General features: G+C 27.1%; 53 protein-coding genes and 1 pseudogene (1 of these 54 only partly in view). 3 read left to right on the forward strand and 51 right to left on the reverse strand.

The window, feature by feature from the left end:
* Both CSGHG_RS20365 and CSGHG_RS09305 read right to left on the reverse strand, forming a co-directional pair.
* On the reverse strand, positions 1–427 hold a 427-nt coding region (locus tag CSGHG_RS20365), incomplete at its 3' end, for a class I SAM-dependent methyltransferase (protein ID WP_010294388.1).
* A 495-nt stretch (positions 428–922) separates the two neighbouring features.
* Positions 923–2,389 (reverse strand): methyl-accepting chemotaxis protein, encoded by a 1,467-nt coding sequence (locus CSGHG_RS09305; RefSeq protein ID WP_010294389.1) that lies wholly within the window; start codon positions 2,387–2,389, stop codon positions 923–925.
* A gap of 162 nt (positions 2,390–2,551) precedes the next feature.
* Between CSGHG_RS09305 and CSGHG_RS09310 the strand changes: the two genes are divergently transcribed.
* The gene (locus tag CSGHG_RS09310; protein WP_010294392.1) at positions 2,552–3,550 is read left to right on the forward strand and encodes a 3-oxoacyl-[acyl-carrier-protein] synthase III C-terminal domain-containing protein; all 999 of its coding nucleotides are present in this window, start codon (positions 2,552–2,554) and stop codon (positions 3,548–3,550) included.
* A gap of 317 nt (positions 3,551–3,867) precedes the next feature.
* Here the strand turns inward: CSGHG_RS09310 and CSGHG_RS20370 are convergent, their stop codons facing one another.
* From CSGHG_RS20370 to CSGHG_RS20390, 22 genes and pseudogenes are all read right to left on the reverse strand, one after another.
* On the reverse strand, positions 3,868–5,145 hold the full coding sequence (locus tag CSGHG_RS20370) for a radical SAM/SPASM domain-containing protein (protein WP_010294393.1): 1,278 nt from the start codon (positions 5,143–5,145) through the stop codon (positions 3,868–3,870).
* Positions 5,146–5,151: 6 nt separating this feature from the next.
* The gene (locus CSGHG_RS09320; RefSeq protein WP_010294394.1) at positions 5,152–6,015 is read right to left on the reverse strand and encodes a class I SAM-dependent methyltransferase; all 864 of its coding nucleotides are present in this window, start codon (positions 6,013–6,015) and stop codon (positions 5,152–5,154) included.
* On the reverse strand, positions 6,012–6,587 hold the full coding sequence (locus CSGHG_RS09325) for a class I SAM-dependent methyltransferase (RefSeq protein ID WP_010294395.1): 576 nt from the start codon (positions 6,585–6,587) through the stop codon (positions 6,012–6,014). The genes CSGHG_RS09320 and CSGHG_RS09325 overlap by 4 nt, the downstream gene beginning before the upstream one ends.
* A gap of 800 nt (positions 6,588–7,387) precedes the next feature.
* Positions 7,388–8,181, reverse strand: a pseudogene (locus CSGHG_RS20375) (ABC transporter ATP-binding protein).
* Entirely contained in the window at positions 8,174–9,043 is an 870-nt protein-coding gene (locus tag CSGHG_RS09335; protein ID WP_010294396.1) for an ABC transporter permease, read from the reverse strand. The pseudogene CSGHG_RS20375 and the gene CSGHG_RS09335 overlap by 8 nt, the downstream one beginning before the upstream one ends.
* A 1-nt stretch (position 9,044) precedes the next feature.
* The gene (locus tag CSGHG_RS09340; RefSeq protein WP_010294398.1) at positions 9,045–10,043 is read right to left on the reverse strand and encodes an ABC transporter substrate-binding protein; all 999 of its coding nucleotides are present in this window, start codon (positions 10,041–10,043) and stop codon (positions 9,045–9,047) included.
* 922 nt (positions 10,044–10,965) lie between these two features.
* Positions 10,966–11,385, reverse strand: coding sequence for a HutP family protein (locus CSGHG_RS09345; RefSeq protein ID WP_010294400.1), 420 nt, complete (start codon positions 11,383–11,385; stop codon positions 10,966–10,968).
* A 328-nt stretch (positions 11,386–11,713) separates the two neighbouring features.
* The gene (locus tag CSGHG_RS09350; RefSeq protein ID WP_010294401.1) at positions 11,714–12,211 is read right to left on the reverse strand and encodes a hypothetical protein; all 498 of its coding nucleotides are present in this window, start codon (positions 12,209–12,211) and stop codon (positions 11,714–11,716) included.
* The gene (locus tag CSGHG_RS09355; protein WP_010294403.1) at positions 12,204–12,434 is read right to left on the reverse strand and encodes a helix-turn-helix transcriptional regulator; all 231 of its coding nucleotides are present in this window, start codon (positions 12,432–12,434) and stop codon (positions 12,204–12,206) included. Before CSGHG_RS09355 ends, CSGHG_RS09350 begins: the two co-directional genes overlap by 8 nt.
* Before the next feature lie 307 nt (positions 12,435–12,741).
* Positions 12,742–13,209 carry a hypothetical protein gene (locus CSGHG_RS09360; RefSeq protein WP_010294404.1) on the reverse strand — a complete coding sequence of 156 codons (468 nt, stop codon included), beginning with the start codon at positions 13,207–13,209 and terminating at the stop codon, positions 12,742–12,744.
* Positions 13,210–13,360: 151 nt separating this feature from the next.
* On the reverse strand, positions 13,361–13,702 hold the full coding sequence (locus tag CSGHG_RS09365; RefSeq protein ID WP_010294405.1) for a hydrogenase maturation nickel metallochaperone HypA/HybF: 342 nt from the start codon (positions 13,700–13,702) through the stop codon (positions 13,361–13,363).
* An 18-nt stretch (positions 13,703–13,720) separates the two neighbouring features.
* The gene (locus CSGHG_RS09370; RefSeq protein ID WP_010294407.1) at positions 13,721–16,429 is read right to left on the reverse strand and encodes an FAD-dependent oxidoreductase; all 2,709 of its coding nucleotides are present in this window, start codon (positions 16,427–16,429) and stop codon (positions 13,721–13,723) included.
* Between the two features lie 33 nt (positions 16,430–16,462).
* A complete protein-coding gene (gene hypB / locus CSGHG_RS09375; protein WP_010294408.1) occupies positions 16,463–17,134 on the reverse strand; it encodes a hydrogenase nickel incorporation protein HypB in 672 nt (223 codons plus the stop codon).
* Positions 17,135–17,326: 192 nt separating this feature from the next.
* Positions 17,327–18,766 carry an FAD-dependent oxidoreductase gene (locus tag CSGHG_RS09380; protein WP_010294409.1) on the reverse strand — a complete coding sequence of 480 codons (1,440 nt, stop codon included), beginning with the start codon at positions 18,764–18,766 and terminating at the stop codon, positions 17,327–17,329.
* A gap of 194 nt (positions 18,767–18,960) precedes the next feature.
* A complete protein-coding gene (locus CSGHG_RS09385; RefSeq protein ID WP_010294410.1) occupies positions 18,961–19,866 on the reverse strand; it encodes a PhzF family isomerase in 906 nt (301 codons plus the stop codon).
* 42 nt (positions 19,867–19,908) lie between these two features.
* Entirely contained in the window at positions 19,909–20,115 is a 207-nt protein-coding gene (locus tag CSGHG_RS09390) for a hypothetical protein (protein WP_026022296.1), read from the reverse strand.
* Between the two features lie 162 nt (positions 20,116–20,277).
* Positions 20,278–21,345, reverse strand: a complete 1,068-nt coding sequence (locus CSGHG_RS20380; RefSeq protein ID WP_026022297.1) for a DHHW family protein — start codon at positions 21,343–21,345, stop codon at positions 20,278–20,280.
* 26 nt (positions 21,346–21,371) lie between these two features.
* On the reverse strand, positions 21,372–21,710 hold the full coding sequence (locus CSGHG_RS24635) for a DHHW family protein (RefSeq protein WP_052314794.1): 339 nt from the start codon (positions 21,708–21,710) through the stop codon (positions 21,372–21,374).
* A gap of 10 nt (positions 21,711–21,720) precedes the next feature.
* Positions 21,721–23,121 (reverse strand): MBOAT family O-acyltransferase, encoded by a 1,401-nt coding sequence (locus tag CSGHG_RS09405; RefSeq protein WP_010294413.1) that lies wholly within the window; start codon positions 23,119–23,121, stop codon positions 21,721–21,723.
* A gap of 231 nt (positions 23,122–23,352) precedes the next feature.
* A complete protein-coding gene (locus CSGHG_RS09410; protein WP_010294414.1) occupies positions 23,353–24,699 on the reverse strand; it encodes an FAD-dependent oxidoreductase in 1,347 nt (448 codons plus the stop codon).
* Between the two features lie 219 nt (positions 24,700–24,918).
* Positions 24,919–25,656 carry a DUF434 domain-containing protein gene (locus tag CSGHG_RS09415; protein ID WP_010294416.1) on the reverse strand — a complete coding sequence of 246 codons (738 nt, stop codon included), beginning with the start codon at positions 25,654–25,656 and terminating at the stop codon, positions 24,919–24,921.
* Between the two features lie 203 nt (positions 25,657–25,859).
* Complete coding sequence (locus CSGHG_RS20390) at positions 25,860–26,195, reverse strand: GyrI-like domain-containing protein (protein ID WP_010294417.1); 336 nt, start codon at positions 26,193–26,195, stop codon at positions 25,860–25,862.
* 689 nt (positions 26,196–26,884) lie between these two features.
* Here CSGHG_RS20390 and CSGHG_RS09425 point away from each other — a divergent pair.
* Positions 26,885–27,196 carry a hypothetical protein gene (locus CSGHG_RS09425; RefSeq protein WP_010294418.1) on the forward strand — a complete coding sequence of 104 codons (312 nt, stop codon included), beginning with the start codon at positions 26,885–26,887 and terminating at the stop codon, positions 27,194–27,196.
* 88 nt (positions 27,197–27,284) lie between these two features.
* On the opposite strand, the gene CSGHG_RS09430 is transcribed toward CSGHG_RS09425, so the two are convergent.
* The 11 genes from CSGHG_RS09430 to nhaC all read right to left on the reverse strand — a co-directional run bounded on the left by CSGHG_RS09430 (position 27,285) and on the right by nhaC (position 37,265).
* Complete coding sequence (locus CSGHG_RS09430; protein ID WP_026022298.1) at positions 27,285–27,578, reverse strand: hypothetical protein; 294 nt, start codon at positions 27,576–27,578, stop codon at positions 27,285–27,287.
* Positions 27,575–28,231 carry an aromatic acid exporter family protein gene (locus tag CSGHG_RS09435; protein ID WP_010294422.1) on the reverse strand — a complete coding sequence of 219 codons (657 nt, stop codon included), beginning with the start codon at positions 28,229–28,231 and terminating at the stop codon, positions 27,575–27,577. The genes CSGHG_RS09430 and CSGHG_RS09435 overlap by 4 nt, the downstream gene beginning before the upstream one ends.
* Before the next feature lie 469 nt (positions 28,232–28,700).
* Positions 28,701–29,042: a zinc ribbon domain-containing protein YjdM gene (locus CSGHG_RS09440; RefSeq protein ID WP_010294424.1), complete on the reverse strand. Its 342-nt coding sequence runs from the start codon at positions 29,040–29,042 to the stop codon at positions 28,701–28,703.
* A gap of 662 nt (positions 29,043–29,704) precedes the next feature.
* Positions 29,705–31,039, reverse strand: a complete 1,335-nt coding sequence (locus tag CSGHG_RS09445) for an erythromycin esterase family protein (RefSeq protein WP_010294425.1) — start codon at positions 31,037–31,039, stop codon at positions 29,705–29,707.
* 14 nt (positions 31,040–31,053) lie between these two features.
* Positions 31,054–31,827, reverse strand: coding sequence for an ABC transporter permease (locus tag CSGHG_RS09450; RefSeq protein ID WP_010294428.1), 774 nt, complete (start codon positions 31,825–31,827; stop codon positions 31,054–31,056).
* A 12-nt stretch (positions 31,828–31,839) separates the two neighbouring features.
* Positions 31,840–32,661: an ABC transporter permease gene (locus CSGHG_RS09455; RefSeq protein WP_010294430.1), complete on the reverse strand. Its 822-nt coding sequence runs from the start codon at positions 32,659–32,661 to the stop codon at positions 31,840–31,842.
* A gap of 15 nt (positions 32,662–32,676) precedes the next feature.
* Positions 32,677–33,414 (reverse strand): ABC transporter ATP-binding protein, encoded by a 738-nt coding sequence (locus tag CSGHG_RS09460; RefSeq protein ID WP_010294433.1) that lies wholly within the window; start codon positions 33,412–33,414, stop codon positions 32,677–32,679.
* A gap of 125 nt (positions 33,415–33,539) precedes the next feature.
* Positions 33,540–34,688, reverse strand: coding sequence for a DUF4097 family beta strand repeat-containing protein (locus tag CSGHG_RS09465; RefSeq protein ID WP_010294435.1), 1,149 nt, complete (start codon positions 34,686–34,688; stop codon positions 33,540–33,542).
* Positions 34,689–34,861: 173 nt separating this feature from the next.
* On the reverse strand, positions 34,862–35,290 hold the full coding sequence (locus CSGHG_RS20395) for a DUF1700 domain-containing protein (RefSeq protein WP_010294438.1): 429 nt from the start codon (positions 35,288–35,290) through the stop codon (positions 34,862–34,864).
* Entirely contained in the window at positions 35,283–35,603 is a 321-nt protein-coding gene (locus tag CSGHG_RS09475; protein WP_010294439.1) for a PadR family transcriptional regulator, read from the reverse strand. The genes CSGHG_RS20395 and CSGHG_RS09475 overlap by 8 nt, the downstream gene beginning before the upstream one ends.
* A gap of 210 nt (positions 35,604–35,813) precedes the next feature.
* Positions 35,814–37,265 (reverse strand): Na+/H+ antiporter NhaC, encoded by a 1,452-nt coding sequence (nhaC, locus tag CSGHG_RS09480; RefSeq protein ID WP_010294442.1) that lies wholly within the window; start codon positions 37,263–37,265, stop codon positions 35,814–35,816.
* A 546-nt stretch (positions 37,266–37,811) separates the two neighbouring features.
* On the opposite strand from nhaC, the gene CSGHG_RS09485 reads away from it, so the two are divergent.
* Positions 37,812–39,935: a HelD family protein gene (locus tag CSGHG_RS09485; RefSeq protein ID WP_010294443.1), complete on the forward strand. Its 2,124-nt coding sequence runs from the start codon at positions 37,812–37,814 to the stop codon at positions 39,933–39,935.
* 21 nt (positions 39,936–39,956) lie between these two features.
* On the opposite strand, the gene CSGHG_RS09490 is transcribed toward CSGHG_RS09485, so the two are convergent.
* From CSGHG_RS09490 to CSGHG_RS09565, 16 genes are all read right to left on the reverse strand, one after another.
* Positions 39,957–41,054: a mandelate racemase/muconate lactonizing enzyme family protein gene (locus tag CSGHG_RS09490; protein WP_010294444.1), complete on the reverse strand. Its 1,098-nt coding sequence runs from the start codon at positions 41,052–41,054 to the stop codon at positions 39,957–39,959.
* Positions 41,055–41,248: 194 nt separating this feature from the next.
* The gene (locus CSGHG_RS09495) at positions 41,249–41,530 is read right to left on the reverse strand and encodes a hypothetical protein (RefSeq protein WP_010294446.1); all 282 of its coding nucleotides are present in this window, start codon (positions 41,528–41,530) and stop codon (positions 41,249–41,251) included.
* Positions 41,531–41,747: 217 nt separating this feature from the next.
* On the reverse strand, positions 41,748–43,142 hold the full coding sequence (gene pepV / locus CSGHG_RS09500; RefSeq protein WP_010294447.1) for a dipeptidase PepV: 1,395 nt from the start codon (positions 43,140–43,142) through the stop codon (positions 41,748–41,750).
* Positions 43,143–43,342: 200 nt separating this feature from the next.
* The gene (gene lepB, locus CSGHG_RS09505) at positions 43,343–43,849 is read right to left on the reverse strand and encodes a signal peptidase I (RefSeq protein ID WP_010294448.1); all 507 of its coding nucleotides are present in this window, start codon (positions 43,847–43,849) and stop codon (positions 43,343–43,345) included.
* Positions 43,850–43,963: 114 nt separating this feature from the next.
* Positions 43,964–44,365, reverse strand: a complete 402-nt coding sequence (gene lepB / locus CSGHG_RS20400) for a signal peptidase I (RefSeq protein ID WP_010294449.1) — start codon at positions 44,363–44,365, stop codon at positions 43,964–43,966.
* A gap of 238 nt (positions 44,366–44,603) precedes the next feature.
* On the reverse strand, positions 44,604–45,119 hold the full coding sequence (gene lepB / locus CSGHG_RS09515) for a signal peptidase I (protein ID WP_010294451.1): 516 nt from the start codon (positions 45,117–45,119) through the stop codon (positions 44,604–44,606).
* A gap of 152 nt (positions 45,120–45,271) precedes the next feature.
* Positions 45,272–46,516 carry a phosphoribosylamine--glycine ligase gene (gene purD / locus CSGHG_RS09520; RefSeq protein ID WP_010294453.1) on the reverse strand — a complete coding sequence of 415 codons (1,245 nt, stop codon included), beginning with the start codon at positions 46,514–46,516 and terminating at the stop codon, positions 45,272–45,274.
* A 50-nt stretch (positions 46,517–46,566) separates the two neighbouring features.
* The gene (purH, locus tag CSGHG_RS09525) at positions 46,567–48,069 is read right to left on the reverse strand and encodes a bifunctional phosphoribosylaminoimidazolecarboxamide formyltransferase/IMP cyclohydrolase (protein WP_010294454.1); all 1,503 of its coding nucleotides are present in this window, start codon (positions 48,067–48,069) and stop codon (positions 46,567–46,569) included.
* A 27-nt stretch (positions 48,070–48,096) separates the two neighbouring features.
* On the reverse strand, positions 48,097–48,708 hold the full coding sequence (gene purN, locus CSGHG_RS09530) for a phosphoribosylglycinamide formyltransferase (RefSeq protein WP_010294455.1): 612 nt from the start codon (positions 48,706–48,708) through the stop codon (positions 48,097–48,099).
* Positions 48,696–49,694 (reverse strand): phosphoribosylformylglycinamidine cyclo-ligase, encoded by a 999-nt coding sequence (purM, locus tag CSGHG_RS09535; protein WP_010294456.1) that lies wholly within the window; start codon positions 49,692–49,694, stop codon positions 48,696–48,698. The genes purN and purM overlap by 13 nt, the downstream gene beginning before the upstream one ends.
* A 97-nt stretch (positions 49,695–49,791) precedes the next feature.
* The gene (gene purF / locus CSGHG_RS09540) at positions 49,792–51,216 is read right to left on the reverse strand and encodes an amidophosphoribosyltransferase (protein ID WP_010294457.1); all 1,425 of its coding nucleotides are present in this window, start codon (positions 51,214–51,216) and stop codon (positions 49,792–49,794) included.
* Between the two features lie 57 nt (positions 51,217–51,273).
* A complete protein-coding gene (gene purC, locus CSGHG_RS09545) occupies positions 51,274–51,987 on the reverse strand; it encodes a phosphoribosylaminoimidazolesuccinocarboxamide synthase (protein ID WP_010294461.1) in 714 nt (237 codons plus the stop codon).
* Complete coding sequence (gene purE, locus CSGHG_RS09550) at positions 51,987–52,466, reverse strand: 5-(carboxyamino)imidazole ribonucleotide mutase (protein ID WP_010294463.1); 480 nt, start codon at positions 52,464–52,466, stop codon at positions 51,987–51,989. Before purE ends, purC begins: the two co-directional genes overlap by 1 nt.
* Positions 52,467–52,487: 21 nt before the next feature.
* The gene (locus CSGHG_RS09555) at positions 52,488–56,261 is read right to left on the reverse strand and encodes a phosphoribosylformylglycinamidine synthase (protein WP_010294466.1); all 3,774 of its coding nucleotides are present in this window, start codon (positions 56,259–56,261) and stop codon (positions 52,488–52,490) included.
* A 343-nt stretch (positions 56,262–56,604) separates the two neighbouring features.
* Positions 56,605–57,345: a hypothetical protein gene (locus CSGHG_RS09560; RefSeq protein ID WP_010294467.1), complete on the reverse strand. Its 741-nt coding sequence runs from the start codon at positions 57,343–57,345 to the stop codon at positions 56,605–56,607.
* A gap of 129 nt (positions 57,346–57,474) precedes the next feature.
* Positions 57,475–57,671: the 3' portion of a hypothetical protein gene (locus CSGHG_RS09565; protein ID WP_010294469.1), read on the reverse strand. Its footprint extends 121 nt past the window's final position; the window shows 197 of its 318 coding nt (coding positions 122–318); its start codon lies beyond the right edge, outside the window — the gene reads right to left on this strand; the stop codon is at positions 57,475–57,477.

Consider the following 57,671-nt stretch of genomic DNA (forward strand, 5'->3'; position numbering starts at 1 on the left):
CTTCTTTTAAAATATTTCTTGTTTTATTTAATATATTTGAGGATACATTCTTAGGTAAACTCGCAAAAGGAAGATCTGATACAACATAATCAACATAAGGTATGTTATATTTTTTTAAGTATTTATCTACATATTCAGCAGAATCATTAATAATGTATAAGTTTATTTCTTTTTTATATTTCTCCTTTAATAAATTATAAAATTCATAATTATGCTCTATAATCAGGATTATGGTATCTTTATTTCTATACTTTAATAATTTATCAGTAAACACACCAGTACCAGGTCCATACTCAACAATGTATTGTGCTTTTGAAAAATCTATATTATCAATCATTTTTTCTGCAAGGTTATGTGAACTTGGAAAAACAGCTCCAACAGTTCTGGGATTTAATATATATTGCATTATAAACTTTAGTCTTCTCATAAATACTACCTCCTATTAATTAAGTTCTTCAATGATAATAATTATAGTAAAAAAATCTAAAGAAAAAGTTATGAAAAACCTTAAGATTTCTTAATTTTTATTATAAATGATTTATAAATTTTTGATACAACATAAACTCATACCTTAATTAAAGAATAGGTATGGTTTCAAAGTTCAAAATGCAAAAATCTTAATCTGCTATAAAGTTAACTAAGATAGCTTTTAAATATTGTAACTATATTCCTATAAAGAAATTTGAATCTATAATTGAAATTTCAACTTCTTAAATTTGAAAAGTTATTTTATAATTAATATAAAAAAGAATCTAATTCTAAATATTTAATAACACTAAATACTTGAAAATAGATTCTTTTACACATTTTTATTCTAAATTAATGACTATATATGAACCATATCATCCATAATAAATTCACCTATACACCACAAAATACGGTTACTTCTAACCTAAAACAACTATTTTTTATATTATCTACTTTATTCACCTATGGAATTTAATTCATTACATATATCATCTATTTCGTTATAACTACTTGTTACATCTGTTATGCTACTATTAAGCTCATCAATAGCCGCAAAAATTTCTTCCATAGCAGTTGCAGTGGATTCTACAGCTTCGCTAATATCATTTACTAAATTTAATGTATTTTTCATAGTACTTTCAAGCAATATAGACTGCGATCCAACACTTCCTGAATAGCTTAATACATTAGAAGTATTCTTATTAACATCTTTAAATAGTTTTTTAACATCATTTGTATGTTCATTACATAATTCAATTGACTTTCCTTCTTTTAATATTTCTTGTGCAACTACCTTTGTTTTATTAGATATATTATTCAATATTACTTCTATTTGATTTGTAGATATTTTCGAATCCTTAGCAAGTTTTCTTACTTCTTCTGCAACCACAGCAAAACCTTTCCCATACTCTCCAGCTCTAGCTGCTTCTATTGATGCATTAAGAGCTAATAGATTTGTTTGCTCTGATATTTCTGTAATACTGTTAATAATATTAACTATTTTTGTATTTTCATCACTTAACTCATTTATCATGGATACAACACTTAAAACATTTGTATTTACCTTATTCATTTCCGAAGATAATATATCTACTTTATTATTACCTTCTAATACAACATTTTCAGTTGATTTAGATAACTCCTCCATAGTTTTAATAGCATTCGTAACTTCTTCTACTTTTTTTACTCCACCCTCTATTGAGGATTTCATTCCACTCATTACATCCACTTCTTTAGTTGCACTATTAGCAACGTCACTTGTAGAGCTAGTTATTTCTTCAGCTATTTGTCCTGCTACAGAAATTCCACTTTTTATTTTTTCATTAGTTGTTGTTAAAACTTTTATAGTACTATATATTTTTTCTAATAACAACTCTGCTTTAGATTTAGCTTCTTTAGTAGCTTTATGAGTTTCTTCTAAATTTTTATAAATACTTTTAGTAGTAATGGCATTAATTGATAATATAGCTGATCCTGCTATTATGTATGCTATATAAAATACTAATTCATGGTATTCCACTGAAGCAAATAAGGTTGTCTTATAACCTAAGAAAAAATATACCACAAGTATTATAGCCAAAACTGCTTCAATAATTAATATTCTTAAATCTTGATATACACTCATTAATATAACACCATAATATATCAAAATAAAGTTAGCCCAATTTGGGTCTGATATAAACATTACACATATGACAGCAGTATACATCATTACTGTATAATACATTGTTTGAATAATGCATTTCTTTTTTATTAATATTAAATCGATTATAACTAAAGGTATAGATATTCCAACTAATATTAGTATGGCATTCCTATCTACATTTAAAATTTTATCAACAATTGCCCTCAATACTACAGATGCTATGAATCCCACCAACATAATTTTATTCTTTAATTCTGCATTTTTTTTATAATCCACAAATACGCCTCCTTGCTCAATATACCCTTATTATTATTCGTAATATTGTTATATAGCTTTACATTTTAAAACACTTTTCCGCATAATTTTCTTAATTTACAGAAATATTCTTCGATAATTATAAGTATACATATTTAACAATAAAGATAAGGCGGAGATAAAATGAATATAAAAATTAAAAACATAGAATATTACCATCCTAAAACAAGTTATTCTAATGAATACTTTTTAAATCATTTTTCAAAACAGGATGTTGATATTTCTGGATTATTAAATGTTACTGGAAGAAATCAGAGATATGTTTCTGAAGATTTTCACGAAAATTCTTTAACTATGGCTATAGAAGCTTGCAGTAAAGTAATAAGTACTGTGAATATAGATGTACAAGATATAGGTTTAGTTGTATTTGTATCCTCTACGCCAGAATATCTATCTCCTACAAATGCTGTTAAAATTCATGAAGCTTTAGGTTTATCTAGAAGTTCAAATGCATATGATATGAATGGTAATTGTTGCGGAATGATTATTGCAATGGATCAAGTCTGTAGAACAATGAAGAGCAATAATAGAATTAAATATAGCCTACTTGTAGGCTCTGACTTAGTAATTAGATATTCAAGAAAATCAGAACCTATTACTTATGCTAATTTTGGAGAATCTGCATGTGCTGTATTACTAGAAAACACAGAAGATAGCATATCCGATTTCATAGATAGTTCATCTTACGTAGACAGCTCATTAAGCGGCTATATAAAATTTCCTCCTGTGGGCTTTTCCAATATATTGCCAGTAGATGGAAATATATCAAAAGATAATAGAATAATAGAATGGGCAGATTTTAATACAGATGAGGCCTTTGCAAGTTCTGTTGACTCAATAAATGAAATATTAAATCGAAATAATTTAACTAAAGATGATGTGAAATTATATTGTCTATCTCAATTTTCAAAGAAAAATATTGATATAATAAGAGATACTTTAGAAGAACCAGAGAAAAAATTTCCATTCGTAGGTGACAGATTTGGATATACAGGTGTTACAAGCCCATTTATGGCCTTATCCGACTCTGTTTCAAATGGTAACATTAAACCTGGAGATCATGTTATTTTATGGACGGTTGGAGCTGGTGTAGTTGCTTCGTGCATACTACTTAGATATTAATATGGGGAAACAAGCTGCAATTTAAATTTATTCATCAAATTTTTGTTATCAGTTGAGAAAAATAAGTGCAAATATATTTAGTTAAAAATTAAGAATTAAGAATTTAGGCTGAAAGTGGCAACCACTTTCTGAAAATGATTTTTAAAAATTTATAAAAAGATACTTTGAGAATTACTCGGAACGAAGTGACTAGTAATAACCACAACTATTCACTCTTAACTTTTAACTAAAATAATCTGTTAGTTATATACTAGCCATCTATAAACTAAAAAAGCTGTAGTTTTATCTACAGCTTTTTAACAGTTCTTATTTAAATGTTATTTATGCAAATCCCTATAGTATTTTGGATATTTATCACTTTTGTTTTTATTACAAATGCTTATTGATTTTTCCTTATTAAGTGGAAGCATACCTTCTGATTGCTTAAATACTTCTTTATTTACCTTCTGAGCAAAGCATCCTATTTTAGGTTTACCAATATAATTTTTCATTTCAATCCAAAGATTTTTTATAGATTCTTCTTTTACATTTCCAAACCTCATAGGTACAAAATCACAAGGATACAATTCTCCTGAAGCACTTATATAGGAATGTTGATTTCCTGCACCACAACCAAATTTTGCTTCACTTTCTGTATACACAAAAGTTGTTATCTTAGGTAAATCACTTCTTTTATTTGCCTTATGTTGTATCTTTATAAGTTTTTCCCTATCACTTTTATTATAAAGCACATTTTCTAATTGCTTTTCAGTTAAAAGGTTTCCACTTAGTATAGGTTCCAATATTTTCACTTCATGAGCACCATTATCTTTTGCAAGTTTAAACAATCTAAACAGTTTTTCTTCATCAAGATTTTCCTTTAATATAACTGTTTGTGCCATTGTATATAATCCTGCCTTATTTGAATTTCTAAGTGCCTCAAGTGCATAATCAAAAGCAATTTCACTGTTTCTATTGTTATTATGTTTCTCTTTATCATAAGAATCTAAACTTATTCCTATACCAAATAATCCACTATCTTTTAATTTTTTTGCTTTCTCATAGCTTAAATTAAAACCACTAGTAAATAAAATTGATGTGCTTCTATTATCTATAGCTCTTATAATATCAAATATATCCTCACGTACTAATGGCTCTCCTCCTGTTATTCCAATAATAGGCACATTCATATTTTGAAGTTCTCTAATAACCTTAATCCATTCTTCCTTTGTTAATTCCTTTTCTGCTGCTCTATTTTTTGCACTGCAATACAGACAATTATTAGGGCATTTATTTGTTATACATAAATACATAGATATTGGTGCAGTTCTTTCAGCATACATTTGCTTTGTAAATATATTTATAGGTTCATCTACCGCTAGGATATTCTGTATAAATGATTTAGTTGGAAAAGGTGGAAAAAAAGTGCTCAATATGTATTTATCCTCATGCTTCACTATCTTCTCTCCCTTTAAAATACCACTCATCATTTTTATGTATTTTAACAGGGTAAAATTCTCATCTTCTTTTAAAATATTATAAATTTCTAATATGCCCTTTAGAACATTTTTATCTATAGCCATTTTTGTCATGATTTTTAAATTATTAATACTCATTTATTTCTATTCCTTTCTAAAGATACCATATGCAAATTTATGATTTATCTCATACATTCCATTTTTATATTTTTCTTTTTTTATTTTTTCAATTATTAAAGGTTTAACTTCATTGTAGTTGTTAAAGATTTTCCTAGTTCCTGCTGCTGCCCCAGTTATATTTAGCCACTGTAAAAGTTCTTCTGGCTCTTTAAAACTAAAGAATACCTCACCTTCTTCTACCTTTAAAGCTTTAAATCCATATTCACTGCACCATTTAACTAATCCCATCTTTCCCTTAGGTAAATTCAATTTTATATCCATAGGTTTAATTACTTCCTTTTGCTTCTCACTCATAACCTTCAAAAAAATACTTTCTATTTTATCTAAGGTTCCTTCAATATTTGTGATTATTGCTAATATACCTTCTTGTTTTAAAACCTTATTAAAAAGTTTTAATAGTTCATTATGATCAAAATAAGAAAGTGCCCAACCAAAAAATATAACATCATATTTTTCATTAGTATTTCTTAAAAATTCAATACCATCACTCTGAATAGCTGTCACTCTAGGATTATTGGTTTTCAAAAGCTTTTCAAGCATTTTATTGGACTGATCTACAGAAGTAATTTTATATTTTATAGATTTATTTAATAAGCTTTTTGTTATGTAGCCTGTCCCACAAGCAAAATCAAGTATTTTTAATTCTTTATCTGTTTCTATGTGCTTTGAATGAATAATATTGTCCGTATATCTACTCATCTCTTTAAGCCAAAAATGATATGTATCTGAAACTTTATCATACTCGTCCTTATAATCATCCCTGCTTACAACTTCCTTTTTTATAAGTTTATATCCAATCTTTGAGTAGAACCATATTTTATTTATCATCTTTTCTCTCCTACAAATATAAAATAATACCCCTTATCATAAACCCTTTGTATGTAAAAATATTCTTCTAGTAAACTCCTAACTTCATCTCTAGTTCTAAAAAACAATCGTCCAAATAGAGTAAATTCAAATGCTCTCAATAATTTTGTTTTTATGTGCTTTCTATTAAAGTCCATCATAACTATCTTTCCGCCATACTTTAATATTCTATTTATTTCAACTATAAGATCTTTTTGTTCTTTAATATGATGGAAAACATCACTTAATATTACTATATCAATAGAATTGTCCTTAAATGGAGTTTTCAGAGCATTTCCCCTTATGCAGACCAAATTTCCCCCTTGATTTACCATTGAAAGCATCTTCTCACTTTCATCAAGTACGTATACAGTCTTACAACTATTACAAATATACTTAGCTAATCTTCCAGTTCCTCCGCCTATATCTACAACTACTTCATGTTTATCAATATTTGCAACAGACTTTATTTCTTCATGTTTATATAAATTAAACATAGCCATAAATTTATCATAATACTTGTAAACCTTATCAAAATCTTTTATTTCTTTCATAAACACCTTTCCTTAGTAATTAATACTATAAATCATTATAAGTGGCTGTTTTAGACTTCTATTTCATATATTTATTTTAGGTTAATTGTTTGAACATTTTTTACTTTTTAGATCCTAAAATTTTATTTAGTTACTTCTTACAATATATAATTAAATTTTAAAAATATAAAATCTATCACTGTTTTAATAGTTTTAGGCTGTGCCAAAGATACGCATTTATATATATACTACACCCATCTTTTAAAACTATTTTTAGATTTAGATGTATTTTAAATCTTTATACAACATCACTACTAAGTTCTCTAAAAAAGATTATATCAATAATTTGATGTGTACCTGTATCAACCATCATAGCTCCATATCTTGTCTCCTTTTTACAGCAAAATTATAGATACAAGGTTTCATTATATTTTGTTTATTTATAATTATTTCTTTTTTCAAAAAACTATAAATAGTACTTTTGCCTATATGTGCAATACTCCTTTTTAAATATCATCAATAATCATATAACTAATAAATTTAAAATTTTCATCTAAAAGTCTAAGAGATTCATAAATCATAAAACCTACTTTCAAAATATGAAATATCTATAATAATATATTAAAATAAGCCTAAGTTCAACCAACTATGGAAAAAACAACAAAATATTTACATCATTAACTACTACCAACACTTTTTAAGGACTTTTCCCCTTAAGATTACGCCCATACTGGGCGCACAACACGAAAAAGAAGTACCATCTACAGGCACTCCTTATTCTTTACTTTCACAATAACTAAAGTATATTAAATTAGACTATACTAAGCAAACATTACTCTGTCTGAAAGTTCTTCTTTAAAAGTAATTTTATTAAATTCTTCTATAAGATCATTTTTAGTTAAATTACTTTTTTCTATTTTCCCTATATCAAGAATTGTTTCTCCTCTATGCATCATAAGTAACCTATTTCCAAATTCTATAGCATGATTTAAATTATGAGTTATCATAATTGTGGTAATGTTTTTCTCTTTAACTATATTATTTGTAAGGTTTATAATTGTCTCTGATGTTTTTGGATCTAAGGCTGCTGTATGCTCATCTAAAAGCAAAATCTTTGGTGTATTTAGAGTTGCCATTAGTAACGAAAGGGCCTGCCTTTGTCCTCCTGATAACATTCCTACCTTTGTATTTATCTTATCTTCAAGCCCTAAATTTAATATAGAAAGATGATTTTTAAATTCCTCTATCTTTTTTTATTAACGCCTAAAGAAAGTCCAAATTTTTTTCCCTTATTATCTGCCAAAGATAAATTTTCTAAGATAGTCATAGATGGTGATGTTCCTTTCGTTGGGTCTTGAAACACTCTACTTATAATTTTTGATTTTTTATGTTCTTTTAAATTAGTAATATCTCTTTCTTCTAAAAATATATTACCTGAGTCTAATTCTAAAGCACCAGATATTATATTTAAAAGAGTAGATTTTCCTGCTCCATTACTTCCAACAATAGTTATATATTCACCTTTATTTATTTCTAAATTAAAGTTGTTTAAAATACTAGTTTCATTTATTGTTCCTTTATTAAAACCTTTATTTATAGATTTTAACTTAAGCATTTAAATCACCCCTTTTTCTTAAAGAAAATTTATTTAGCATATTACTATTATTCATAACTATGGCAATAACCACTATTATTGATGTTATTAATTTCAAATCTGTTGGTGGTAAACCTAAATTTAAAGCAATTCCTACACTTAATTTATACAAAAACGCTCCTATTATAACTATTGTAGTTCCTTTTATAAATTTACAATTATTAAAAACAGATTGACCAAGTATGATAGAAGCTAAAGCAATAACTATAAACCCAGTTCCCATAGATATATCCGAAAACCTTTGATACTGTGCCATTATAGCTCCACTTAAAGCTACAAAACCATTAGATAACATAAGTCCAATTATTTTCATTGTTCCTTTATTTACTCCTAGTGAAGTAACTAATGTATCATTATCTCCTGTGGCCCTTAATATAAAACCAAACTTAGTTTTGAATAAAACATCCATTAAGAATTTAGAAACTAAAACTATTAATACTAAAATCATTACCATTGGTATATCCCTAGAAAATATATTACCTTTATTCATCATGGGAAGATTTGCCTTACCCATTACCCTTAAATTTATAGAATATAATCCTATCATAACTAGAATTCCTGATAAAAGATTAGTTATTTTTAATTTTACATGAAGTATTCCTGTAACTAGACCTCCTATAGCACCTCCTATAAATGCTACTACTAATGCCAAAATAGGATTAGTTCCTTTTAATATAAGTGATGCGGTAATTGCAGCACCCAAACTAAATGTTCCATCTACAGATAAGTCTGGAAAATCTAATATTGTATAAGTTATATATACACCTAATGCTCCTATAGCAAAAATAAGTCCTTGCTCTAAAGTTCCCATAAAGAAGGTCATGTTATTCCCCTCCCTTTATAAGTTTAGCTTTTTTCATTATATCTTCATCAATATTTATAGAAAGCTTTTTTAGCGTATCTTCATTTATAACAAGTTCTGTATCTTCCAAGGTTTTCATAGGTAACTCTTTTATATCTTTTCCTTCCAATACTTCAGCTGCCATAATTCCAGCTTCAAATCCAAGTTTTTTGTAATTAATTCCTTCTGTAATTAATGCTCCACCTTTAACATGAGCTTCTTCTGCTCCTACTATTGGTATTTTTTTATCTATTGCTTTAGAAGATATTATTGGCATAGACGAAGCTATCATATTATCTGCTGGTGTGTATAAAACATCAATTTTATCTAATATAGAATCTAAACCTTGACTTATATCATTTACACTATTTACACCTTTTACAATTACATCTATATTATTTTTCTTAGCTATCTCTTTCAAATTATTTATTTGAATTTCCGAGTTTACTTCACTAGTATTGTATAAAACTCCTATTGTTTTTACATCCTTAACTATTTGTTGTATAAGCTTTAATTGTTTTTCTATAGGTATTGCATCACTTGTTCCTGCAACATTTGTTCCTGACTTGTCCTTTGATTTTACAAGTCCTGCACTTACAGCATCTGTTACCGCTGTAGTTATAATTGGGATATCTTGTGTTGAATTAAAGGCTGATTGGGCTGCGGGGGTTCCAATAGCAAATATTAAATCTTTACTACTTGAAACAAAATTATTAGCTATCATATTAGATGTTGCAATATCGCCTTCTGCATTTTGTAACTCTAAATTAAGATTCTCTTTGTCTTTAAATCCCTTAGAATCTAAGGCTTCTACAAATCCTTCTCTAGCTAAATCTAAAGCTGGGTGAGATGCTATTTGAGATATACCTATATTCACATTTTTTTCTTGTGATAAAGAATCTCCCGCACCATTTGAACATGCTGAAAATAAAAATATGCTTGTTAAAACTGAACTTAATAAAACTAATTTTTTTCCTACCATACTACCGTCCTCCTAATATTTTGTTTTGTATTTGTGTCTGCTTATAGAGAAACAAGCTCCAATTTAAATTTATCCAATAACTTTAAAATACTTTTATATAAAAATATAGTGTTAAATTCTAAATGATTCAGAGTATGTCTCACTATTTTAGGTATCCAAGTTTTGGAATGAATAAATTTAAGAGTCAATTTGGAACCCCATGTGAGTAAAGCTAAGCCACTTTATTCCAATAAAATATTTTTCTTTTAAGCTTTCACTACATTATGTAATAATAAAGAATTTAAATAAGCTATTCATTGAAAATTGATTTAGAAACTCTTATAGATTTTCATTTGATTTTTTTGACCTAATCCAAGGACGGATTAGCCGGTGCACCAGACAAGGACGTCGCTTCTCCGGGTAGTCATAAAAATCAGATAAACATATATTTAGAGTTTCTTTGAAATTTTCACAGACTAGAATTTTTAATTTTTTCATTATTACTTTTTAATACTATAAATTAGGAATTTTTAGGCTTAACTTTACGCCTATGTTTGGAACCCTATAAATACAAAAATCCTCTCCATAAAAGTATATGGAGAGGACTATTAAAATTCCTAATTAACTCACTATTAATCTATATCTCCTACTTGTTCTACCATGCTACTATTTAATATTTATGTATTACAAATATAAAAAATTATATTTTAATATCTATACTTCTATCCTTCTATAATGTTAGTGAATTTATGGTTTCCATTCTACATTTATTTACTATACTTCTAATTCACTATAACATTTCTACTACTGTTCTACTATTCTACATGCTACTGTTCTACTATTCTACCTACCAAGATAATCTAAATCTTCCATCCTAGGTTATCGCTACTTTCCTGTTAAAAGGAATTATATATAGATTTTTCATTTATGTCAACTATATAAATTATATATTTGCTATAGATCTATGTCCAAGTCCTATTACTACTTCATTTAAATGAAGTACACCTATACTAAGGAAAATACATACACTTATATGCTCTCCTTGCCTTGCAACGCCAATTTTACCACCTACATTAAGACCATTTGCCTTATCTGAAACCTGCATTATTGCCTCTCTAGTAGCTCCTGCAATTGCACCTTCATGAATATGACAATCTTTAATTATTCCAGTTCTCTTAGACGCAACTAAAGCCCTTTCTATAATTTTTAGAATAGATGTATTTAAATTTCCACCAATATCTACTGCTACAGCTAAAACATTATCTTTTTTAAACTCCTCTATAAGTCTTTCCTCTTCTGCTCTTGAGGATATTGCCATTTTTACAGAAGCTTTTGCTATATCTACACTATTTTTTTCTTTCATGAAAGAACCTCCTAAATAAGTTATTATATTACATACTTTTATTTTAATAATTCTACAACTCAAAAATAAACTTTTATATTTTACAACCTATTATATCACTAATCTTATATTCTTAATTTAAAAATATGTAATTATAATAGATAATATTAAGACTAAAAATACTCCTTCTATAAAAAATAATGTGATTTTCTACTACTTTTTATATATAATATCAAAATTTCTTTGATATTATATATAGTATTAAGCCTATAAAAATAACCCATATATTATAAAAATATTTTTGAAAATTTATTTGCAACTTTCTCCATCTCTTTATGTTCTTCTCTATTTAATTTTTTTTCGGATAAAGTCCTATAATTAATGAAATAGTTATAAAATTAATCATCATTAATAAAGTGTCCAATCTAATTAAACTTGACTCATTTGTAAAAATTTTAACTTTTAAAAATCCTGTAATAATAAAAATAATACTTGCTGCTGTTGATAAATAACATATACCATTTAAAATTTTAATATTTTTAACCTTTAATTGTATTCTCATACCTTTCATATAAAGAAAATATAATATTAAATATAATACACAAAGAATGTTAATAAAAATCATTACTACATGTAAATTTAAATTAATACTTCCTACTGTAGCCTTATAATATATATATGCCATTATCAATACAATGATTGATATATTTGAACCTTTCAAAGCATAACTTTGGGCTTCTTGCTCCAATTCATCCTTATCCATAACCATACAAATAATATAAATAGCTACAAACATTGTAGATAAAAGCACATGCAGTTGAAAATGAACCAGTTGTAATTTATCCATTATTATCTCCCCCTAAAAACTCAAAAACTTCATCAACTGTTTTATCAAAATAATTAGCGATTGAAAAAGCAAGTTTTAATGAAGGATTAAAAGTACCCCTTTCAATTTCTGATATTGTACTTCTATTAACCCCTAAATCAATAGCTAAATCTTCTTGTGTAATGTTACGTTCAATTCTTAATATTTTTATTTTTGTATTAAAAATTTTTCCTCTTCTAACCATAAAACCCCTCCTTCAATTGGTATTATATACTATTTGTTGTATATATACAACACTATTGTGTTTATACACGTTATTTTTCAGTATATATACAACATTTTTCTCAATATATTTAACTTTTAATAATAACTTTCTACAAATTTTTATATCTGTTTTACAAAAATATATACATACTTACTGCTTTGATATACGTGAAAAATAAAGAAATATTATTTTTTATAAAAAGTATAGGAATAGGTAATGGCAATAAAATATTTTATTGCCATTACCTATTCCTCAAATATAAAAATTATTTTTATTGGTATTCTTATTAATTTTTATGCATTATTCTCATCACATTTCTTGCGATAGGTGATACAATAAGTAGTTCCAAAAATAGAACTACACAAAAATTACGTGGCCAGCAAATTGGAAACTCTTTAATCACTTCCATATTAAACCCTAATGCTAAAATTCCACCTACAATCGTCATAATAATAGACATTCCAATTACAGTAAAAAATGTTCTAAATAAAATGTTAGCATTTAAACTATCTGTTGGAGAAGCAAAAATCTTCACTAATTTATCAGCTATATTTCCAACTATAAAATTTTCAAACATCATAGCAATTATGAAAACTACTGGAAATATTTTCAACGATGTAACTACAGATGTTACAGATACTCCACCCATGTTGATAGAAATATTCATAGTTGCCATAAAAAATGCTGTCAATGCACATATAATACCTCCATAAATTAATCCTTCTTTCCCATTCCTAGGCATACATTGATTCATAATATCCTCCTTTGTTTTTTAATAAAAAATGCATTGTACGACGACAAGTGGTATGACCGTCGGTACAACGCATTGACTTTTATAAGTATAACATAATTATTTTTTCTGATGTAATACCCTAATTTCATTTTTTTATTTATTTTTTATACATTTAACAAGCAACAATTTCTTTAATCATAAATTCTCTTCCACATAGCAAATCCCAATCATTTTCTCCACAGTATGAACATTTCCCTTTGCTTTGAAGGATATTAAAAACTTTATTACATTTTTTACAAATCCCATTACCAGGCAGTATCTCAATTTCTAATTTTGTATCTTGTAATAAAGTTCCATCTACTGCTGCTGGGTAACATGCTTTAACATATCTTGGAATCATTGATGAAAGTTCACCAATTTGAATAACTAATTTATCTATTTGGGTTAATCCATTTTTTTGTGCAAAATTTTCAACAGTCTTAACTACTTGTAGCAAAACTCCAACTTCATGCAAATTACCCCACCCCCTATGTCAACGTTTATCGGGAGCATTTTCACTAAGGAAAATAGATTTTAATTTTCTTACTGGTTTTTTCACAGCAATTCTTACCTTACGTTTAAGTGCATGTTTAATAATTATAGGCTTAAGCTCTGAAAGATCTACACTAGCACTATCATAAACTCTTTCCAACTTAATTGCATCATATTTGCATTTTGTAGTACAAACACCACAGCCTACACATTGATATTCATCTACAACTGTAGCACCACAACCAAGACAACGTTCAGTTTCTTTTTTCAATTGCTCTTCTGTAAAAGTACCACGTAAATCCTTAAATGTTTCTTTTGATCTATTTTCACCTATATGCTCTGCTCTTTGTCTTGGCATCCTATCATATCCTCCAAGATCAAGATTATTTTTATCTAAAGGACGATAATCTCTCTTTGTACGTCCTAAAATTAGACTTTGTCCAGGATGAACATAACGATGAATTGAAATTGCACCTTCTTTACCTAAAGCAATTGCATCTATAGCAAATCTAGGTCCTGTGACAGCATCTCCACCAGCAAATATATCTGCTTCATCTGTTTGTAAAGTAACTTGATCTACTTTTATTGTATTATTAGGATTTAATTGTACTTTAGTATCTTCTAATAATTCGCCCCAATCTATTCCTTGACCTACTGAAATTATTACATTTTCTGCTTCAACTACTTTTGTTTCATTTTCATCGAATTTTGGGCTAAATCTTCTGTTCTCATCAAATACTGAAATACATTTTTTAAATTCTACGCCAACTACTTTTCCATTTTCCTGAAGAACTCGTTTTGGTCCCCATGAATTATTAATGGAAATTCCCTCTGACAATGCTTCTTCAATTTCTTCTTCAAGTGCCGGCATTTCATCTCTACTTTCTAAACAATACATACTTATATCGGAAGTATTAATTCTTGTGGCAGTTCTTGCAACATCAATAGCAACATTGCCTCCACCAATCACAATAACTTTTCCTTCCATTTTTAAATCTTCACCTAAATTTATTTCTCGTAAAAATTCTACTCCGGTTATTACACCTTCAGCCTCTTCTCCTTCAATCCCTAAACTTCTTCCCTTTTGAGCACCAATTGCAAAATAAAATGCTTCAAATCCTTCACTTCTTAAATCATTAAGTGTTACATCCTTTCCCACTTCAATATTAGTCTTAAATTCAACACCTAATTCTTTTAAAATATCAATCTCTGCATTAACTACATCTTTTTCTAATCTAAAAGATGGAATTCCAAATTTCAACATACCACCAAGTGATTTTTGTCTTTCAAATACAGTTACTTTATATCCATCAATAGCCAAATAAAAAGCACATGAAAGTCCTGAAGGACCTGCACCTATTATGGCAATTTTATTTGTATATTGATTTTTAACCTCTGGTACATATCGAAACTCTTTATTCAAATCTTGTTGTGCAATAAATTTCTTAATATCATCTATAGCTATAGGATCATCCACATCTCCCCTTGTGCAAGCAGATTCACATTTTCTTGGACATATACGGCCACACACTGCTGGGAAAGGATTTTCATGCTTTATAAGTTCTAATGCCTCTGTATATCTCCCTTGAGAAGCCAATTTTATATATCCTTGAATACCGATATGTGCAGGACATTCTGCTTTACAAGGGCTTGTGCCAGTATCTACAACTACTTTTCTATTAATACGATAGTCTATATTCCACTTATCTGGTCCCCATTCTGTATCATAAGGTAATTCACGTTTCTTTTCTAAAATAGGAGTTTTCATGCACAGCTTTTGTCCTAATTTTAATGCATTCACTTGGCAATTTTCAACACATTCTCCACAAGCTACACATTTATCTTTATCTACTTTTGCAACGTAATTTGAACGTATCATATCTGTATTTAAAAACATTTCTGCAGTTCTTAAGGACAAACATGAACATCCACAGCAATTGCAAATAGCATGAGTTACCCCTGGTCCTTCTGTATTTGGTATTTGATGCACTAACCCATTAGCTTCTGCCTTTTTTATAATTTCAAAGGCTTCCTCACGAGAAATTTTTCTTCCTCTACCTGTTCGAATGTAATATTCTGCTGCATGTCCCATTTGAATGCACATGTCTTCCTTTAAATGTCCACAGCCTTCCCCCATAACTTCTCTTGCTGTACGACAAGCACAGTCAGAAACAGAAAAAATTTCATTTTCATTAAGATATTTAGATACTTCCTCATATGATGCTCTTCTTGTTTCTGCTTCAATAGATTGTTCAATAGGAATAACTCTCATAAGACCTTTACCTACTGGAAAATTCCCTGCTGTTTTTGGTCCTCTTACTCTTCCATATGCCTCAAAAGCTTCAGCAATTTGAGGGTGTTTTTTTACATTTTCCTTATTATTGACCATCATTTCCATAACACCAGGAATCCAAGTTTCAAGCCAATATTTATCAACACCATCTATTTCATTAACAAAGCATACCCCAACAACTGCTAAGTCCCATAAAAGTTTTGATGTTTCCTCTACAGATTTTCCACATAATTTAGCCACTTCTTCTGCACTTTTAGGTTTTCGTAATTCTAAATAAATTCCTACCTCGGCCATTTCATCTGAAACAACAGGTTCTAAAATAATATATTCAGGATCTTTAGGCTTAATTTCTGATTTTGAACCACGTTTTGATCTGTTTATGTGATTTGCAAGATCCAATACCTTTTCCTTTACCATATATATCCCCCTATCTCAAAGCTCAATATATTCCTATTTTTCTTTCCAATTTTTCACTTCAGTACGTATCCAATCAACCCACTTATCAATTCCTTCTCCTGTTTTAGCAGATATAGGAATAATTTTTATATTTGGATTTAATTTCAATGCACATTTTTTAACTCTTTCTAAATCAAAATCAAAATAATCCATAGCATCAATTTTATTGATTAACAAAACATCAACAATTGAAAACATAAGTGGATATTTTAATGGTTTATCATCACCTTCAGGAATACTTAAAATCATAGCATTTTTTGATGCACCAGTATCAAATTCTGCTGGACATACTAAATTTCCTACATTCTCTAATATTGCAAAATCAATATCTTCAGTTCCTAATCCTTCTAATCCTTGTTTAGTCATATCTGCATCTAAATGACACATTCCACCGGTGTGTAATTGAATCACTTTTGCGCCGGTCTTAGATACTGTGTTAGCATCTACATCTGAATCAATATCTGCTTCCAAAATACCAATTTTCATCTCATCTTTTAAAGCATCAATAGTCTTTACAACAGTTGTAGTTTTGCCTGAACCTGGTGATGACATTAAATTTAATAAGAAGGTTTTATCTTTTTTTAATTCCTTTCTAAGTAGCTCAGCCTGTTTGTCATTGTCTTCAAAAACACTTTGTTTAATTTCAATAATCTTATAAGTATCCATAATTCTTTTTACCCCCAATTTTATACCATTTTTATTTCTTATTTTTTATATTTAAGTAATAAATAAACATTACTGTATAAAAATTGTACCATTAAATACATATTAACGAAACAAGCTTTATATACTTTTAATTTATAATAAAAACACAGAATAGAAGTATTCTGTGTTTTGCTTATTTATATCTAACTTTACTTAATCATCTACAAGATTTTTAGTGGCAGGACTTCCTATTAATCTTCCTTTATAATCAAATCTTGATCCATGACATGGACAATCCCATGTTAATTCATCTGCATTCCAATGAAGTTGACAACCTAAATGCGCACATTTTGTTGACACTACAAATTCTTTTCCATCATTGTTTTTATAAACCCCAACCTTTTCTCCATTATATTCAACAATCCCAGCATGACCATTCTTAATATGTTCTATCCTACTGCTTGGAATATATATTTTTTGTGCAATGAAATTTTTAGCTGTTTCACCTATATCTTTAGTAATATTGTTTATTGATGATAACAAATCAAATCTTTTAGGAGAAAATATTTCTGAAAAATCGTTTTCTTTTTCTAATATCATATCTGAAATTATCATAGCTGACACCATAGAGCTTGTCATTCCCCATTTATTAAATCCTGTAGCAACATATATATTAGGTGTTTCATCAGAATATCTTCCTATATAAGGTATTCCATCAACAGTTATACAATCTTGGGCTGACCAATGATACTTTTCTTTTGACTCTGGATATAATTCTTTTGCAATTCTTCTTAATTCATCATAACTTCCACCAATTTCATTTTCTCCTGTCCTTTGCCCTATACCTCCTAATAATAGTAAATCCTTATAATTTCTAAAGGAATATCCATCTTTATTAATATCTATATACATACCCTCAACATCACTTGCGTTTTCTAAAGCTAAAACATAAGATCTTTCTTGATGCATTTTTAAAAAATAATATCCAGGTACATTCATTATTGGATAATGTGTTGCTACCACTATATTATTTGCAGTTATATCCCCTCTATTTGTAATTACCAAATTTTCTTTAATTTCTAATGCCCTAGTATTTTCATAGATAATTAAATCTTTTGAAATGTCCTTTAAAAATTTAAGTGGATTAAACTGCGCTTGATTATTAAATTTAATAGTTCCATCAACTTTAAAAGGAAGTTTAGTTTCTTCTACAAACTCTGCATTAATACCAAGTTTATTAGCCGCTTCTACCTCTTCTTTAAGACCATCTATTTCATTTAGAGAATATGCATATGCTGACTTTTCTTCAAAGTCACAATCTATTTTCCTTTCTTCTATAATTTCTTTATACCTTTTTATAGCAAGTTCGTTTGCCTTTGCATATTGCTTAGCCTTTTCTTCACCAAATTCTGATATTAATTTATTATAAATTAAGCGATGTTGGGATGTTATTTTTGCAGTAGTATTTTTTGTGTTTCCACTTACTACTTCAGCTGCATCAATTAAAACCACATCTCTACCTTCTTGCTTTAACATATATGCTGTTAATATTCCTGCTATTCCAGCACCAATAATTAAAATATCAGTTTTTATATCTTTTTCTAGAACTTCTCTTCTTTTAAATTTACAACTTTCACTCCATACCGATTTCATAGAATCACCTCATTTTTAGTGTTCCATTTGTAAAATAATATATACAAAGTGAATGTTATAATTTTTAAGCTTGTATATCAAACTATTGTTCCGAGTTCCCATTTAAAATTATTCATTTCAAAACTTAGATACCTAAAATAGTGAGCCATGCTCCGAATCACTTAAAATTCAATACTGCATATTGATGAAAATAACTATAAACTTAATTCTGACTTAAATGTAATAACAGCATTTCCTAAAATTTTAACTTCTACTGGATTTTTATCTTCTATTTTTACTTCAACCTCTATAACGCCAGGTCGACCTATTGCTTCACCCTGATTTGCTTTAAATTTAAATACCTTATTATTATGTTTAACAAAATTATTATAAACAAGATATGCTCCTAATGGACCATTTGCATTTCCTGTTACTGGATCCTCGTTAATTCCTATTGCTGGTGCAAACATCCTACCATGTATCAAAATATCTTTTTCTTCAGGATTAATTGTAAAAACATAATATCCATTACATTTTATAATGTTACTTAATTTAACTAACTCATTATAATTAGGTTTCATGTTATTTAATGTGTAAATACTTTTTATGCCAATCATAACTTTTGAATGTCCTGTTGAAACAATTTGTATTGGATAAGATTCTATTAAATCATAATTATTAATATTAAGTGCTTTTATAAGCTTTTTCTTATTTTCTCCATTAATAATATCCCCAAATTCAATCTTTCCTTGTGTCATAATAACTTTATAATCATCATTTTCACTTACTATATCAACTGTTAAAATCCCAGCACCAGTTTTTTGATAAACCCTTGAAGAAACAAGCCTATTTTCAATAGCACGTGCATAATGGGCTGCTATAGTTGCATGTCCGCATATTGGAACTTCATTGGTTGGCGTAAAAAATCTTATGTGAACATCAAAATCATTATCACTTGAAGAAAATATAAATGCTGTCTCAGAATTGTTAAGTTCCCTAGCTATTTTTTTCATCTCATTTTCTGTTAATCCATCAGCATTGGTTATGACTCCAGCTGGATTTCCTGCAAACTTTTCTTTTGTAAATGAATCAATTTGATATAAATTATATTTTTTATCCATAAACTTCCCTCCAATTGTAACTAATATTAAAACCACTGTGTTCTATCTTTTATTTTTCTTTAAAATTGATATATCCTTTTTAATTGTAAATGGATTAATAAAAATCCATGTAAAACTTAACCCAAGCAGCAATGAACTTTCAAAATCACTTAATATTAAAAAAGACACTATTGCTATTCCTAATATTAAAAGTGTTATATTTAATATTAACCTCTTTTTTATATTTTCCATATTCTCCATAAATTCCACCTATTTCCCCCATATTTATACTTAAATTATGACTTGCTTTATAATTTAAATCAATACAATAGGTTTATTATATATACTTTCACTGTTTTAAACTAAAAATAAAAAGACTATATTAAAAAATATTTTTTAATATAGTCTTAATTAAATTTCTACATTATTAATTTATTTGTTTAATCCATCTATAGTATTAATTAAAGTTTCTGTGTTAGCTGCAAAAACATTATTAATAAATAATACTTGATTTATACCATTGTCCTTAACTAACTGATTTAAACTTCCATCATAATAACGAGAATCTATAACTATTACTTCTTTATAATCTGGAACCAAAAATGGTACAAACGCATTACCATAAGACTCTTTTACTACTACTATTTTTTTATCACTTTTTGCATTCTTATTTTCAATTTTTATTTCTGGAAAATCACCATGTAAAAATACTGAATATGCATTTACTCCTTCTGCATAATCTGCATATAGACTACTTTTTAACGGGTTGTCCATATCATTTTCTTCATATCTATAAACTTGATAATCATAAGGTATTTTATAATAATCTACAGTATCTGGATTATTTTTTAGTTTATTATCTTTAGTTTGAGTGTATAACGTTCCTAAAAATCCACCTACTGTGAATTTTTCATATTCTTTCAGGTTTATTGGAGTAAATCCTGCTTCCTTAGCAAAGGCTGTATACGCATAATATGCTCCTAAAGATGTCCAATGATGATCTGTGTTAAAATATATGTACTCATCTTTATGTTTTTCTAATTCACTATAAGCGTCTATAGTTTTTACATTTTTGTCCATGCCCTTATAAATATTATCTATAGACTCTTTTTCAGAATTACTCATATCCTTATATTTACTTGGAAGTGCAAACTCAACATGAGTTGGAACAACCATATTATATACTTGTACATCATTTCCTAAATTCTTAGCATGTTTTGAAATTGTATTTATATACTTTTCACTTTCTTCCTTACTACCACCAAAAATCTCTAAGGCCATGTCACCTAAAGTCACAATTGAACCAGATTTTTCTGCAATTTCATCTCCTTTTTGCGAGTTATCCTTTGAAGTATTTTTTGTATCTTCTTTTTTTGAATCTGCTATTTTATTACTTTGTCCTGTTTTTTCTACCTTTTCTTTATTTCCACAAGCTACTAATGAAGTAACTGATATAGCTACCAATGTAACAGCTATTATTTTTCTTATGTTTTTACTCATAATTTATTCTCCTATCTTTTTCATTTTTATTTATATAATTTTATTTCTTCGTCTCCTTCTCTAAGTCCCTTTAAGCTATCAACATAGGAATCAATTGATAATAACTTATCCCTAAATGGAAAAGTATCATTATAAAAACTCTCTATCTGTGAAAAATATTTTCCTTTCATAATTTCCTCTAAAGAAAACTTTGGGTATTTTGTTAAAGCTCTTTTTTCATCTTCTGATATAGTTTTTTTAGGCATTATTATTGAACATAAGGATAACGTTAATATTATTAATGCAAATACAAAAATATTTATTAATTGCATCTTTTTTATTATTTTATTTTTTCTTTCATTTTCTTTTTCACAATCAAATTTCATTTTTTCCTCCTTAAAACCTAAAATATAAGAAAGGATTATAACTATCTCCAATTAGCATAGCTGTTGATAAAATTAGTATCATTACATTAATTATTACAACTAATATTGTTAGGATATATTCTCTATCTTTTTCTAATATTTTTCTTTTTATATAGGGAAGTATAGGAGTTGTACCTATTAACGCTAATATAATCCAAAATATATTATTAACAATTTCTAGTTTTGTCTCAGTATTAATAATTGAATTATTGCTTAATCCAAACATTATTTTTAAATATTTAATGCTATCTGTTAAGTTTGTAAAATAAAATATTGTCCAACCAATAACAACAACTGTCAAAAGATATATGTGACTAACTATTTTAGGTATTCTATTTAGTATTTTTAATATAAGTTTTTTCTCAAAATATATTATTATTCCAAAATATAATCCCCAAATGATAAAGTTCCAACTTGCGCCATGCCATATACCTGTTAAAAGCCAAACAATAAATAAATTAGCAACCATATTTTTCTTGTTTCCACCTAAGGGAATATAAACATAATCCCTAAAGAAGCTACCTAAAGAAATATGCCATCTTCGCCAAAATTCTGTTGCTGACTTTGATATATATGGATAATTAAAATTTTCTAAATATTTAAATCCAAATATTTTTCCAAGACCTATTGCCATATCTGAATATCCTGAAAAATCAAAGTACATTTGAATAGTAAACATTACAATTCCAAGCCAAGCCCCTACTACTGTTAAATCATATAAATTTGAATTCATATATTGCTCTACTAACTTACCTGCTACATTTGCAATCAAAACTTTTTTTCCAAGTCCTACTATAAATCTATTTATACCATCATTTATGTTATTTATAGAGCTCTCTCTATAGTCTATTTCATCCTCTACTTGAGAATATCTAACTATTGGACCTGCTACTAATTGAGGATATAATGATATATATAGCAAAAACTTATAGTAACTTTTTTGAGCCTTTACATGACCTTTATACACATCTACTGTATAGGAAATAACATGAAATGTATAAAAAGATATTCCTAAGGGAAAGGGTATGTCAGGTATCTTTATTGCAAGATTAAATAATTCATTTATATTTTCAAAAATAAATGCAGTATATTTAAAAATTAATAATGAACATAAGTTTATTATTATAGAGTATATTAACCATTTTTTAGATTCCTTTGTATCCTTATTTTTTTCAATAAAAATTCCTGCGTAATAGTTTATTATAGATGTGAATAAAAGTAATATTATCCATTTAGGTTCACCCCATGAATAAAAAATAAGAGAAAACACTAATAGTGTTATATTTTTAGCTTTTATATCCTTTACCAAAAAATAAATTAATAGATTTAGTGGTAAAAATAGATAAATGAATAATGTATTTGAAAATACCATGTTTCACCTCCTAATTTTATCTAACAAAATATTTTTATCATTGTTTTGTTACATAAATATTACGTAAATATAACTTTTTATATTTTTAAGCAATGTTTATAAAAATAAAAAACCCTTACTTGCATATTTAACACAAGTAAGAGTTTTATTAAATTTAAAAATTAATGCTTAATAATCTTTATTGATTTAAAACTACTTTTATAAAACCTATTAAATCATTTAGAAACATTCTTATCTTATTGACTGTGGAAAATTAAATATATTACAAGGATCATACTTTCTTTTTACAACCCTTAATTCACATGCATTTCCACCATAATATTCTTTTTCATAATTTTTTAATGGACTATATGGGAAATTAACAAAAAAACCTTCTGTTATAGTTTTTATATAACTTAATCTAGAGGCAACCCATATTTCATTTTCTTTCGCATAAATTGGATCTTCCCAAACTGATTGTATTCCCATAATATAATTAGCATCTCTATAATAAAAAGCTGTATCATGCTTTCCTTTATCTTTAACAGCTCCTCCTAACCCATAAAATGTAATTGCAGCATAAACTGAACCCTGTGGCCTTTCTTGAAGAGATAATGCTAATTTTAACAACTCATTTTTAGAATACATTCTATTTACAAACCTACCTGTAGATTTAAATTTTTCACTATCAGGATAATTGTCCTGGACTTTTCTTATAGCCTCTATAAATGTTGTATACTCAAAATTAGCTATAGCTTTTGGTAAAACTAAGAATGGCTTTAATATTATTTTTAATTCTTCCTCTGTTCCATAGAACAATCCAAAGAAATATGATGCTATTCCTTCTTCAGAAGAATTATAAAAACTAGCCCTCATGTTTACTCTCCTATCTAAATTTTGATATACTTTTTGAAACACATCCATAATATTTGCCTGTTCTAATGCCGTATTTTTGGGATAATATATTGTAAATAACGTAACCTTATTTGTTTTAGGTGGTAATTTAAAGGTTAATGATGTTACTACCCCAAAATTTCCATCACCGGCACCTCTTAATCCCCAAAATAAATCCCTATTGCAATTCTTGTTAGCAATAATTACTTTTCCTTTGTAGTCTACAAGTTCCACTTCCACTAAACTATCAGTACCTAATCCAAATAATCTACAGGATAATCCCCATCCTCCACCTAATGCATAACCAGCTACCCCAACAGTGGGACAGGTTCCTCCTGGAAATGGGTAACCCCTTAATCCTAAGAATTCATAAAGCTCTCTATTTTGTACACCTGCTTCTATTGTCACAGTATTATCGTATTCATTTATACTTATTTTTTTCATTCTACTAATATCAATTACTATTGCACAATCACCAATTGAAAAGCCTTCATAATTGTGTCCACCAGATCTAATTCTAAATTTAAAATTATTTTTAACACAAAATTTTAAAGCAAATATAACATCATTTCTATTTATACAATATAATATAGCTATTGGATATCTTTGTATTGCTCTATTCCAAACTTGTCTATCTTCATTATAATTAATATTATTTGGAGTTACTATTTCACCATTAAAGCATAAATCCTTAGCTAAATTCATTATACCCATCCTTTATAGTAGAATATTTTGATTTAGGCATATGAAAAGAAATAAAAGACCAAAGATTCGAAGCATATTTGTCACGATACAAGAAGATGAAATCAAGTCATAGTGGGGCTATGGCTGAATTTTGTCGACGAAGTATTCGTGGCAAATAGATGAGAATACTGGTCTATTATTTATTTGATTATGCCTTATATATAAATCCATCTACTACTATTATAATATATGATTATTTTTTAAATTAGTTTCAAAATCAACATACATAGTATTTAACATATTATTTTTTATAATTTCCTTATTTAAATTAATCCAACTATTACACTTATCTAAAATAATAGCATCACTAGTTATAACACAACCTGATGATTCTAATACAGTATCTACATTATTGATTGTTTTTGCTTCAACTTGAAAATTATAATCCTTTAGTAATTCTAATATTTTAAGTTTTAATCTTCCTGAATTTGAAACTGGTGAGTCTAAATAGAAAATAGCTTTTTTTATTTTATATTTCTCTAATATATTTCCAATAAGTTTAATTGCTAATTCACTTTTATCTATAATTTTATATGTACCACGAAGCCCAGCTAAATCTCTTATTGTGCCATCCATACAATTTAATATTACTGAATTAGATAATGCTACCTCTAGCGTAATTACTGTATTAAAGCCATCAATATTTACAGTTTGATTTTCTAATTTATTAATAGCTATTTCTTTTGCTTTTCTATTTTCTACTGACTTATCTGAAGAAATCCCCCTAACTATTGAAAGTCTTTGCCTTTCAGATAACAAATAATGATTTCCTATAAAAGTAGAGCTTCCTTTTATATTGTAACCTCTATTTAGAAGATATCTTAAGTCCTCACCTGCTTTATATAATTTATTAATACTCTTTTTACTAAATTCCTCTTCATCTTTTAATACATATCCTCTTCTAACACTTTTACTCATAACTTATAATGCTCCATCCTATAAATAATTTATTTCTTATTAAATATTATAGGAAAAAAATTTTATATAATACATTCTTAATTTAAAGAAATATAAATATGGATTTCTTGATTTTTCATATCATTGCTATTATTTTGATATTCCTCAAAATCACAAGAATATCTTCTATCTAGATTCATTTGCCACAGTTCACTCCAAAATTCCTATACTGATTTTTTAACATCACCTTTTATAACAAATTTAGCATATTTCCCACCTGGAATTTTTCTACTTACTAATGGGGATTCTAAATTATCACTTTTAATAACTTCAGAACAAATTAAAAAATTATAAGGGTTTGTAAAATCTCCTTGGTAATCTGTATATACTGCAATAAATTTTTTATTATTTCTATTTTTTATTTTTTCATAATATGTTTTTGCTAAAAATTTTTCCCACATTTTCCCTATATCTTTAATGGCTTTACCATTTTCATTAGTGGTTTCCTTTATTAAACCTACTACCTGTTTTTCAACTAAATTAACAATTTCATAATTCATAAATAATTCTCCTTAACTACTTTTTATTAAAGTATAATCTATGAAATATGACACTATTATGTCATATTTAAAATAAAAATACCCCATAATATAGATTTTTTAATCATCTATACTTATAGAGTATTTTTCTCTTTTTAAATGTAAGCTATTTATTCATAAATCCATTTATATTTGTATTTGAAATTGTAATACAATACTTTAATCTATTTAAAATACAAATATTATTTTACATTTTATTGAATTAATTGTATTATTTTCTCGAAAAGTAATTTTATTTATATATTAATTGGGGGTTTAAATATGAAAAAAGGACAATCGTTACATTATTATGTATTTCTTTAATAGGTTCTTCAATTGTAATCATTCCAACTAAAGCGGTTGCAAAAACTAACACTTCTTATAACGTATCTTTACCTACTAAAGATACCTTTATAAATGCAAAGGAAGATTTTAAAATTTTTTCCAATTCAGTTGATGCATTAACTGGAGAAACTAATTTAAATATAAAATTTAGTAAAGAAGAATTTAATTCTACATTAATTATATTAGATAATAACCGTGAAATATTTAGGAGTAAAATACTTCCTAATACCTCTGAATTAAATTTACCTATTAAACTTAATTCTTATGGCAATCACAATATAAAAGCTTTTATTGGAATATGTGCACCAAATTTCGATGCATATTCTATGAGTAATGAAATAGATTTAGGTTTTTTTAATCCTAAAATAGAAAAATCAATAAATTTACAATATAGTTACTCAAATAATCAATTTACAGCAAAACTACCTACTGCTGAATATAATTGTCAATTATATGTATATGACAATGGAGTTTTGTCATATAAGACTAAACTTAATAGACCAACTGATAATGTTTCTTTTTCTTTACCATCAGAAACTTATGGTAAGCATGAAATAACTGCTTATCTTGGTATTGTTGCAGGTTCATATGATTATAATCCTATCTTATCTAGCAATACTACTACTTTTTATAAATAATATTTTTAAATTTTAAATAGCTACTTCAACATATAAGTAAATTATATATTGAGGTAGCTATTTATTTTTTATTTATTAATATATACTTTTAATAATATGTATTTATTTTATTTAAATATTCTATCAATCTACTTATTATTAGTATATTTGTATTATTGCTCATATCTAGTCTATTTGAATCTATTTTTATGTTTATAATTTCACCTATACCTTTATCTTCTAGTATGTTTTTATGTTTTTTATATATTATTTCAGTTAATTCAATTATGTATTCTCGTTCATTTTCTTTACTATGTAAATTTTCTTTATTAAATTTAAAAAGAGTGTTTAAATAATTATCTGCAGCCATATCTACCTGATATAAATAATTATATTTTTTCAATTTAGTACTATATTTTTTAAGTGAAATCCACCTGATATTACATCAATATCTTTTTCTAAGGTTTTTAAATTCACACTTAATTCTTGTAAATTTGTTTTAAAGTTATCATATTTTTGTTCAAATACTCCTTTAGAATTTATTAAAGACTCTATATTTAACAATAAATCTTTGGATATATTCATCAAAGAACTTTCTACTATATCTCCTAAATTTATTGGTAAAATTAGTTCATTTACAATTATTGCAATGATACCCCCTATCAATATAGAAACGAATCTCCCCACTATTCCAACTATATCACTACTAATATAAAGTATTAATGCACCAGCTGCACAACTTACTACACTAATTTTCCCATTCAAGTTAAACTTATCATATGTAACAATTATTACAAAAAATACAATAGGCAATCCATATAAACTTCCTTTAAATATTGGATGCATTATAGCAGTTAATAAAAATGCATATACATTTGCTAAAAACCTTTTTTTAAAGTATCCTCTTGAACTAGATGCTGATGGATAAGATGCCAAAAGCAGAAAAATTGTAAGTGCCATAGTAGATGCTTCTGCATACCACACTATATTACTAAGATATACAGCTATTAATCCTGCAATACAAATTTTAATGGCCTTTATTACTTCTCCATTCAAACTTTTTTTAACTTCATATATAAAAATTCACCTACCTTTTTTAATAAAAAAATAATTTTTAGCATTAACCATACTTTTCTCTTTTAATATATTCTCTACATTTAATATAACTAATATTTATTTTTCTCTCGAAAGTTAATATTGTCTATTAAAAAATTTAAAATCCATATATACACTAAAATTTCAATTTGTTTCACTACATTATACCATTAAGTTATTTTTGAATATTAATATTGTTAATTTTCTAATATTCTATAAACTTTTAAATATTTACACTAACTAATCTACAAAAAATTATGTAAGAATTTTTATAACCCTAAAATATAAAGATGAACTTATATAAGTTATATTTTGTATTCTAGAGTATACTTACATTTACTTTAAAACTTATTTGTTTTACAAAACAAAAACTACCTTAATATAAAGCTTTAATACTTAATATTAAGGTAGTTTTTAGTTATTTATTTTATTATGCTTTTTTAACAAACTCAGATTTTAGTTGCATAGCTCCAAAACCATCTATTTTACAATCAATGTTATGATCCCCATCAACTAAACGTATATTTTTTACTTTTGTGCCTATTTTTATAGATGATGAAGCTCCTTTTACTTTAAGGTCTTTAATTACAGTTACAGTATCACCATCATTTAAGATATTTCCATTTGCATCTTTTACAACTTTTATATCTTCATTATTTTCTTTTTCTGATTCTAAATTCCACTCATGAGCACATTCTGGACAAACAAAAAGACTTCCATCCTCATAAGTGTATTCTGAATTACATTTTGGACAATTTGGTAAATTAGACATAATTTAGTTCCTCCGTTCGTTATTTCAAATCTTAATATATAAAATTTTCTTTAGTTTTTTCAAAAGTTTAATTTATTATAGTGTTCCAATTTATCTTTTTTTGACTATTCATTTTTAAACTTGAATAATCTAAAAGTCATGCAAGCTCCTAATTAATTAAATTCAAATTATAGCTTGTTTCCCTATAAATTTGTATTAATTTGAAATTTAGAAAAAACATATATCATTTTATCATATGTTTATATATATTAGCATAATATTATTATATTTACAAACAACTTTAGAAAAGGTTGCAAGCTATGATTTAATCAAATACCACTATAATAATCTTTAATTTTGTGGTGTTATAGGGTTCCAAATTAAATCTTAGACTTATTCATTTATCAAGTGAGAAAACTCAAATTAATATTTTTTCAATAAATAACAGATTATTTTAGTTAAAAGTTAAGAGTGAATAGTGAACAGTTGTGGTTGCCACTTTCATCCTAAATTCTTAATTTATACTTCATAATTCTTAACTAACTATATTTGTACTTATTTTTCCCAACTGATAACAAAAATTTGATGAATAAATTTAAGTTGTATGTTGTTTTTCCGTATAATTTATCCATTTCATTATATAAAATGGATACTTAGTCTGTTTCTATTTTCATTATTGATACCTAATTAGTTTCAGCATTACTAGTAGTGTCTATAAATATCAATCCATCATACCTTTCACTCAGAACTTGAGATTTTAAGCTAGCCTTTTCATTTACAAAGTTTGCACCAATATCATGATACATTTGTGATGCTAATAAAATGTCTAATAGATATTTATCCTTACTACAAGATTGAAAATCTATAAAGAACATAGGTGAAATTTTTGAAAAAATATATGCTCCTGAACCTTTCTTAGATGACGGAAGTGTACATTTTTCAACTGTACGGTTTCCAGTTTCCTTATTGCATACTACAGCATTAAAATCTCCTTTATTAAATTCAAATCCAATAATATATATTTTGTCTTTATACATGTCATATAAATTAGAGCCCATTCTTTTTATATTTCCTGTCTCATATTCTTTATCTAAATTACTAAAATTATCTATTTGCTTTGCTACATGTGTATTATGCGCCCATATCATAATTTTGCTATTTTCCTTTTCATGATTTAAAATCCATTTTATATTTTCTGCCATATATTTATCTCTTTTATTTTCTTTTTCAAAATCACTACTTTTTTCACCAAAAATATCATAAAACTCGCACATAATTTTCAAATTTTGATTGTTTATTTCATATTTTTCTTTTGAAGATTTTTTAATATATTCATCCTTTTTTTTATCACAATTATTTATTATTTCTTTGATATCATTAATAGGCAGTTTTTTCTCTACAACATAATCTAGTTTTTTATCATTAAATTCCTCAAGTTTAGAGTGAAATTTGACTTCATAATCTGGATCTACATTTTTTAAATAATCTATAACATTTGTAGCTGCCAAACTACTTGATTGCATATCGAAACCATAAAATTTAATTTTATTTTCATGAACTTTATTGTATTCTCTCATCCACTCTACCATTTCTAACACTTCTTTAGTGTTCCATGTCCAAAAATTCATTGCCGCTACAGCTTCTTTTGCATCTCCCTTTTCATACAAAATATAATCATTTATTTTTACACAATCAGGCATAGATGCTTCTATACCAAAAATATTATAATCCATCTCTTCAACGAAAAACTGAAACATTCTATGCTTCATTTGGAAAAATTCTTTTGTCCCATGAGTTGCTTCTCCCATAGCAACAATTTTTTTATCTTTTAATATATTTTTTAAAGGCATTAAATCTTCAAAACCATTATTATATTTTACAGTCTTTAATTCTATTTTCTTACTTTTCAAGGCTTGTATAGCTTTGTTTTCTTTATATTTTTCATACTTAATATTTAATACCGTTCCTAGTGTTGTAATCATAAATGCACAAATTAATATACCTATAATTTTTTTCAATGATGTATCCCCCTTTAACAAAGATAATCTTTTCTTCTCCATAAAAATGTACTTATAACTAAACTTATAGTTAAAAACATTCCTAAGCTAATATAAAAACTTATAGGTGCATTATTCCCTAAAGCATAGAAACCATATGTTGTTGTGTAATTAATAAATTCAAAAAGTTTAGTGTGAAATCCTAATGCTATTATTGAAGCAATAATAGCGAAAATTGAAATTACAAAATTGTTTATTATAGTACCAATAACTACTGATAAGCCTAAAACACATAAACATATAACAAATTGTATAATATAAAATTTTATAGTATATAAAAAAGCCTGCATCATTGAAAATTCATGTTGAATATTATAAAACTTAACTTTTGATACTTTAGGCATAAATAAATATCCAAAAATTGTACTTATTGCAAACACTATAAATACAAATATAAAAGTTACTAAAGCTAATGCTATTATCTTACTTATTATAAATTCATGTTTTTTATATGGTCTTGTTGCATATATTCTAAAAGCTCCCATATATATTTCATGACTAATTGAGTTTATATACATAATAGGCAATATTATATACATTAATTCTAATCTTACTCCATAAAATATAAATGGCGCAAAATTAAGTCTGTTTAATTCTACATTATAATTTACTGCATCATATGAACCAACTGGATATGCATATCTCCATATACAAGATACAATTGTAATAACTATGCAAAATACAAGTAATAATATAGTTTGCCTATTTTTCCATATTCTCTGAAATTCTGAAGCTATTAATCTATTCATTTTAATTTCTCCTTAAATATAATAATCTCTGTCATTAAATGAACTCAGTCCAATTAAATAAAATACTATTCCGTGAAAAGCAATAGAAGTTATCATAATTCCAATTCCTTTTTGAGATTTTGAAAGCAAATGATCTATACCTAAATATTGAATTCTTGTTAGACAAGAAAAGTTTAAAATTTCATATATACTTGATCCTTTACTTGTAAAAATTAAAGACAACTCTGGTAACATCACTGATATAAACATGAATATCAAACTCAATGTTATCGCTTCTATAGCAGTTTTAGATATTACTGATATACACATAATAACTGATATAAAAGCAGCTAAAACTATACATGTAACAATATAATATTTAATATTGTAAGAAATACTTTCACTTATCGTAAAAGTTCTTAAACAATATGGAAACTTAACATTTTCATGTGGCAAAGCTAAATATCCTAAAAAAGTACTTAAAAGAAAATTTACAGTTAAAAATAAAAACATAGTACTTACTATAACTAGATATTTTGCTTTGAAAATTTCATCAAAACAAATATTTCTTGTCATTACCATCCTTAACTGACCAGTTCTATACTCATTTGTTACAGCCATGACAATAAAGATAATTACCATAATATCAAAAATGCTTACTATTTGATTTTTAAGTAAGCTACTTGGAAAGTTTAATGCTGAAATATATTTAATACTGTCTGGTTTAATACCAATATTATTTTTAATAGAAAATTTAATAAAATATATTAAATTTAATACTGTCGTTATAAATAAAATCCATGTAACCTTTCTTCTCCACAACTTTTGCCATTCACTAATAAATAAATTTTTCATAATTATATCCACCACCTAATATTTGCTTACCAATTTTATAAATGCATCTTCTAATTTTCCATTATCACTAACACTCTCTAGTTCTTTTTTACTACCCTCCCATATAAGGTTTCCTTCATTTATTACAATAAATCTATTACAAACTTGTTGTAATTCGTCTAAAAGATGACTGGATATTAAAAAACTTATTTTCTTTTCTCTTTGAAGTTTAAATATAAGGTTTCTTAAATCTCTCATACCTATAGGATCTAATCCATTAGCCGGTTCATCTAAAATAATTATTTCTGGATTATTTAAAAGTGCTTGCGCAATTCCTAACCTTTGTTTCATTCCTAAAGAATAAGTTTTAACTTTATCATCACCTCTACTTTGAAGGTCTACTATTTTTAAAACTTCTTCCACTTTTTCTTTTTGTTCAGCCTTTGACATATCTGGGTTCAGCATAGCTAAATTTTGTAGATTTTTTCTTCCTGACATAAATGGGAAAAATACAGGTTCTTCTACTATTGCGCCAAGATTCAATAATGCACTTTTTCTTTGTTTAACAACATCTATGCCATTTATTTTTACTTCTCCTTTTGTTGGAGAAATTAAATTTGTAATAATTCTAATTAAAGTAGTTTTCCCCGCACCATTAGGCCCTAAAAAACCACAAATGTCACCTTTATAAATATCAAAGGAAATATCACTTAATATAGTTCTATTTTTTATTTTTTTACTTACACCTTTTATTTCTATTTTTTTCTCTAACATAAACTCTCCCCCTAATTTTGTTATTTTTGTAAACAATAAGAATTATAAAGGGAATTTTTAAAGGTTTTATAAAGTTTTTAATTTTTCCATGAAAATAAGCCCAGTATTTTACTGAGCTTATTACACTATTTAAAGCTTAAATTAACATCTCCATTATTTAATTTAACCTTTAAAATATTACTAGAACCTTCATTTCTTTCGGCCTGTTTTTCATATTGTTTATCATTTATTTTAATTTTTCCAAAGTCACTTTTAATATCATAATCATAGTCTTCCTTATTTAAAGAGGTGTTAATTAACACATTTCCATACTTTGAATTTATTTCTGATGTACCTTTAAACTCACCATTAATTTCTGCATTTCCATTAGTTAAATTCATTTTTAAATCATTTGTTTGTACCTCATTCGCATACACTTTTCCATAATTATTAACTATATTAGCATTTCCGCTATTCATGCTATCAATCTTTAGTTCACCATTTTTAATATCAATATTTAATATTTCACTTTTACTATTAGAAAGGTCATTATTACCATAACTATTTTTTAAAGTATAATTCTTAGTAAATACATTATTTCCAATATATTTACCATTATTTAAAGTTACATCTAACCCATTACAATTAACATTTTCAAGTTTAACTCCACCGTATTTATTAGAAACATTAATATTTTGAGCTTTAATATTACTGGCATTTAACTTACCATTATTCATGTTCATATTAATAGTACTACTGGCTTCTAAACCATCTACTGTTATATTCCCAAAATAAGAGTTTATATCTGCTACATCACTTTCAGTTGGACAAACATTTATATTTCCAAATCTAGATGTTATTTTTAATTCTTTAGATTTCATTTCCTTTGGAGCATATATTTTAATGTAACTTTTATCTTGATTATTTTCTTCAAACCCTAAATTTATATTAAAGTTATTTTTACTTTGCACACTTTGTTTTATAATTAGTTTTTTATCTTTTACACTATAAGAAATTTTTCCACTACTTTGTGGAACATCGAATTCTAATTCATATTTATCTGACTTTAAAAATTCTATATTAGAGTTACATTCAACTTCAATACTATTAAACTCCTCTAGCGAAATAGTTTCTTTATATCTTTCCTTTGAATTATTTATGACTAAACCATCTTTTATATTTAAACTTATGTCTTTTGAACCACCTAATAAATATCCACTATAAGTCATTATGCTTCCTGCACATATCATACCAATAGCTATAATTGCTATTCTTTTTCTAACTTTTTTATTCATAATTTCCTTTAACCCCCCTTCTCTTTTTAGCTTTATTTAATATCTTATTTGTTGTATTAGCTATAAATCTGAAGCCTTTGTTTGCTAAATATGTTATAGGTAGAAAAATTAAAGCATCAATTCCAACTACTACAATTCCTCCACCGATAAATATAAGTGCTGTTGGTATATCTTTAAAAAATCACAACAATTCCTGAAATAACTGCAACTATTCCTGCTCCGCCCATAGCTATCATAGTTAATAAAAATGCAATAATAATAGCTATTATTGCAATTCCAATAGCTCCTACAGTTAAAAAGATTGCTATTGTTAATGGTAGTGCTATTGGTGCTGCAAAAACTGCCAATATAGCAAACCAAACTGCTGAAATCCCTTTTTTAGTAGAGTTAGGCTTTAAAGACATATCTTTAAGTGAATAATCCGCTAATATTTGTGATGCTATATCACATGGAGAACCTAAAGATTCCATAATTTCCTGTTCATCCTCTATACCAGCTTCATCAAAATATTCATTATAGTAATTTAAAGCATCTTCAATTTCATCTTTAGGCAATCTTTTTAATTTAGACTTCAATTCACTAATAAATTCTACTCTATTCATCAATTATCCCTCCCTTTAAAACTTTATCAACTTTACTTTTATAATCATTCCACTCATTAAAATACTCTTTAAATTTTATTTTGCCTTCTTCTGTTACTTTATAATAACGTCTATTTCTACCTTGAAAAGGTTGATCATAAGTTTTTAAGCATCCTTCCTTTTGTAGCCTCCTAAGTACTGGATATAATGTAGATTCAGAAATATTCATAATTTCTCTAACTTGCTGAGTTAGCACATATCCATACGTATCTTCTTTCATTAGGATGGCTAATACGCATGCATCTAATAAAGCAGCTCCTAACTGAAAAGCCATTTTTTGTCCTCCTTATTTTATTAATATAGGGATAACTTTAAATACTAAAAATATCTTTTTATTTATAATAAAATTTTATAAGTAAATTTTACCTTATTTTTTCCCTATAATATTATATCTTTATGTATATTATACGTCGTATAATATTAGAGTGTCAATAATATACTTTTTATAAAAATAAAAGGTAGCTTAGTAAGCTACCTTTTATCTTTATATTTTAACTGTATTATCTTTATCTAAAGTATTATTTTCACTTAATATATTTCCTATTGGTTTGCTTGAATCTAATGGTTTTAATGCTATACCTGTATAACCATAAAATGCTGAAACTAATGGATTAATAAATCCTAAAAAGTGGAATGGTGCATAAGCAAAAGCACTTACCCCTAAGGTTGTAAAGTAAATTGCACCACAGGTTGACCATGGTACTAACCCAGAAGTTAAAGTTCCTGCATCTTCTAAAACTCTTGATAAATTTGTAGGATGTAAGTTTAATTTTTCATATACAGGCTTGTACATTTGACCTGGAATAACTATTGACATATATTGATCTGCTGCCATAAAATTCATGGCTATACAACTTACTATATTGGATAAAATAATACTTCCTCTGCTATGACAATGTTTAAGTATTACGGATATTATAGTATCTAAACAACCTATTCTCTTAACTAATCCACCAAAAGCTAATGCACACATAACAAGAGAAATTGTTTCCATCATTGAAAGTAATCCACCTCTATTTAAAAGAGAATCTACCATTGTATTTCCAGTACTTAGTTGAACTCCATAAAATAATGCATGTAAAACTTCTGGTATACTATTTCCTTGTGAAAACGCAAATATTGTTCCTATTGTAGCGCCTCCTATCATTCCTGGTATAGCAGGAACTTTAAATATTATCATTAATATTACTGATAAAGGTGCAATGAAAATTAATGGACTTATATGAAATGTTGCCAATATAGTCTTGGATATAGCATCAATTTGAGTTGTGTCTACAATAGCTCCTTTATATTTAAGACCAATAAGACCAAACAAACTTACTGCTATGGTAAAACTTGGTATTGTTGTATAAAGCATATGCCTTATATGATCAAAGACATTTGTTCCAACTACTCCAGCAGCTAAATTTGTACTGTCTGATAATGGTGATAATTTATCTCCAAAAGATGCTCCACTTACAACTGCTCCTGCTACTATAGGTGCTGGTATACCAAGTCCAGCTCCAATTCCCATTGCTGCTGTTCCCATAGTTCCTGCTGTAGTCCACGCACTACCAGTTGACACTGATACTATGGCACATATCACTGGTAGTAAAAATAAAAACATTGTTGGTGTAAACATTTTCAAGCCATAGTATATCATACCTGGAACTACTCCACCTGCAATCCAAGTTCCAACCAAACATCCAACTATCATAATAATAAAGTTAGCTTGCATAGCCATAGAATTAGTTTCTATCATTGCCTTTTCCATGTCATCCCAACTTATTCCTAAAACTTTACCTATAAAAGCTGTTATTACACAACATATAATTAAAGGAATTTGCGGTGCAGAATCAAATACAATTACACCTAATAACATAAATATTATTAACGAAATAAATGGTATTAAAGATACCATAAGTGATGGTTTTTTACACATTTTGTCACTTCCCATGAAAGTCTCCCCCTTTTATAAATTAAAATTATATTTATATTACTTATAAATTCATCTAAAAGTTTATATAACATAATATTTATGCGATTTTGTTTTCTTTTAGTATAAATATACCACAATAATCATAAAATTCATAGAATATTCTAAATATTTTATAAATAAATATTGTCTTATTACTTTTATAAATCTTCAATCTTAGCGGTTATCTAAAAATATTTTTTAACTTCTCAATGTTTATATTCATGTTTTCTAATATATCATTGCATAATTATACACTTTAGTTTTAACTGTATTATTATTAGATTTATATTATATTTTTTTATTAAAATTTTAAGTTTTCCATTATATGATTTTGACATTAAATTTTAATATATTTATTTATGAACTAAGAAATTTTAAAATTTACTATCTTTATCTTTTAATATTACAAATCTAGGGTTATAATATTAGGTACTCTATTGTTATAAGTTTTCATAATTTGTTTAAACTTATAAATAGTGTCATAAAAAAATTTTGTTTTTACAGCCTTTGAAGGGAGGATTTTTTATGAACGATGAATTAAAAAAAGAACTAGAATTCGGTATAGAAAAAGAAAAATTATCAGAGGTAATTGAGTTAATTAATGATGAAATATTGATATACTTAGATAAAAGAAAAGAAATCGTTGATTACATAGTTGAATATAGAAAGAATATATTAGATGACTATAAAGATGATGAAGATAAATTAATTGATTACTTTGACCATGAAAGGTATGTAAAAGAAGAAGCCTTTAAATCTATTGATACAAAACTTAAGGAACTTAATATCCTTAAAACTTCTCCTTACTTTGGAAATGTTGAATTTAGAGAAGAAGATTTTGGAATAGATAAAATATATGTAGGTAGGTTTGGTGTTACTCCTCATAACACCTTTGAACCAGTTGTTGTTGACTGGAGAGCCCCTGTATCATCATTATTCTATCATGGTTCTTTAGGAGAAAGTCACTATAATGCTCCTATGGGAAAAGTTGATGTAAATATATTAGGCAGACGTCAATTCATAATAAAAAAAGGCATACTTGAAGGAATGTTTGATTCTGCAGTGAATGTAAATGATGATATACTTCAAATGGTATTAAGTAAGAATTCATCACAAAAATTAAAAGATATTATAATGACAATACAAAGTGAACAAGATGAAATTATAAGAGAAGATAAATATAAAGCACTTGTTGTTGATGGTGTAGCTGGTAGTGGTAAAACTACTATTGCTCTTCATAGAGTTGCATACCTTTTATATAACAACAGAGAATCTTTAGAAAACAAAGTTCTTATCCTAGGCCCTAATCACATATTTATGGATTATATATCTGATGTGCTTCCTAGCCTTGGAGAAAGTGGAGTAAAACAATCTACATTTATAGATTTTGCTCTTGAAATTTTGGATTTAGAAGAAGCTTTTTCATTAAAAGATGTTATGGAAAAAGTATTAAACGGTGATAAAAGATTTATAGAAGAAATTGCTTATAAATCTTCCATAGATTTCAAAAAATCACTAGATACATATATAGAGTCTCTTAATGCTAACTTATTTAAATATGAGGATATATCCCTTAGAGGTAATTTAATTATAAGCAAAGAGGATATTCAAAATATGTTTGAAGAAGATTTTAAATATATGCCTCTATTCAAACGAAGCAAAAGAATTAAAAAAATAATTTTTTCTAAACTAAAAGATGCTAGAGATACAGAATTTAGAGCTATTGAAAATAATTTCAAGGTTATTAAATCAAAACTTTCTAAAGATGAATTAATTTTAGAAATAAATGATTTAGACTTCAAAAGAAAACTTGCAATACAAGAACTTATACAAGATATAATAGAACTTAAAAAATCTTTATCTTATTTAAATGCACCATCTATTATGGATCTTTATAGTGAGTTTAATACTAACTTAGATTTAACAGAATTAGATTTAGCTGCAATTCTATATCTTAAAGTTAAATTAGAAGGATTTAAATTAAAAGATGAGATAAAACATGTGGTAATAGATGAAGCACAAGATTATTCTCCAGTTCAATTTGCTACAATAAGAGAAATTACTAAGTGTAATTCATTTACAATTGTTGGTGATAGTAATCAACGTCTATTACCTTTAAATGATGAACCAGCTATGTTAACCTTAGGTGATTATTTAAATGACTTAGAAGTTTCTAACTATAAATTAGATAAAAGCTATCGTTCTACTAAAGAAATAATGGACTATGCTAATAATTTTCTAGATGAAGATAAAATAGTTCCATTAGTCCGTTCTGGTGAACAAGTTGAAAAGACTATCTCTAATTCCAAATCTGAGTTAGAATCACAAATAATATCTATTGCTCAAAAAATGAGAGATGAAAATTTAGAAAATATAGCTATAGTAACTTATGATGAAAATGAAGCTTTAGAATTGAACTCTATGTTACAAAATAAATTGAACTTTAAATTAATTAATAAAGATTATATAAAATATACTCATGGAATTACAATAATACCTTCATATTTTGCAAAAGGATTAGAATTTGATGGTGTTATACTAATTGAGAGTAATAAATATAAAAATAATTACTACGATAATATAAAAAAATTAAGATATGTGATGGCAACTAGAGCCCTTCACAAATTAGCTATAATATCTACAAAATAATAAGGACACCTATGGTGTCCTTTATTTTATTTCTTTCCATCCTTTTATTTCTTTAATTCCAAGACCTGGCTCATCATTTAATATTATTTTATTTTTCTCAAAAGTTGCTCCACCTACTATAGGATCTTCTTCAAATATAAGCATAGTATCTAAATCTGAGGTTATCATGTTATCTTTAGCCATCGCCATACTAGCAGCAGCAGTTATACCTATTTTACTTTCTATCATGCATCCCATCATGCACTTTATATCCATAGTCTCTGCCATATTATATATTTTTATTGCATTATGGATTCCTCCACTTTTCATAAGTTTTAAATTTATATAATCGCAAGTTCTATTTTTTATTACTCTAAAAGCTTCTGCACTAGAATATCCAAATACAGATTCATCAGCTAAAATCATAGTATCCACACTATCTTTAACTTTCTTTAAACCTTCTATATCCCAATATTTAACTGGTTGCTCTACAAAATCTATATCAAGTCCTATTTCTTCACATTTTTTTATTATTTTTATTGCTTCCTTTGCACTCCATGCACCACTACCATCTATTCTTATTCTTGCAGATTTTCTTATTGACTTTTTAATAGCCTGAAGAATTTCAATATCCCTTTCAAAACTTCCATACCCTAACTTAATTTTCAAATCTGTATAACCATTAAGCATAGCTTCTAATGAATTTTTGGCCATATTTTCAATAGAATCATTCATTATAGTTGTATCTGTTATAGTAACATTTGTATTTCCTCCTAAAAACTTATATAAAGGCTCATTATACTTCTTTCCTGCTAAATCATAAAGTGCTATATCTATGGCAGCCTTAGCACTTGGATTTCTTCTAATAACTTTTTCCATAGTAGTTATTATAGATTCTAAAGAGCTAATTTCCATACCCTTTATATAATCTTCTATATATCTTATAGCCCCAATTATAGAATTCTCTGTCTCTCCAGTAACCATTGGTGCTGGAGCTGCACTACCATAACCAACTTCTCCAGTATCAGTTATAATTTTTATAACAACTTCTTCTGAAGTTGTTATTTCTCTTGTTGGAAGCTTATACTTTCTTTTTAACGGTATATCTATTTTACCTATTTTTATTTCTTTTATTTTCATAATAAAAAACCTCACAATGAAATTTAATTTTTACTGTATAATACTATTTAAAATAGAGTCATATTATTCCAATTAAATGCTCATTATAAAGTTATTTTTAATCAATAAAATTAAATAAAAATAACTGAGTATACATATTAAGTATATCAGTATATTTATTTAACATTTTAAATTTTCAGACTCAAAATTCTATATTAAGTTATCTTTTGTAAAAAGAAAATTAAAATTAATGAACTTACAATAAATACATTCAAAATTAAAATTGCAGAACAAATACTAATTGATTTATTACTTATTATTTTAAATTCTTTATTTTTTAAAGCACCTTCAACATTATTGGATAGTTTTTTTAAACTGCTTAAAGAACTTATAAAGCTTATAGATATAAGACCAAAAGCTAATATTATTGAAGGGTTTTCTATAAACACTAATAAAATTATAGCAGTAATTAAAGATACCATAGATAAAAAAATCATAATACACTCCTAAATAATTATTAAATTTCTTTTAACTTATTAACAGTATATTTATATTATAACATCACCTTCCTATTTTATCCATATATTTTATAATATTTTTAAAAAATATTGAATTTTATAAAGATTTTATTTGTTTGCAAATTTATATTTTTATTTTTAAATTAAAAATAAACACCTAAGAAAAATTCTTAGGTGTTTTCCATTATTTTATTAATTATTTTGCTAATTCATATAATGCATGTGCATATATTTTTGAAATTCTTATTAATTCTTCTATATCTATATATTCATTTGGTTGATGAACTGTACTTGGCTGTCCTATGAATGTTGGTCCAAATGCTACTGTGTTAGGCATTTCTTTAGCATAAGTACCTCCTCCTATTGAAACAAATTTAGCTTCTTCGTCCATTTGTTCACTATAAGCTTTTGCTAATTTTTGAATTAATGGGTGATCTGTTTCAAAGTATAAAGGTTCTTGATGAGAGAAGTTTTCCATCATTATTCCTGTAGTTCCTAAAGTTGTACATAATGGAGTCATCATATCATCTAACGTTTTTGTAACTGGATATCTTAAGTTTAATGTAGTTGATCCACTTTTTCTATTTAAATTAATTTTTCCTAAATTAAATGACAATGTTCCTGATGGTTCATCTTCAAGATAAACTCCAAAGCTCTTTCCATCTACTTCCATACCAACTTTTTCATCAAAGAATTTAACATAATCAGATACTTCATCATCTCTTAAATCTAAAGTTGCTAAACATGTAACTAATTGCATTATAGCATTTTTTCCTTGTTCTGGTGTACTTCCATGTCCAGAAACTCCTATAGATTTAATAATTGCTTTATTACCTTCTATGTTAACTGTCATTTCATACTTTTTGTCTTTTGCAAAAGCTTCTACTGTATTTTTAACTTCTTCAGCATTTGCACAAGTTAAAACTGCTTCACAATAATCTGGAACCATATTTGCAGCATTTCCACCAACTATGCTTTCAATTATAACTTTACCCTCTTTGTCACATGGAACAAAATTTTTAACTAAATCAAATATTGTTATACCTTTTTCTCCATTTATTATTGGGAAATCAGCATCTGGCGTAAACGCTAATACTGGTGCTTTTTCTTTTTTTAAGTAATATGGAATGTCTTCCCCACCAGTTTCTTCGTTTGTTCCAAATATAACTCTTATTCTTTTTGACATTGGAAGATTTGAATCTTTTATTGCTTTTAATGCATATAGACAAGCAACAACCGGTCCTTTATCATCAGAAGTTCCTCTTCCATACATTTTTCCGTCATGTATCTCAGCAGCATATGGTGGATACATCCATCCATCTCCTTCTGGAACTAAATCTAAGTGTCCAAGAGATGCAACGTATTCTTCACCTTCTCCGATTTCTGCATATCCTGCATATCCATCAACATTAACTGTTTTAAAGCCTAACTTTTCTGACATTTTTAAAGCACATTGTAAAGCCTTATCTACATCTTCACCAAAAGGCATACCTGGTTTAGCTTCACCTTCCAAACTTCTTATTTTAACAAGTTCTGCTGTTGAGGCAATAATTTCATTACGCATAGCGTCAATTCTTTGATTAATATCCATATATACAACTTCCTTTCTTGGGAAATAATTTTTAACATTTTGTTAACTTATAATTTAATTATTGCACTTTTCATGAACAAACTCAATAATTAAATAAAAAATATTTTTATTTAATTGAAAAATTATTATTTTTTAAATTTATATTTATTTAAAATAAAAAATCCTTTAAAACACTTATATGTATTTTAAAGGATTTTTTATTATTTAAGTTTTCCCCATCTACTAAAAGGCCTTATTACAAATCTTGCCTTTCCTTGTATATCTTTATAATTTATGTAAGGATTATCCCAACTTCTTGCATCTAATGACGTAGCCCTATTATCCCCTGCAAAAAGATAACAATGTTCAGGAACATCAAAAATTCCAGTTTTATCACTATTATTAACCACATAAGGCTCTTCTAACTTCTTATTATTTATATACACAGTTCCATCATTTTTAAATTCAACATGATCATTTGGAAGCCCTACTACCCTTTTAACTAAATCTTCATCTCGTTCTTTTGATTTAAAAACTATTATTTCTCCTCTTTTAATTGATTTCTCACCATAAATTCTCGTACAAAATATAACATCATCTAATTGTATTGTTGGTAACATTGAACCTGTAGGAACTTTTATATTAAAAAAAATTAATTTGTTAGTTACCTCTGCTATTATTAATGCTATTAAAATTATCCCCAGCCATTCTTTTATAACCTTCTTCATACTTTCTCTCCTAACTATATTTAATAATTTTATTTTACATTATTTAAAGTTATCTGTTAAGAAACTCCATAATTAAAAGCTATATTAAAACTTAAATTTTAATATAGCTTTTAATTATTTATCTAATTTTCCCCATCTACTAAAAGGCATTATTACAAATTTAGCTCTTCCTTTTATATCTTTATAATTTATGTAAGGATTATCCCAACTTCTTGCATCTAATGATGTAGCCCTATTATCTCCTGCAAAAAGATAACAATGTTCAGGAACATCAAAAATTCCAGTCTTATCACTATTATTAACTACATAAGGCTCTTCTAACTTCTTATTATTTATATACACAGTTCCATCATTTTTAAATTCAACATGATCATTTGGAAGTCCTATTACTCTTTTAACCAAGTCATCTTTTAATTCTTTTGATTCAAAAACTATTATTTCTCCTCTTTTAATAGACTTTTCACCATAAATTTTTGTACAAAATATGGTATCATCTAACTGTATTGTTGGTAACATTGATCCAGTTGTTACTTTTATATTAAAAAAATAAATTTATTAGTTACCCCTGCTATTATTAATGCTACTATAATTATCCATAACCAATCTTTTATAAACTTCTTCATTTTCTCTCCTCCCCCTGCATTTATATGTATATTTTACATTATTTAAAGTTATCTGTTAAGAAAATTTATCGTTAACTATTAAAAATAAACAATAAAAAAGCTATACTAAAATTTTAATATAGCTTTCAATGTTAATTCAATTTTCCCCATCTGCTAAATGGACTTATTATAAACCTTGCTTTTCCTTTTATATCTTTATAATTTATATACGGATTATCCCAATATCTTGCATCCAATGAATTATTTCTATTGTCTCCACAAAATACATAACAATCTTCTGGAACATCAAAAATAGCTTCTTTGTCACTATTATAGACTACATAATCCTCTTCAATTAGTTTACCATTAATATACATAGTTCCATCAGCTTTTATTTCAATGTGATCACCTGGAAGACCTATAAGTCTTTTTATTAAATCTTCTTCCAATTCGTCTGATTTAAATACTATAATATCTCCTCTTTGAAGTGATTCCTGATTATAAATTCTAGTAACAAATATCTTATCACCAGGTTTTATAGTTGGATACATAGATTCTGTTGGTACATTAACATTAAAGAATATGAATCTGTTTACCAAAAATGCTAAAAAAACAGCACATAAAATTGGTATTCCCCAATCTTTAAAAAACTTTTCAAGTAATTCCAAGTATTTCACTCCTATCTATAATAATATGTATATATACTTTTAAAATCACTTTTTAATTATATCATAAAGAAATAACAAATTCTTTTTATTTAGATAATTTTCATATTAAAATAAAAAACACTATGAAACTCATAATGCTTTTTGTTCTAAATCTATTTTCCAATATCTTTTCTATAATATATACCATCAAAATGTATTTTATTTATGTTATCATAAGCTTTATATCTTGCTTCCTCTAATGTTTCTCCTATTGTGGTTACCCCTAATACTCTTCCACCATTAGTTACTAATTTTCCATTTTGCTCTTCTGCTCCTGCAAAAAAAGTTTTAGCTTTAACTTTGTTTACTCCTGTTATCTCAAAACCCTTTTCATATTTTATCGGATATCCCTTCGATGAAGCTATAACACAACAAGCATGCTGATTTTTGAATATAACTTTAGTACTTTTTAATTTTTTATCTATAGCACTATTTATTAGTTCTACTAAGTCACTTTCCATAAGCGGAAGTACTACTTGTGTTTCAGGGTCTCCCATTCTAACATTATATTCAAGTAAATATATGCCTTTTTTAGTTATCATAATTCCGAAAAAGATTATGCCAACATAATCTAACTTTTCTTTTTTTATCCCGTTTAGTGTTGGTATCATTATATGTTTTGTAAAATCTTTCAAAACTTCTTCATTACAATATGGGTTTGGAGCGATTGTGCCCATTCCCCCTGTATTAGGCCCTTTATTTCCATCATTTATAGCTTTATGATCTTTTGCAGATATAAAAGGTATTATCACTTCGCCATCTGTTATAGAAAGTATAGATGCTTCAACACCTTCTAAAAACTCCTCTATAACTAAACCTTCTCCAGCATTACCTAAAATTTTATCTTCCATAAAATCTTTTACTGCTTTTATTGCCTCTTCTCTTTTTTCTGCTATAACAACGCCTTTACCTGCTGCTAGACCATCTGCTTTTATAACCACTGGTAAGACACAATTCTCAACATAATTTAATGCTTCTTTTAAATTATAAAACTTACTATACTCTGCAGTTTTTACCCCATATTTTTTCATGAAATCTTTTGAAAATGCTTTACTACCTTCTAGTTGAGCTGCCTCTTTACTTGGTCCAAAAATCCTAAGACCTTTTTCTTTAAATTTATCTACTATTCCTTCACAAAGCTCTTTTTCTGGACCTACAACTGTTAGTTCAATATTATTAGTTTGCGCAAAATTTATTAGGTCATCTATATCGTCTATATCTATATTCTCGCATTTATTTTCAAAATAAGTTCCACCATTTCCTTTAGAACAATATATTTTTTCAACTATAGGATTTTGTGCCATCTTATGTGCTAATGCATGTTCTCTACCACCATTACCTACTAACAATATCTTCATGTTTCACTCTCCTAAACTTTAGTTAGTAACTATTTAATCTACTATTAAATTTAATGTTTAAAATGTCTTATTCCACTAAATACCATACTTATTCCATACTCATTACAGGCATCTATTGATTCTTGATCTCTTAACGACCCACCGGGCTGAATTATAGTTTTTATATTTGATTTTGCTATTTCATCTACGCAATCCCTAAATGGGAAAAATGCATCAGAAGCCAATACTGTAGCTCCTTCTCCTCTTTCAAGTGCTTGCTTTGTCGCCCATATTCGATTAACTTGTCCACCTGCTATACCTATAGCTTTTTTATCTTTAGATACAACTATGGCATTAGATTTTACATATTTGCAAACTTTCATCGCAAACATTAGCTCTTCCATTTCTTCATTACTTGGCTTTTCCTTTGTAACTACTTTTAAATCATCATACATTTTTTTATCTAATTCTTGAACCAATAAACCACCATCTATAGATATAATTTCTTTTTTATCATTTGGCTTTGATGTACATTTTATAACCCTTAAATTTTTCTTTTCTTTTAAGATTGTGATAGCTTCTTCTGTAAAACCTGGAGCTATTACAATTTCTAAAAATGTCTTTATCATCTCTGTTGCTGTTTCTTTATCAATAGTCCTGTTTATTGCTACTATTCCTCCAAATATTGATACCGGATCACAACTATGTGCTTTTTTATAAGCATCTTCTACAGTATTTCCAATAGCCACTCCACATGGTGTATTATGTTTTAATCCACAACAAGCTATTTCTTCAAATTCATTTACAACTTTCCATGCAATATCCATATCTTTTATATTATTGTAAGATAGTTCTTTTCCATTTAATTTAATTATATTATTAAGCATTCCTAATCCATTAGTATTTTTATAAACTATTGCACTTTGATGACTATTTTCACCATATCTTAAATTATTTTCTTTTACATATGAAGCAGTAAAATAGTTTTCTTCATCATCTTCTTCAATTAAAAATTTGCATATTGCTGCATCATAAGCAGTAGTTAAATTAAATACTTTTGCTGCAAAATTTTTTCTTGTTTTATAATCTACATCACCATTTTCATTAATTTGCTTTATAACAGTTTCATAGTCTTTAATATCACTAACAACAAGAACATCTTTAAAATTCTTTGCAGCACTTCTTAGCATACTTGGACCACCTATATCAATAAATTCTATTTTTTCTTCAAAAGCTAAATCTTCTTTAGCTTTTTCAAAGAACGGATATAAGTTTACACAAACTAAATCTATAGTTTCTATTTCTCTTTCTTTTAATGTGTCCATATGATTTTTATTATCTCTAATTGCCAGTATGCCACCATGTATATTAGGATGAAGGGTTTTAACTCTTCCATCTAACATCTCATCAGCTTTTGTTATTTCACAGACCTCTTTTACGTCTATATGATTTTCTTTTAAATATTTATAAGTTCCACCACTTGATATTATTTCAACATTGTTCTTTTGAAGAAATTTTACAAATTCTAATATATTTGTTTTATCAAATACACTTATTAATGCTCTTTTTATCATCAATATCACCCTTTAATTTTTATAGTTTTAGCTTACTATAACTTTTCGTTTATCTATTTTAATTCTTCCTTCACTTATAAGTTTTATAGCTTCTGGAAGAGCCTTATGTTCAACTTTCAAAACTTCTTGTTGTAATTCCTTTGCACTGTAAGTACTTTTAACGTCTATTACTTTTTGAATTATTATAGATCCTGTATCTGTTCCATGATCTACAAAATGAACTGTACATCCACTTACCTTTACACCATATTCAATTACTGCTTCATGAACTTTTAATCCATACATACCTTTTCCACAAAAACTTGGTATCAATGATGGATGTATGTTTATAATTCTATTCCTAAATTCATCTATTATATTTTCCTTTAATATAGAAGTAAAACCTGCTAATACTATTAAATCTACCTTTCCTTTTAGATATTTCAATATGCTGTAACTTAGGTCTTCTTTTAGTTCATTTTTGTCAAATACCATAGTTTTTATATTGTTTTCTTTTGCTCGTTTTAAGCCAAATACATCTTTTTTATCACTAATTACATATTCAATGGTACAGTTTTTCAAGTATCCATCTTTAATATTGTCAATTATACTTTGTAGATTAGTTCCACTTCCAGATATTAAAACTGCTATTTTAAACAAATGCCTTCCCCTCCTGATACAACTTTTCCTATTTTATATGCTTTTTCCCCTAACTTATCTAAAGTTTCTATAATCTTTGTTGCATCATTATCATCTACAGCTAATACCATTCCTACTCCCATGTTATATGTGTTAAACATATGGTTTTCATCTACACCTTTTTCCATTAAATATTTGAATATTTCTGGAATTTCAAAAGAATTCTTCTCTATTTCAGCAGTTAAATCACCTTTAAACATCCTTGGAATATTTTCATAAAATCCACCACCAGTTATATGTGCCATACCATGTATTTCAAATCTTTTCATAATCTCCATAACTGATTTTACATATATTTTTGTTGGAGTTAAAAGAATTTCCCCTAAAGTTTTATCACCTAATTTTTCATCATATTTTTTTATTAGCTTTCTTACAAGAGAATAACCATTACTATGAACTCCTGAAGATGCAATTCCTATTAGTGCATCCCCTTCTTTTATTTTACTTCCATCTATAATATCTTTTTTATCTACAATTCCAACTGCAAATCCTGCTAAATCATAATCCCCATCTTTATACATCCCTGGCATTTCAGCAGTTTCTCCACCTATAAGTGCTGCACTTGATTGTATGCATCCATTTGAAACTCCTTTGACTATGTCAGCAGCAATATTGGAATCTAATTTTCCACAGGCTATATAGTCTAAGAAAAATATTGGTTTTGCGCCATGACACAAAATATCATTAACACACATAGCCACACAGTCTATACCAATAGTATCAAACTTATTTAAGCTTATTGCAATTTCAAGTTTAGTTCCTACTCCATCTGTGCCCGAAACTAATACTGGATTTTCATAACCACATCCTATTTCAAACATACCAGCAAAGCTACCTAACCCATTTAAAACTCCACTTGTCATAGTTTTTTTAGTATACTCTTTCATAAGCTGAACAGCTTTGTAACCTTCTTCTATATTGACCCCTGCATCTTTATAAGTTATCATTCTCCCCATTCCTCTCTTTCACCAAATGTATGTAATTTTTAGTGGATAGCTATTTCTGTTTTTTAATTCAACTATCCACTATACAAAATTATAAGTTTTATTCTTCAAATTTTATTGGTGCTGATATTGGATATTCACCTTGGAAACATCCCATACAAAAATCCATATTTTCATCTAGACATTCTAAAAGTTTTTCCTTTGATAAATATCCCAAAGTATCTGCACCTATTATGTTGCAAATTTCCTCAACTCCCATGTTTGCACCTATAAGACCTCGTCTATATGGAGTATCTATACCTAAATAACATGGAAATTTAACTACTGGTGACGAAACCCTAAAATGTATCTCTTTAGCTCCTGCCTCTCTTAAAAGTTCAACTAATCTTTTACTTGTAGTTCCTCTTACTATAGAATCATCTATTAAGACAACCCTTTTTCCACTAACATTTTCTTTTAAAACATTAAGTTTTACATTTACAGCATTTTCTCTTTCTTCTTGAGTTGGGGATATGAATGTTCTTCCTACATATTTATTTTTTATAAGTCCTAATTCATAAGGAATTCCTGAAGCCTCCGAATATCCCATAGCTGCAGATATTCCTGAATCTGGAACAGCTACAACTATATCTGCTTCTACTGGGTTCTCCCTATATAATTCCTGACCAGCTTTAAATCTTGATTTATGGACACTTATTCCATCTATTTTAGAATCTGGCCTTGCAAAATATATATATTCAAATGAACATACTGCTTTTTTGCTTTTTTCTCCAAATTTTATACTTTTTAACCCCTCTTTATCTATTACTACAATTTCTCCAGCTTCTACATCTCTAATAAACTCAGCACCAGTTGCATCTAAGGCACAGCTCTCTGATGCTAAAACATAAGAATCTTTTATTTTTCCAATACATAATGGTCTTATTCCATAGGGATCCCTAACCCCTATAAGTTCATTCTCTGTAAGAATAGTTATTGCAAAGGAACCCTTTATTGCTTGCATTGTATCAACAACTGCATTTAGAATTCCTTTTTTTGCACTTCTTGCTATAAGATATAATATAACTTCTGAATCTATTAAAGTTTGAAATATGCATCCTGAATCTTCTAAAAGTTCTCTTATTATATCTGCATTAGTCAGATTTCCATTATGTGCAATAGCTATATTTCCTAATTTAAACTCTCCAAGTATTGGCTGTGCATTTTTAATACAACTTCCACCTGCAGTAGAATACCTTACATGACCTATTGCACTATACCCAGTAAGTTTTGAAAGAATCTCTTTATTAAATACTTCTGAAACTAATCCCATGTCTTTATGAGAATGCATTTTTTCACCATCAAAACTTACTATTCCTGCACTTTCCTGACCTCTATGTTGGAGTGCATAAAGTCCATAATATGCTCTTTTTCCTACTTCTAATGGTTCTTCTCCTGTATTAAAAATTCCATACACACCACATTCATCTTTAAATTTATCCGGAGAAAAATTATTATAAATATACCCTTTTTTTAAATCTTCCATGTTTTACCACCCTTTGCCCTTTTATTAAAGATGCTTTCACTGCTACCAAAATATATACTATTTTTCCACCTGTGACATTCTATTTAATACTTCTGTATATCCCTCTACTAAATCACCAAGATTTCTTCTAAATCTATCTTTATCTAATTTCATACCTGTTGTCATATCCCAAAGTCTACATGTATCTGGAGATATTTCATCAGCTAAAAGAATTTTCCCATTAAATCTTCCAAATTCTAATTTGAAATCTACAAGTTTTATATTTTGTTTTTTATAAGATTCTTTTAAAATTTCATTTATCTTTCTTGCATTATCATATATTTCATTTAATTCATCAAAAGTTGTAATTCCCATAGCTACAGCATGATAATCATTCATAAGTGGATCTCCTAAATCATCATTTTTATAGCTTATTTCTAAAACAGTAGTTTTTAATTCACTACCTTCTTCTAAACCATATCTTTTTGCCATACTACCAGCTGCAACATTTCTTACTATTACTTCTACTGGAACTATTTCAACCTTTTTACAAAGTTGTTCTCTTTCATTTAATTTTTTTATAAAATGAGTATTTATACCTCTATTATTTAACATTTCAAACAACTTTGATGTTATGCTATTATTTAGAATTCCCTTTGAATTAATAGTTTCTTTTTTCTCACCATTAAATGCAGTAGCATCATCCTTGTAATATACAATTACTTCATCTTCTTTACCTGATGTAAATATTTTTTTCGCTTTTCCTTCATACATTAATTTTTTAGTTTCCATTATAATTCAACCCCGCCCTCATTTTCTTTTATAAAGTTTTTCTTCATATTTTTTCTATAATCAATTAACTTTTCTTTAATTTCAGGATATTTATTAGATAATATTTGTACTGCTAACATAGCTGCATTATAGCTATTATTTATACCAACTGTAGCTACTGGAATTCCCTTTGGCATTTGTACTATAGAATATAGTGCATCTAATCCATTTAGTTCTGCTTTTATAGGAACTCCTATAACTGGAATAACAGTTTTAGATGCTATAACTCCTGGCAAATGTGCAGCAAGACCAGCTCCTGCAATTACGCATTCACAACCATCTTCTTCTAACTGTTTCAAAACTTCTTCTAATTTTTCAGGCACTCTATGTGCAGAAAGAATATGTGCCTCAAAATTGATTTCAAATTCTCTTAAACATTTTGCAGCATTTCTCATAATTTCAGTATCTGATTTACTTCCAAATATAATTGCAACTTTCACAAATATACCTCCTAAAATCTATTATTTAAAATAGTGAACTCCGCTCTCAAAAATTTTCTGTTCATGATTTCCTATAACATTTTTTATAACATTTGTTCCTATTCTTTCACTATGACCCATTTTCCCAAATACTCTTCCATCTGGACTTGTTATGCCTTCAATTGCATATAATGAACCATTTGGGTTGAATTTTATATCATAAGTTGGATTTCCATTTAAATCAACATATTGTGTAGCAACTTGATCATTTTCAAATAAAGTTTTTATACCTTCCTCACTACCATAAAATCTTCCTTCACCATGTGATACTGGAATTGTATAAACATCTCCTACCTTTGTTTTACAAAGCCATGGTGAAGAATTTGAAACTATTTTAGTATTTACCATACAAGATATATGTCTTCCTATTGAATTATTAGTTAGTGTTTCACTGTTTTCATTTAAATCCGTTATTTCGCCATAAGTTACAAGACCAAGTTTAATAAGTGCTTGAAATCCATTGCAAATTCCTAACATCAATCCATCACGATTTTTCAATAACTCCATGACCTCATTTTTAATTTTGCTATTTCTAAATACTGTAGCTATAAACTTACCAGAACCATCAGGTTCATCCCCTGCACTAAATCCACCTGGTAACATAACTATTTGTGATGTTTTTATTTTTTTAGCTAAAATTTCTATAGATTCCTCTATATTTTTTGAAGTTAAATTTTTAAATACAACCTGTTCAACTTCTGCTCCCGCTTTTATAAATGCTCTTTCACAATCATACTCACAATTAGTTCCTGGGAATACAGGAATTACAACCTTTGGCTTTGCAACCTTTATTAAAGGTGACTTAATTTCTAACTTGTTTTTAACTTTATAATTTTCTATTTTTTTATTGTATATACTTTTATTTGTATAATCAGTTGGGAAAATTTCTTCTAATGGCATATTATAAATGCTTTCTATTTCATCTAAATTAACTATTTCATTGTTCCACTGTATGTTGTATTCCTTTGTTGTTTCCCCTAAAATAGTATAATCAATATTTTCTAGTTCTTTTTCCAAATTAACATTATCACTAATTTCTAATATAATAGTTCCATAATTTAATTTAGTAATTTCATTTAAATTTAGGCCTTTACTAAATTTAAATCCTATTTTATTTCCTAAAGCCATTTTAATTACTGCCTCTAATATACCCCCAAACTTTGATGTATAGGATGCTAAAACCAGTTCTTTGCCTATAAGTGAATGTATTTTTTCAAAATTAAGTTTTAATTTATCTGTATCTACAATTTCATGTTCATTCTTTTTAGCATTTATAGAAATTACCTTGCTATTAAACTTTTTAAATTCTTGAGTTACAACTTTATTAACATCCACTGTTGATACTGCAAAAGATATTAATGTTGGAGGCACATTTAAATCTTTAAAAGTTCCTGACATACTATCTTTTCCACCTATAGCTGGTATCTGAAAACTATGTTGTGCGTATAATGCTCCTAATAATGCTGAAAATGGCTTACCCCATTTTTCTTTATCACATCCCAGCTTTTCAAAATATTCTTGAAGTGATAATCTAACTTTTTTATAATCTCCACCTATAGCAACAATTTTTGCTAAACTTTCTATAACTGCATAAAACGCTCCATGGAATGGACTCCAAGATGATATATATGGATTAAATCCATGTGACATTATTGTACCTGTTGAAGTTTCTCCATTTAAAATTGGAAGTTTACATACCATTGCCTCATTGGGCGTTTGTTGATATCTGCCTCCGAAAGGCATAATTACTGTATTTCCTCCAATTGAAGAATCAAAATTTTCTATTAACCCCTTTTGTGAACATATATTTAAATTTCCAACCAAATCTTTTATTGTTTCTTCAAAAGTATTTTTCATAAAAATATTTTTTTCAAAATAATTTTCCGATTCCTTTGGTGCTATTGCTTTAACTTTATTAAAACTTTTTGCTCCATTAGTATCTAAGAAATCTCTTGAAATATTTAAAATTTCTTGACCATTAAAATTCATTACTATACGTTTTTCTTCTGTAACCTCTGCAACTGCTACAGCTTCTAAATTCTCATTTTGTGCATATTCTATAAATTTCTCCACATCTTTTTCACTAACAACTACTGCCATTCTTTCTTGTGATTCTGATATTGCAATTTCAGTTCCATTTAATCCTTCATATTTTTTAGGAACTAAATTTAAATTTATTTTTAATCCTGGAGCAAGCTCACCTATTGCAACAGAAACTCCTCCAGCTCCAAAATCATTACATCTTTTAATCATTGTTGTAACTTTTTTATTTCTAAATAATCTTTGAATTTTTCTCTCCGTTGGAGCATTTCCTTTCTGAACTTCAGCATTACAACTTTCAAGAGATTTTTCATTATGTTCTTTAGATGAACCTGCAGCACCACCAACCCCATCTCTTCCTGTTCTTCCACCTAATAGAATGATTTTATCTGTAGGCTGTGGGTTTGCTCTTATTACATTTTCATAAGGTGCTGCTGCTATAACTGCACCAACTTCCATTCTTTTTGCTTCATAACCATCATGGTACAATTCTTGTACATATCCTGTTGCTAACCCTATTTGATTTCCATAGCTGCTATATCCCTTTGCTGCTTCTTTTGTAATTTTTCTTTGTGGTAATTTTCCTTTTAATGTATTTTTTAAATCTTCCTTAGGATTTTTACATCCAGTAATCCTCATAGCCTGATATACATAACTTCTTCCTGAAAGCGGATCCCTTATAGCTCCACCTAGGCAAGTAGATGCTCCTCCAAAAGGTTCAATTTCTGTTGGATGATTGTGTGTTTCATTTTTAAACATCACTAAATATTTCTCATTTTTCCCATCAATATCTGCATCTATAATTATGCTACAAGCATTTATTTCTTCTGAAATATCTAAATCATCTAATTTTCCTATAGCTCTTAACTTTTTCATTCCAATTACGGCTATGTCCATAAGTGTCACAGCTTTATCTTTGTCTTTATATAACTCATTTCTATAATTATTATATATTTCTAAAGCTTCTTTTATAGGTTTTGAAAATTTACCCTCTTCAATTTCAATATCTGTTAATATTGTTTGAAATGTAGTATGTCTACAATGATCTGACCAATAAGTTTCTATAACTTTAACTTCCGTTATAGTAGGGTCTCTTCTTTCTTCATTTTTAAAATAATTTTGAACAAGCTTTAAATCCTCTAAAGTCATTGCTAAAGATTTTTCTTTTATAAAGCTTTCTAATTGCCCTTCTTCTAAATTTATAAATCCCTCTATAATTTCAACTGGTTTAATATCAATATTTTCTTCATTAAATTTGGCCATTTCATCCACTGATACTTCTCTAGAGTCCACAGTATTTATGTAGTATTTTTTCACTTTTTCTACGTCATTCTTACTAAGTAATCCTTCTAAAATAATTATTTTACTAGTTTTAACTTTTAGATCTTCTTTTTGAGTTAATATTTGAATACACTGCATAGCTGAGTCTGCCCTTTGATCATATTGGCCTGGAAGATATTCAACCCTAAATGAATTTTTATTTTCTATATTAATTTTTTCATATAAATTGTCTACATTTACTTCGCTTAAAATAAACTCTTTAACTAATTCACATTCATGACTATTTATTCCCTTTATATCATATCTATTTATGACTTTTACATCTTTTAAATTATTCAGCTTAAGATTTACAGTAAAATCTCTTAACATTCCCTGTGATTCCAAATTAAAATTCGGTTTTTTCTCAACATAAATAGTAAAAATTTGATTTTGCATAACTTTTCCCCCTAAGCCATTCTTTAATACGAACATTATTTTTATTTTTTTATAATAATTCGATATTGTTATTATAACATAGTTTTTCTTTTTTAAAAGTACTTTTTTAAAAATATTTTTATTTTTGTTCGACATAATACGTATATTGTTTTTATTTATTCTTTTTATTGTACGTTTGTTTGAATTTTATAAATATTAAATTTGTATTTCAAATATAGTTAGCTTTAATTTTGATTTTAGACTATATTCTAAAAAACATATAAAAAAGCATTTTTAAATATCTTTTTAAATATTTAAAAACGCCCTAATATAAATTTCTTTAACTTTATTATATTTTATTTAATTATATATATAAATAAAAAACTGCTATTATCATTATTATTAAGAAAATAACCACTGATATAAATATTTTATCTATTTTTCTAGAAGGCGTATGTCCAAACTCTTTTCCACTTTGACCATTAAATATACAATAGTAAGTTTTCATATTATAGGAATACTTGCATACCCAAACTGGTACTAATACTTTATAAAATTCCTCATCAATTATTTCATGTGATTTTACTTTATAAAATTTTTTCTTCATTTCTTTAGTATTCTGTTTCAAGAGTTTTTTATTAATAACATCTTCTAATTTTTTCATAACTGCACCTTTATAATGATTTATACAATCATCATATACTTGAATAAATTTTTCTTTTGGTGCATCTTTCGTCTCATCTCCGCTTATATGCATTTTAGAAAAATCATAAGGTGATATTTGATCCATATCATATCTAGGTATCACTTGAGATGCAAAAAGAGAATAATCTTTTATATAAAACATTTCATTATCATCAATTATAGTGCTCATTCCCCTTCGAATTTTATATCTTTTTTGCACTCTTATAGTGTAATCTAATTGAATTTTTAAATTGCATACGTAACAAGGCATATAGTATGGTCTTACACTCATTAATCTTATTTCTTTTGTGAAATTTTTAGGAATATGCCTCCTACTTTCTATCCACTTATAAAAATATTGCTTTATAATCTCTTCATTCTCTAGTTTAAAATCAACAATGTATACTTCTTCTTTTTTCATTCTTTTCATCCTTATATCTTAATATATGTCTCATTTCTATAAACTAGTCCACTATCTAATATTCGTAATTTTCAGCAAAATCTTTATAAAAAAAGTGAATATCTTAAATTTTATAATTTAAGACATTCACTATATATTACTATCTTTTTCTTTTTCAAATGCTTCTTTTATGTCATTACCTATAAGTTCTAAAATTCTATCTATCAATTCTATTATCTCTTTATCATCATCTTCCTTTACGCCACTTTCCATTATTAATGTAGGAGCACAAGAACAACATTTTCTTGTAAGTAATATAACTTTAGTATATACATCATGGTTAATTA

This window comes from Clostridium senegalense JC122 (genome assembly GCF_000285575.1).
In the GTDB taxonomy this organism is placed as follows: Bacteria; Bacillota; Clostridia; order Clostridiales; family Clostridiaceae; genus Clostridium_J; species Clostridium_J senegalense.

Bases quoted from the DNA above. Each gene is read 5' to 3' on its own strand.
- CSGHG_RS09310 (WP_010294392.1), top strand. From the start codon at position 2,552: ATGAATATAAAAATTAAAAACATAGAATATTACCATCCTAAAACAAGT.
- lepB (WP_010294448.1), bottom strand. From the start codon at position 43,849: ATGAAGAAGGTTATAAAAGAATGGCTGGGGATAATTTTAATAGCATTA.
- CSGHG_RS09495 (WP_010294446.1), bottom strand. From the start codon at position 41,530: ATGATTTTTTTATCTATGGTATCTTTAATTACTGCTATAATTTTATTA.
- CSGHG_RS09415 (WP_010294416.1), bottom strand. From the start codon at position 25,656: ATGAGTAAAAGTGTTAGAAGAGGATATGTATTAAAAGATGAAGAGGAA.
- purD (WP_010294453.1), bottom strand. From the start codon at position 46,516: ATGAAGATATTGTTAGTAGGTAATGGTGGTAGAGAACATGCATTAGCA.
- CSGHG_RS24635 (WP_052314794.1), bottom strand. From the start codon at position 21,710: ATGAAATTTGATTGTGAAAAAGAAAATGAAAGAAAAAATAAAATAATA.
- CSGHG_RS20390 (WP_010294417.1), bottom strand. From the start codon at position 26,195: ATGAATTATGAAATTGTTAATTTAGTTGAAAAACAGGTAGTAGGTTTA.
- CSGHG_RS20370 (WP_010294393.1), bottom strand. From the start codon at position 5,145: ATGAGTATTAATAATTTAAAAATCATGACAAAAATGGCTATAGATAAA.
- CSGHG_RS09560 (WP_010294467.1), bottom strand. From the start codon at position 57,345: ATGAAAAAAGAAGAAGTATACATTGTTGATTTTAAACTAGAGAATGAA.
- CSGHG_RS09490 (WP_010294444.1), bottom strand. From the start codon at position 41,054: ATGAAAATAAAAGAAATAAAAATAGGTAAAATAGATATACCGTTAAAA.
- CSGHG_RS09320 (WP_010294394.1), bottom strand. From the start codon at position 6,015: ATGATAAATAAAATATGGTTCTACTCAAAGATTGGATATAAACTTATA.
- pepV (WP_010294447.1), bottom strand. From the start codon at position 43,142: ATGGATATTAATCAAAGAATTGACGCTATGCGTAATGAAATTATTGCC.
- CSGHG_RS09455 (WP_010294430.1), bottom strand. From the start codon at position 32,661: ATGAAAAATTTATTTATTAGTGAATGGCAAAAGTTGTGGAGAAGAAAG.
- CSGHG_RS09385 (WP_010294410.1), bottom strand. From the start codon at position 19,866: ATGGATAAAAAATATAATTTATATCAAATTGATTCATTTACAAAAGAA.
- CSGHG_RS09355 (WP_010294403.1), bottom strand. From the start codon at position 12,434: ATGGTTAGAAGAGGAAAAATTTTTAATACAAAAATAAAAATATTAAGA.
- CSGHG_RS09370 (WP_010294407.1), bottom strand. From the start codon at position 16,429: ATGGTAAAGGAAAAGGTATTGGATCTTGCAAATCACATAAACAGATCA.
- CSGHG_RS20380 (WP_026022297.1), bottom strand. From the start codon at position 21,345: ATGAGTAAAAACATAAGAAAAATAATAGCTGTTACATTGGTAGCTATA.
- purH (WP_010294454.1), bottom strand. From the start codon at position 48,069: ATGATAAAAAGAGCATTAATAAGTGTATTTGATAAAACAAATATATTA.
- hypB (WP_010294408.1), bottom strand. From the start codon at position 17,134: ATGGATACTTATAAGATTATTGAAATTAAACAAAGTGTTTTTGAAGAC.
- CSGHG_RS20395 (WP_010294438.1), bottom strand. From the start codon at position 35,290: ATGAATAGAGTAGAATTTATTAGTGAATTGAAGTCTAAATTAAAAAGA.
- CSGHG_RS09350 (WP_010294401.1), bottom strand. From the start codon at position 12,211: ATGGATAAATTACAACTGGTTCATTTTCAACTGCATGTGCTTTTATCT.
- CSGHG_RS09555 (WP_010294466.1), bottom strand. From the start codon at position 56,261: ATGCAAAATCAAATTTTTACTATTTATGTTGAGAAAAAACCGAATTTT.
- CSGHG_RS09450 (WP_010294428.1), bottom strand. From the start codon at position 31,827: ATGAATAGATTAATAGCTTCAGAATTTCAGAGAATATGGAAAAATAGG.
- CSGHG_RS09405 (WP_010294413.1), bottom strand. From the start codon at position 23,121: ATGGTATTTTCAAATACATTATTCATTTATCTATTTTTACCACTAAAT.
- CSGHG_RS09475 (WP_010294439.1), bottom strand. From the start codon at position 35,603: ATGGCTTTTCAGTTAGGAGCTGCTTTATTAGATGCATGCGTATTAGCC.
- CSGHG_RS09325 (WP_010294395.1), bottom strand. From the start codon at position 6,587: ATGAAAGAAATAAAAGATTTTGATAAGGTTTACAAGTATTATGATAAA.
- nhaC (WP_010294442.1), bottom strand. From the start codon at position 37,265: ATGGGAAGTGACAAAATGTGTAAAAAACCATCACTTATGGTATCTTTA.
- CSGHG_RS09440 (WP_010294424.1), bottom strand. From the start codon at position 29,042: ATGTCTAATTTACCAAATTGTCCAAAATGTAATTCAGAATACACTTAT.
- lepB (WP_010294449.1), bottom strand. From the start codon at position 44,365: ATGTTACCAACAATACAGTTAGATGATACCATATTTTGTACAAAAATT.
- CSGHG_RS09335 (WP_010294396.1), bottom strand. From the start codon at position 9,043: ATGACCTTCTTTATGGGAACTTTAGAGCAAGGACTTATTTTTGCTATA.
- CSGHG_RS09485 (WP_010294443.1), top strand. From the start codon at position 37,812: ATGAACGATGAATTAAAAAAAGAACTAGAATTCGGTATAGAAAAAGAA.
- purC (WP_010294461.1), bottom strand. From the start codon at position 51,987: ATGGAAACTAAAAAATTAATGTATGAAGGAAAAGCGAAAAAAATATTT.
- purM (WP_010294456.1), bottom strand. From the start codon at position 49,694: ATGATAACTTATAAAGATGCAGGGGTCAATATAGAAGAAGGTTACAAA.
- CSGHG_RS09410 (WP_010294414.1), bottom strand. From the start codon at position 24,699: ATGAATTTAGCTAAGGATTTATGCTTTAATGGTGAAATAGTAACTCCA.
- CSGHG_RS09460 (WP_010294433.1), bottom strand. From the start codon at position 33,414: ATGTTAGAGAAAAAAATAGAAATAAAAGGTGTAAGTAAAAAAATAAAA.
- purF (WP_010294457.1), bottom strand. From the start codon at position 51,216: ATGGAAGATTTAAAAAAAGGGTATATTTATAATAATTTTTCTCCGGAT.
- CSGHG_RS09345 (WP_010294400.1), bottom strand. From the start codon at position 11,385: ATGAAAGAAAAAAATAGTGTAGATATAGCAAAAGCTTCTGTAAAAATG.
- CSGHG_RS09340 (WP_010294398.1), bottom strand. From the start codon at position 10,043: ATGGTAGGAAAAAAATTAGTTTTATTAAGTTCAGTTTTAACAAGCATA.
- CSGHG_RS09425 (WP_010294418.1), top strand. From the start codon at position 26,885: ATGAGTAATGAAATAGATTTAGGTTTTTTTAATCCTAAAATAGAAAAA.
- CSGHG_RS09380 (WP_010294409.1), bottom strand. From the start codon at position 18,766: ATGAAATCGGTATGGAGTGAAAGTTGTAAATTTAAAAGAAGAGAAGTT.
- CSGHG_RS09360 (WP_010294404.1), bottom strand. From the start codon at position 13,209: ATGAATCAATGTATGCCTAGGAATGGGAAAGAAGGATTAATTTATGGA.
- CSGHG_RS09465 (WP_010294435.1), bottom strand. From the start codon at position 34,688: ATGAATAAAAAAGTTAGAAAAAGAATAGCAATTATAGCTATTGGTATG.